Raw genomic sequence first — 57,671 nt, forward strand, 5'->3', positions numbered from 1 at the left:
TCCGAAACGTCACTGCCCCAACCGTCAAAAACAACCGAATTGGCCCAAGGACTTTGATTAAGCTTTTTAAAGATATTTAAATAATAGTTTCTCTCTTCAGTCCTATTCCAAAGCCAACCATATTCATTAGGAAGCTTACCTTTTACATAGAGCGTATACCTAGGATCCTTTAACCACAGTTGCTCAAAAATCTCTAGTGCCATTTCAAGTCGCTTTAATTTAGGGGAAACTCCCATAAACCCGAGGTTAAATTCATAACCAGGAAGCTTTGATTTATTGAGAATTTTTGCATCTACAACATTATAAATAAGTTCAATTTTACTATCTGGAAGATTAAGTGACGGCATGATTTCCGATTTAGGAATATTCGAGATAAACACCAATTTATTGACATTTTTCCAAACAATCTTTTGTGGGTATGGTGTGTTTTTTTCCTGATTGTGCATTCTAATCAGCATTTTTTGCCGTTTTAATTTCTTCTTGGAATACCAAACGGCATTACCAAGGCCCCACTCACATAAAATAACATCTGCCCACTTTAATAATTTATTACTTTCATATTGATCATGTTGGTTATGTCCAGTCCATTTGTCTAGTCTTACATCATAATCTGGATGGAGAGAAAAATAGTTAATAATAAGCTTTGCAAACTTCAAATCATGACCGGCTATTAATAACCTTATTTTATTTTTTTCATTTTCTTTAAGGTATTTCTTAATATGCTTGGTTTCTTCAATCAACGGCTTTAAATATCCGAAAATATTGGAAAAAGTGTGCTTTTCACTAATTCTTAATATCTTTTCTGCAGCCTTTCTGTAAGCTTCTGCATCCGTAAAAGCAAGATTTACTTTTTCCATAAACTCTTGTTTAGAATTTGCATATAAAGGATAGTCTTCACCAAATAGTTTTTCATGCAAATAATTTCTATTAAGAATAACTGGCTTGCCATGCAATCCGTATTCTAATACTTTCGTTGATAGTTCTTTACTGTCATCTAAAGCTTCATCTCTCCAAGATACACCGACGTCACATTCATTAATTAGGTCTTGTACTTGCCCTCTACTTAAGCCCTTTTTCCAGATGACGTTTTTTGTATTTTCTAAATACGCCGTCACCTTCTGGTCATAACCTTCTTCGAACGGGTAATTATGAAATTTATCTCCAGCTACAACAAAGCTGTAATTTTCATTTCCGATCTCTGAAAAAGCTTGAAACATTTCTGGAGCCTTCCAATAAGGACCGAATTTACCGACATACACCAATTTATTATGTTTATTTTCTAATAAATCCATCTCTATTTTCAAATTTGGGATCATTGGCGGTAAATACAGAAATTTCGAATCCTCTTTAACATCTAATAGCTCTTTGAAATAGTTAATCAAGTCAGGAGTTTGACAAGCTAATTTATTCGAATTTTTATAGATGGAAATCAGATCACTTAAGTGTGTTTCTGTTACCTCTTCCTGCTTTTGCGGGAAATCTGTAATGTAGAACCATGTTCTATTCGAATAAAGATGGTTATAGGCAATCTCCTTCGATAGTTCAAAGCCGCGAACAATGAAAAAATCATAATTGAGTTTTTTATCAAGGTTGGAGATGATTTCGCCAGCATATTTCACTTCGAGCCTTTGTGCAATCTTCCACCTTTGTTCCTTAATACTTAGCTTTAATTTTTTAAAGTCCTCTCCCCAAGGGTCGAGAATCGTGACGTTGTCATATGCTTGCAAATTTTTGATTAGTTTGTCATTGATGATTGGTCTTTTTAATAACAATGTTGGATGAACATTTTTTCCCTGAGCTAACGTTTCGACAATTGATGTTACCCATATTGCTGAACCGTCAATAATATTTAAATCGATATCAGCATAGATTAAAGGTCTATAAGTTTCCACTATTTATCCCTCTTTAAATGACGATTTTCTGTAGTACATTTTCTTTTTCAGTGTCAGGAAGTTGTTCAACATTGCTTACAAAATTATATGGATGGATCGAGAACATTTTTAATCCGTAATTAAATAAATTAGCTAACGTCTCTTCGTTATTGACAAGGTTACTAATGGTAAAGTCATGCTTTTTAAAGACGGCAGCATTGATTAAACACGCATCCACTCGAACACTATTCGTAAATGTGTAATCTTTTTCTACATCTTTAGATAAGATTTCATTTTTTGTTTCATCATAATAGAAGTAAGCTCTTTTTCCAATCACTTCACAGTCAGTATAAATAACTGCATGAACCAAATCCTTTAAAAAGTTAGGTCCATAATAGTTGTTAGGGGTAAACAAAGAAATATAATCAAATTCATTTACCTTTTCACCCATATGATCATCGATATCCTTAACATTCTTTACATAGATAATGTCAACATTCTCTTCTTCTTGCAACTCATGAATGTTCTGTTCATCATCTAAAACAAAGTAAAATATTGTTAGTGATAACTCTTTCATTTCTTGAAGTTTGACCATTTCTAATACTTTTTCAGCATCACTTTTTGTTTTTACAACACTAATGACATGCACCTTAAATTGATATGGTTTATCAACAGATATTCCACTCTTAGTCGCTATTTCATATAAGCGCTCGGCATAGGTATGTTTTTCAAACACTTCCCTCATTCCGATAATCTCATTTTTCGTTCTCCAGTTTGCATTAAAAAGGGCCTTCTGAATTTGCTCTTTTGCTTCGGCTTCACTTTTTACGATTGGGACAATCCCTTCGAACATCGTTTCTATACCTTTAGAGTAAGTACTAACTACTGTCGTCCCACATCCCAATAACTCAAAAACCCTGCGTGAAAACATCGTTTTCGATTCTTGCACCGAGTTTACATTTAAAAATACCTTGTATCTTTTGTATTCGCGGACCAATTCACTATAGGGCTTGGATCCAATGACATGTTTCTGAAACCTCTCTGGGTACATGAAATGCTCGTTTTGCTTACCATCCGGAAAATAATTTCGATCATAAATTTCCAAATCATATTCACGTGCTGCATCTAGCAGCTCTTCCTGATCCTTCTTTCGGTCTTCATGACGGTTTGCATAATATGAACCAGCAAAACAGACACTTTTTTCCTTATAGCCCGAGCTTTTTATCGGATTGTGTAGCTGCGGTTGAGCTGCAAATGGTAACGAATAAACTTTGTCATGCCCACACGCTTCTTTGTATTTTGGTATGCACATTTCATCAGTTGTAAAGATGACATCGAATTTTTTCGCAGTATCAATAAATTTATCATAATGGATTGGGTCTTCTTTATTCCAAAATACTGTCGCTATATTCTTTTGTTTGCAATAAGCTAAAATATCATTCAACTCGTTTGCTTGGGCAATATTATATTTACCAATTTTATACTGCCAAGACCCTCCGTTTCCTTTCCAAGCGGATTCGACTAATAATAGGTTAGGATGTTCGTATGAAAATACTTCTCTCCAATTATCCGGTCTAAAAGTAATCAACTTACAGTCATGTTTGAACGATTGGTATGAAAAATCATCTAATATAGCGGCTACTCTTAACTGTTTAATAGAGGATGGCGAAGCGTATAATCCTGTCAAATATAATGGATTTAAACTTAGCTCAGCAACCCCCGTTAAAAATTTGCTGCTAACATCACCGTATGGCGAACGTGGGATTGGTGATAATTTATATGGTAAGTTAATTAAACGATAAGTTCTTTTTTTTCGCTTAATTTTTCTTTTTACCCCACCCCCAATTGTTCGCATTACTCGATACGAATTGATTGGAATCAACCAAGGTTTTTTTAGTGCATCTGTAAAAAGAGACATAATTTTATATTTTGTCGATTGCTGTATCACCGTTAATCGATTAATAAGATATTTAAGATTTTTATCTCTGTCACTTAGCGCAACACTTGCACGGGAAGCGTACTCTTTAAAACTTTTCTCCAAGATTGAATGTTCTGTCTTTAAGTGCTCAATTTCAATTTCTAACCTTTTTCTTACTTCTTCGTTTTCAAACGCTTTAACATGCTCGTATAACTCTTTTCTTATATCTTTGCCAGTGATTTTTTCTTTATCTAATTGTGCTGTTAATTGCCTGATTGTTTCTTCTTTATGTTCTAATTCCGTTAAATAACTAAGCTTAGTTTGCTGGAATTCTTTTTCTGCTTCCGCCAAAACTTGTAAATCAACATTAGTTAAAGCCCCGTGAATCACTTTCTCCCGCTTATGAGCACTAAAACAAAAGGACTCCCCAACAATCTTTATTTCTGATAAGTTAAAATATGGATACATGTTTGACATTATGGTTGTTAATTGGATATTACTTTGTGCTTGGTCAGGTCTAGGTTCTAATAAAGGAGTTATGACAACAATTTTCCCTTCTCTATTGAGTAAGTCCCAAACTCTTTGAAACAACCTCTCCTGTTGCCCAATATTATTAATAACGTTAATTAATACGGCAGTATCAAAGGTTCTACTCTTTAAGTCTATTGTAAGAATACTCCCTTTTTCAGAGGAGATATTGGATGGCATGTCCTCTGAAATCGGCAAATCGATATGATCCTGAACAAGATTTAAAACTTGATACCCTTCTCTATCTAATATTAATGGTAATTTAGAGTGATCACCTTCCGTAATAACAGATTCTCCATAAATCTCTTGGGTAATCCAACGGAAAAGACCTTGAGAAAAGCTATTCTTTTCGAGTGTCACTTCTGTATTCTCATTAATTCGATTTATTATTTTCATAAACTACACCTCTTTAGTTATTAGAACCGTTTCGAATTAATGTAAAGCCTTTTTTAGTAAGTTCTGAACAATTTAATATATTTCTTGTATCATAAACATTAGCACTGCTCATCTTTTCTTTCACTAAGTTAAAGTCTATCTCCTTAAAAGCATTATGATCCGTAAGCACCACTAATAAGTCTGAGCCGTCAACCGCCTCTTCAAGAGTTTCAACCTTACCATCCATTTCTTGTTTTACTAGTGGATCATAAATTTTTATTTGAATATTGTTATTTTTCTTTAGCTCTTTTATTACTTCAAGAGAAGGACTCTCTCTCATATCATCAATATTTCCTTTAAATGCAAGTCCTAAAATTGTAACTACCGGATTTACAATTTCTTTAACAATACTTTGCGCCTTATAAGCAACGTGAACTGGCGTTGTTTCATTTATATCACGAGACATAGAAATCAACTTTGATTCCTCTGGTGCTTGTTCGATAATAAACCACGGATCAACAGCAATACAATGTCCCCCTACACCTGGTCCTGGCTTATGAATATTTACACGTGGGTGGCAATTAGCTAAATCGATTGCTTCCCATACGTTAAATCCAACTTTCTCGGCAATTCTCGCTAGTTCATTAGCAAAAGCAATATTAACATCTCGGTACGTATTTTCCATGAGTTTAACCATTTCAGCTGTTGTTGAATCAGTGACATGAATGGTCCCCTTAACGAATTTTTTATACAAATCAACCGTCAATTGGGATGATTTCTCATTGATTCCTCCTACAATACGATCATTTGAAACAAGTTCTTCAAATAGCTTTCCTGGTAACACGCGTTCAGGAGAGTGAGAAATAAATACCTCTTCTCCAATTACTAAACCGCTTCTCTCTAATATTGGGATTAAAACATTTTCAACAGTTTTCGGTGGAACAGTTGATTCTAATATGACTAAATTGCCACTCTTTACATACGGCAAAATCATTTCAGTTGCACTTGCCACATAGTCTAAATTAGCAGTTTTATCTCCTTTAATTGGCGTAGGAACGGCAATAATGTACGCATCTGCATGTTCCGGCTCAGTAGAAAATGTTAAATTCCCCGCATCTATAACTTCAACCATCATTTCGATTAAACCAGGCTCTTCAATGTGTAATTCCTTTTCCTGCAACATTTTAACTACTTTATCATTAACATCGACACCATGCACCTTCACACCATGTTTAGCAAACATAACAGCTGTTGGTAAACCTATATATCCAAGTCCCATTACACAAAGTTTCATTTTTCTTTCTCCTTTATTTTAAAAAGTTATAAATTTTATGAAGCTTTCCTTCTTCTATATCCCAATGGTGAAGTAAAGCAGCTTCTTTTGTATTTCCTTGTAATTCCTTATATAGTTCTTCATTATTGATTAATGTATTAATCGATTTTGCTACCATTTCAAGATCATCTGGATTAACTATTAACCCGATATGACTTGATGAAACGACCTTCCTAATTTCAGGTAGATCACTTGCCACTACTGGAAGTCCAGCCATTAAATATTCATGAATTTTATTCGAACAAGCTGAGTAATGATTAAAACAAGTATTTTGCAGTAGCTGCATTCCTATATCAGCAGATGCGGTATAGGTTAATAGTTCTTCGTTTGGAACAGCGTCGATAAATCTTGTTCGGTCTTCTACCTTTAATTCTTTTGCTAATGCTATGATTTTAGGTTTCAAAGAACCATTTCCTAAAAAAATAAAAATTCCTTTAGGAACAAGTGGAATACAACGTATGATATTTTCAAGGCCTCTATCTCGTTGAATGCCTCCTTGATAGAGAACTATCGGTTCATCTATGCTGATATTGCATTGTTTTCGAAGTTTATCTGTTTTTGAAACATATTGTAGTGGCGGTACGTTTCTTATAACCGTTGGAACCGGAATATTGTACTGCTCGCTAAAAAATTCAGCCCTCGTATCATTTGTAGTAATAACGTGATCCACTCTTCTAATTAAAAAGCTTTCTATCTTTGTCCAAAGCCTTTTATTTTTCCACCCTGCTCGGTCTGTTGAGACTTCATGAGCATCATATACAATTTTTGCACCTTTTATTTTAGCGACTAAATATGTCGGGACTAATGTATTTAAATCATGTGCATGATATATTGTAGCATCTTGTTTCATCGCATATAAAAAAAAACGAATATTAATCATTGTTTTTGGAATCAACCCGTAAACAGATTTAAGGATCGATCTTATCCTTTTTTTTATAGGATTTGATTTCTTTTCGGTATTTATGTGATGAACATGATTTGATTTGATACTATTGGAAGAAGGTACTTGACTCAGTTCTTTCTTTTTTAAAATCGTTCTATCGATGCGAATAATATTTATACTATCTTTTTCCTCATGTTTCTTTGTTCTTTTCGGTTCAAAGACAGCGATAACTGTCACCTTTTTCCCAAGCTTAATTAAGCTTTTCGCTTCCTTCGTAACTCTTGCATCTGTCTCGAATGTATTCCAGACTACCATACACACTTTATCAGCTGTGGAGTGTTTTTCTTCATTACTTTTGCGATGTTCTGAAATAAATCGTTTAAACATACTTTTATTAACACTCCTTTTTCAAGCACTCAATCATGATAAGCTTTTATAAGCGTTGACTAGCTTTTGCCCTTCTTCTTCCCAAGTAATCAAGGTTCTTTTTTTACGACAAGTTTCTTTATAAAAATCATAATTTTCCATTATATATTCGATTCCACGTTTTATTTCTGCTGGACTTTCCTCAACACATATTCCAATCTCCTCAGGCTCGATGATATAGCTTTTTCCAGGGTGGTTTGAGGCTACCATCGGAATGCCAGCTAATAAATATTCAAAGATCTTATTAGGTGTTGATAAATAGTTGTTTAGGCTATTATTCTGGTACATGACCAAGCCGATATCAGCCTGTTTCGTGTACCAGAGTATATCCGCAGAAGGAACTTGATCATGAAAAAACACCCTCGCAGATAAACCGAGTTGGAGAACAGCGTCAACCAAGTTCTGCTTTATTGTTCCCTCACCCAACAACACTAACTTATAATGGTCGGGCAACTCCTTTAGCGCTTGAATACAATCTTCTATTCCGCGATTAGGGTTCATCCCGCCTTGATAAATTAAGATAATATCATCATCAGTTAGATTGAACTTTTCCCTCCAGTAATTCTTCGACAGTTCTTCCACTAGTTTGGCTTTTTCTACTAATGGGATGTTTTGAATAACTGTTGTCGGCACTTGCCCATAGCGGGTTTCAAACTCCGCTTTGACATATGGATTAACGACAATTAAATGATCGATTTTCTTCATTAGAGATCTCTCTAATTTGTAGCCAATCTTTTGATCAAATGCTGTCCTACCTGCCATTTCATTATATAGTTCATGTGAATCATAAATTAGCTTTGCTTCCTTGTCTTTTGACAGCCAATGTCCTATTGGCAATGTATTTAAATCATGGCAATGGATGACATCAACATTTTGGTTGCTTAAGCTTTGTTTTATTTTATTATAAAAGGCTTTCGTCACCGCCACTTCTTTCACTAACTTGATCATCGGAGATCGAACGATTGCCTTGATCATGTTCACTTTTCTGCTGCTTGTTGCTGTGCCGCTTCCATTCATCTTCATCTTTGCTGACTTTGTGAATAAAGCCAGTCTGCGGATAACGATATTCCCATGTAAGGAAGGCAATGTTTTTTCATGCTCCTTAACGCAAAAAATCGTGACTTGATATCCCCCTTCAGCTAAGGCTATTGCTTCTCGCTGCACTCTAGCATCATAAAGAATGTCTTTGAAAAGTACCATCACGACGTTCATTTTTGCGGCTTCCTTTTCATGAACTCCTCATATTTCGCAACAATTTCATTCGTACCGCCCACATCATATTGTTCGCCAAGGTGAATCCAAACGACTCGATCACAGATACTTCTTACAAGACTGGCAGAGTGTGAAATTAGGATCACCGTTCGATTGTCTTTGATTTTCTTCAAAATTGCATCCTTGCACTTTCGTTGGAATGCACTGTCACCAACCCCCAATACTTCATCAATGAGAAGGATTTCAGGATCTAACGTAATAGCTGTTGAGAAAGCCAATCTTGATTTCATCCCTGAGGAATAGGTTCTGACAGGCTTATAAACGAAATCGCCTAACTCTGAGAACTCAACGATTTCATCTAGTAAAGCATCTATTTCATGTTTTTTTCTGCCTAATAGGAGCCCATTTAAATAGATGTTTTCAATTCCCGATAATTCAGGCTGAAAACCAGCTCCAAGTGAAAGAAGCACTGGGCGCGGGCCCTTCACTTTAAATTCGCCTTTATCTGGGAGCATAATCCCACTTAAAATTTTAAGAAGTGTACTTTTTCCAGAACCATTTCTGCCGACAATCCCTAACACTTCACCTGAACGCACGTCAAAATTTATCCCTTTTAATGCCCAAAATTCCTTTTTGTCTTTTTTTAACAATGACTTTAAAGGCTTTTCTTGGTTTTCGGGGTAAGAGACCCATATATCTTTCAATTCAATAACTGTATTTTCAACTATATTTTCAACTGTATTTTCCATTAGATCACCTTAGCATAATGATTTTCATACTTGGTTAATACTTTAAGACTATATAATAAAATGAAAACCGAAATTATAAATAGTACTAATAACGAATTCCATTGTGGTGGCTGCTGATATAAAAAGATATTTCGATACGATGTAATCAATGTCGTTAGTGGATTTAAATATAAAAAGGCAGCAAGCTTTTCTGGTACCCTTGAAATATCGTACATGACTGGCGATAAGTAAAACAACGTTCTACTGATATACTGCATCATATTTTTGATGTCCTTTATATAAACGCCAATATGAGCAAGAAGGATCATAGCTCCTAATAAAAAGATCATATGAATAAAGATAATAACAAAATAAAATATAATATTTACAGAAAAATCCACGCCGTATACCGCTAAAAAGATAAACATTACGATCGAGCCAATGAAAAACTTAACTGTATTTACTGCTAGTCTTACAGTTATAAAGATTATTTTTGGCACATAAACTTGCTGAATAATTCCTCTTTTCGATGTAATGGCATTCGCGCCATCAACCAGGCATGAAGTCGTCCACTTTAATGGTATTAAAGCTGTAAATAAAAAGACCGCATAATCTTCGCCGCCCCTTTGTAAAATAACTTGTACAAGTAGGTAAAACATTAACATGTATAATAGAGGGTCAATAATCCACCATAGAAACCCAAAATACGTACGTGCGTTATTAGCCTTAAAGTCAGCTATAATAAAATGTTTAATTAAGTCCCTATGATTAATTAAGTCAGAAATAACATTCCTAAGCATACTTACCATTCGTAAACTCCAATCATCTTAATGATAAAAATCCTTACTAATATTAACACAGTTATAAAAAAGATAGAATAGACAAAAATTAGATTAAGAAGTTTTACAAATTTCTACCCTGTAGAATAGAAATTTGTATACTTTTGTCTATTATTATTTACTTAATATTCTCCTTACTTCTGATTGTATGACCTGTTGTCCCCCTAAGAAATAAAGGTGTTTTGTACTTTCATCGTTCAATTCCATCCAACTTTTAATCGATGGTGGAACTTGATTTCCTGATGTTAATAAAACCGGAGCCGATTTCGCTGCTGCAACGGAAGACCCAGGAAGCGCATCAATAAAGCTATTTCCACTCGCAAAAAATACTTCTTCTAAAATGAAATCTTCTTTATATTTATTCACAATTTCGACACTAGTCGCATAACGATCTGACCCAGCTACTCTCTCAATATGACTTATTCCCAAGTTTTCCAATTCTAAAATGACACTATCGGAAATTGCAGTTTCCCCTCCAATAATCGTAACCTTACTTATATTATAGTCAATGATGAACTTTTTTAATGTCGAAGGGAGACTTTTTTGTTCTGTAAAAAGAATTGGTATTTGTTTTTTAGCCGCATAAGGGGCAATCGAAAGCGCATCAGGTGAGTTACTATCTCCTGTTGCTAGAAAGATCTCATTACCTTCAACTGTACTTTCAGCAATTTGAACGGCTGTATCGTAGCGATTAGCCCCTGATATTCTCGTTATGATGTACCCCATCTTTTCTAATTCTTGCTCTACTTGTGTGCTAACAGCCGTTTCTCCACCAACGATGATGATTTCCTTAGGATTTAATCGCGTTAATTCAGCTTTGATTTCCGCGGGGATTTTTGATGGGGTTACGAGTAATAATGGAGCATTGTGTTTTTTAGCTAATACACTACTTGTCAATGCATCAACGGCTACATCTCCGCGCCCGATGACAACGGTATTGGCATTTTCCCAAGCATAATTCGATATCACTGCACTTGTTGCATAGCGATTGGCACCATGAAGCTCTGATATTTGCTTTCTAGCAACAAACGGTTTGATCCAGCTTTCATATTCATTCCAAATTTCAGGGTTCTCTTGCCCAAGTGCCCAGCTTCCTGTCCCTTTTAAGTTGTATTTATGGACTAACTTTACCTTTTCTTGTAGGGATGTCGCATTTTCATACCAGATGGTGTAATTCCCTGGGCTTAATGTTCGGCTTCCAAGCTGATAGGGTGATGGAATCGTTACTTCAGCACGGGGTGATTGGGCTTGGGTGTCATATGAAACTTTTCCATTAAACGCTTGTATGAGATGCTCCACCTGACTTTTCGTTATTCCTTTCCCGCCTTCATTTAACGGCTCTCCTTCGACCCAATATCTCCCGAAAAATGGTAGGCCTAACACTACTTTTTCAGGTGGAGCGTGTTTAAGCACTTCAATAATTGACCGCTCTACCCAAGGCAGACTAGCAACTGGACCTGCCCCCTGCGGTGAGCCTTGATAACTTTCATCATACGCCATCACCATAAGGTAGTCAGAGTGTTCGGCTAACGCCTTATAGTCATACATCCCATGCCAGCCTATTGACCATGCATTAGGATTCGCTGCAACTGCGACAGAAACTTCTTTGTCTTCAGGTAATTGCGCTCTTAACATTTTTACTAAATCGGTGAAAGCTTCTTTATCGTCTTCATTTAAACCTTCAATATCAACATTTATTCCATCTAAATCATAGTAGTTAATGGTATCAACAATTTGTGAGACTAACAGTTCACGATTTTGTAGTGCCGCTCTTCCTTGATCTCGATTCCAATGGTTACTTAGGAAGGGAACGACTTTTACACCGCGTTGTTTCATTTCTTTTACAAATTGTTCTGGGAATGGCTGCGGAAGCTTTAAGGTTCCATCATTATTTAAGTTAAAATAACTCGGTGATACAACTTGAACCGTTCCCTTCGTTCGGTCGACAAATTGAACTTGCTGCGTTGTCGTTCCAAAATACAAATAAGACATTGTAAAATCAGCTGCCATTACTTCTGTTCTTTCCACCGGAAGTGTCATGAATAAACCCGTTCCAACGACCACGGAAATCGATGTAATTTTAACATTCTGGTACTTTTGCTTAATAATGAATTTAACATCATCGAGCAGGTCATTTTTTTCTTCTTTCAGCTTGGATAAAAACTCTAATGAGAATTCTGTCGTTTCAGGTGATAAGTAGACGACCAGTTGATAACCAAATTCCTGTTCGATTAATTTCGTTTTCACTATTCTTTCCATAGGAGCCTCCGAATGCAGTTGTACTTGTTAAATGTTAGTATGCTGCATTGAAAGTTTGTTCTATTCTTTATCCGTTTAATCTTTATTGAGCTTTGTGCTCAACAACAAATGCACCCTGATGTTTTCCTATCAGGATGCATTTGGTATGTTTTATGCAATTTTTAATGGATTTTTTTCGCCCCTAAATACCGCGGAGCCCAATAGCTATTGTTCATGCTCGCCACGATGACACCTGTTGATGAGCCACTATGAATAAACTGATTATTACCTATGTATATCCCGTTATGGGAAGGACCTTTTGCGATCGTTTCAAAGAATACGAGGTCACCCACACTAGGCTTGTCCACAGATGTTCCTGCACTCCACTGCTGTGCCACTGTACGTGGTACATTCATTTCTTGTTGTTTAAAGACATATTGCACGAAGCCACTGCAGTCAAATCCACTTGGTGTAGTACCGCCCCATAAGTAAGGTGTTCCGACTAACTCAGCTGCATCGGCAAGAAGGTTCATGACCTGGAACCCTTGCTGCGTTTGTTGTGCAGGTGTCTGCGTTGAAGCTGGTTGTTGTGCGGTCTGCTTTGGTTGCTCTACTGTTCGTGCAGGTACTGTCGTGTTAGATGTTGTTGTGCCGGTATTAGATTGTGTTGGTGCTGGCTGTGTTGCAGTCGTGTTATTGTTCGCTGGCGTATTATTGCTTGTTGATGTATTTGTACTCGTATTGGCTGTCGTCGGTTGTGACGTATTTACCGCTTGCTCGAGTGCTCTAAATGTTTGCGATCCTGCTATCCCATCTACGGTTAGACGTTGGCTTTGCTGAAACGAGAGCACCGCGACTTCCGTAATACTGCCAAAGTAGCCTGTAACTTCATGATTAAAGTGCCCTAACCTTTTTAATGACTCTTGTAACTCTTTTACTTGCGTCCCACTTGAGCCCACTCGCAGTACTCGTGCAGGGAGCTGTACATTCCCAATTGGTTGGTTATTGTTTACGTTTTGATTTGACGACGTGGCTGTTGGTGTTTGTGTTGATACAGTTGATGATCGGGACGGTTCATTCTGTGTAGATGCTGGTGCTTTTGGATCCGTTGGCTGTTGTCCTCCGCTTGTATCAAGTAAGTGAGCGATTGTTTGTCGTCCTGCAATGCCATCGACAGTTAAACGGTTCTTTTTCTGGTACTCTTGAACTGCGCTTTGTGTGATGCGGCCGTAATAGCCTGTAACTTCGTGTTTAAAATGTCCGGCTGCTTTTAATAATTGCTGTAGTTCTGTCACGGCTTGTCCTTGTGAACCTGCACGAACCAGCCCTGTTGTTTGCGCAAGTACAGAGCTGGTTGTCGTAGTCGTCGCTGATGCGACCTTCGTCTTCGGTGCACTGAACTGCGTAGTTGAATTGAGAAGTAGATTGAGTGTGTTTGTATTTGCTATTCCGGTCGTTTGAATGCCATGTGTTTTTTGAAATTGCTTGACGGCTTCTTCTGTTATCGTTCCGTAATAACCCGTAGCTGTATGGTAATTAAAGTAGCCTTTGTTTTTTAGCACCTCTTGTAATTCTTTAACATCCGGATGACTCATTCCTTTTTTTAACGGCTGGTCACCAAGTGCCGCATCGACAACTAACGGTGCCGTTAATACTATTCCTGTCGCAAATGTAGAAGAAATAACCGCTTTTTTCACAGCCGACGTTGTACCCATTTTTTAATCCTCCCTGAAAACCTTTTAATAGATTTATAGAGTATTAGCATTTAATTTTTACAATATTCTGCATTCTATTTACATATCGGCACAATTCGCCTTATCTTTTATTATAATGTGAAAATTTTGGTAGTAGGTTACAGGAATGTTACAAAAAAGGAGAAAGGGTGCAGACATCTTTGGCGCTTTAACGCGCTGGTTGCGCCTGACACCCCTTCGATTAAAAGAGTGACTCTATTTCTCGATCATTTTGAGCTACTTTTAATAAGATTAGGTACACTAAAGCTGAATTGAGACACTTTTTTAGAATGCCGACTACCTTCGCAAGCTAACATTTGCTATTTTAGCACTTTTCCCTACTTTTTGATGACAATAATCTAGCAAAAATTATAGTTCGGGAAGAGTTATTATCAACTTTTGCGGGTTTATTTTCAACTTCGGCTAAAATATTTTCAACTTTACCTGTTTTATTTTCAACTTTATAGTTTTTATTTTCAACTTCGGCTCATTTATCGATTTCTCGACAGCGCCAAATAAAATTCGACACGCTTTACTTACCAACTCGCTCTCTTGATCAAGTGCGATCACCTTTAGGAAGCTGCTTCTAACAAAGGATTGCAGCTGCCCGCTGATCAACTACATAATGCAAAAGCTTTCTACGACATTATTGCTGAGAATTTTCGTGTCGGCACAGTTAGCGGCATTGCCTCGTATTGACTACAATTCTACAGCATGTCTCTTTCTTTTTGAGAAGCCTACTACGCTCGTATAATGATTGTTTTTTAGAAGCTCTGTTGCTTGATCGAGGTTTGTGCCTAAGTCATCAGGGTAGTGGGAGTCTGATGACAGGGTGAGGGGCACTTGGTAGTTAGCTAGTACTTGAAGATACGATGGACTTGGGCAAGCTTCTTTGACTGGGTAGCGGTAGGATAATCCCGTGTTCACCTCAGAAGCGATATTGTTTTTCTTTAAGGTTTCAGCGACTTGTTGATAGTTTTCAAGTAGTAATGTTTCTTCCGGTCGATATGAAAATACTTTTAAATTATCTAAATGTGCGACCATATCAAATAGCTTGGACTCGATCGATTGACATACGTAAGACGTGTGTGTTTGATACAATTCGATGAGGTTCATTTGCTCGAAATAGTGGGCTGTTTCTTTATTATCAAAGCCCCAGCCATTAATAAAATGGACAGAGCCAATGACATAATCCCACGGCTTGTTTTCAAGTAGCCTTTTCAGTTTTTCTTCTCCATTCGGAAAATAATCAGCTTCGAGTCCCAGTGCAAGGTTCACCCCTTGCTTCTGCCATTTTTCCTGTTGCGAGTGAATAAACTCAATAAAATGGTCCATCGATGGAATGGTTGAGACTTGATGCAACCACTTATTCTGTAAGGTTCCGAGTGAATCTGCTTCTAAATGCATATGTTCTTTGAAATAGTCGAGACAATCTCGGAATCGATACAAATGCTCCACAATGCCAACTTCTTTTAACCCAAGCTGTTTTGCTCGCTCTAAGTAAAGGTCGAGCCACGCTTCCGAATAGCAACCTTCCTCAACTCTGCTATTTAATTGCTTAGTGATCTGCTTAACCCACTCGATGGAATGCGGACTGGCAGTCAAACCTTTTCCTTGAAAAAAGGCGAGTGATGTTGCTGTACGTGCCAACCAGTTCGTCGAATATGGCCCTTCTTCTAAATGAACATGATAGTCGATTTTCAATGTAACACTTCCTTTTAATCTGCTAAAATCCAATCTACATTTTTAAATAAATGGTTTCCTAGCCATGCATTTGGCATCTCCGTGTTGCACACAATGGCATCGATTTCTTCGATCGAGCAAATTTTACAAAAGGCATCGACACCTAATTTCGAATGATCGGCTAGGACAATCATTTCTTTAGACGATTTAATTATCGCCTTCGAAATCATGGATTCATTTAGATCATAATCACTCAAGCCATTTTGCAGAGAGACGCCGCCAACTGAAATAAATGCTTGGTCAATAATAAAGTTTTCTAAAAGCATTTCTGTTAATTTTCCGGTAACAGAATGCTGCTCTGGGTTTAATTCCCCACCGAGTAAAATGACTTTGCCTGAAAATACACTCCGATTTAATGCATCAATAAGGATCGTTGAAACCGGTAATGAATTGGTTAAAATCGTAATATTTTCTTTATTTTTTATTTCATTCGCGAGCTCGATGACGGTTGTGCCCACATCGATGACAATCGTTGACCCATTTTTAATAAGCTCGGCTGCTTTTTTACCAATTAATTTCTTTTCTTTCTCCATAATGCTTTTTCTGTTTAAAAGTGATGGTTCCCCCTGATGGAAGCTAGACAGAACTGCACCACCATACACCCTTTTAACCATGCCTTCTTTTTCAAGTTGATCCAAATCACGACGTATCGTTTCTGTAGTGACAGAAAAATATTCAGATAAACTAGTCACTTGTACTTTTTGTTTCGATCTCAATTGATCGAGAATATATCGTTTTCTTTCATCCGGGAACCACTCCATTTCATCTCTCACCTTTCATAACCGTTTTATAGCGGGATACACGCCTCCTTTGAAATCGACAACTTGACATGATCCCCTTCTTGATAGCTGAAATGATTTCGATTGACTTCATCTACGACAATATTTTTATTGTTTAAACTTACTTTATAGCTAATCATACTTCCGTTGATCGTTTTCCTTTGGATTTTTCCTTTTACTAAATAATGATCGGAATCCTTCTCAAATGATGAACCACCTGTATGCATAATGATACTCTCTGGACGGATGGCAATATCCTTAGAATCAGTCATTACTGGCACTCCTGTACATGTCTCCCATTCCGTTTTTGTAAAGATATTATAGGCACCGATAAATCCAGCGACAAATTTATTTTTTGGTTGAGTATAAATGGTTTCTGGTGTCCCTACTTGTTCAATGGCCCCTTTATTCATCACATAGATCGTATCACTTAAAATCATCGCTTCCTTTTGATCATGTGTGACAAAAATCGTTGTAATATCGAGCTCTCGTTGAATTTTCTTCACTTCTTCCTGCAGTGATTTACGGATTTTTGCATCAAGTGCACTAAAGGGTTCATCGAGCAATAGAACACTTGGTTGGATAATTAAGGAGCGAGCGAATGCGACCCGTTGTTGCTGGCCTCCAGATAGCTCATGTGGATAGCGTTTTTCAAGTCCTCCTAAGTCCATCATGTCGATCATTTTTTTCACTTCAGGTTCTATATTACGTTGCTTCTTCATTTTTAAGCCGTAAGCAATATTTTGAAAGACCGTCATATTTGGAAATAACGCATAGGATTGAAAAACCATCCCTACGCCTCTTTTTCGTGAAGGAAGGTGGGTAATGTCTTCGTTGTTCACCATGATTTGTCCTTCATCTATATTAGTAATCCCAGCAATTGCACGTAGTAGTGTACTTTTTCCGCAACCACTTTGACCTAATAAGGTGACAAATTCACCCTTATCGATAGAGAGTGAAATATGCTCGAGAACTGTTTTGTCATCATATTTTTTTACTAATGAATCCACATTTACATAACTCATTTTAAATCCCCTTCAACCATTGTTTTTTGCACAGATTGCTCCGGTCTTGCTCTAATGATCCCCCAGCTTTTCTTTGGTGCGTTCCCGCCTTTTTGTGATTGAAAGCTTAGGAGTACCCCCGTAATGATGATAATGATCGTGTAATAGGTTATTACAATTGCACTCGTTAAATGACCGTTCTTGCTGAGCTGTTGATATAAATAAATTTGCAATGTTTCATACCGTCCGCCCACGAGTAAATTGGCTAAAGCAAATTCGCCAAATAGCATCGAAATCGATAACAAAGTCGCTGCTAAAATCCCTTTAGAAATATTCGGAAGGACAACAGAGGTAATGGCTTTTAATTTAGATGCACCGAGGATTTCAGCTGCTTGAATGAGCTCGACTGCATTGATCGTATAAATACTATTACGAATACCTTGATATACAAATGGCATAATGATGATCGCATAGACGCCAAACAAGATCCACGGCGTACCGACAATTTTAATAGAGCTAGACGAATATAAATTCAGTAGTCCAATAGCAGAGGCAACAGCCGGCACTCCGTATGGGAGCATTGAGATTATTTTTAGCAGTTGCTCTTGCTTAGGAAAATACAGCAAAACAACAAACATCGTAATCAGCATAACAACTACACTGATGAATACAGCAACCGCTATAACAAAGATAGATCGAGACAATGCGGCGATAAATCGTTCATCTTGAAAGAGCTGTACATACCAAGAGAGTGTCCACGATTCTGGCAAAATGGTCGTGCTCCACTTTTCGGATAGTGAATAGATCAATGTGCCCGCTAATGGAAGTAAAAGGTATATGGCCAATGCTATTACAATATAGACATGTTTATTATTCTTGCTCATTTTAAATCCCGCCTAACTTTTCGCATGATTTGTTCATTTAACCAAAGGGCAGAAAGCATAATTGCCGCTAAAATGACCCCAAAGGCACTAGCTAGATTCGGATTTAAAAAGACATCACCAGCAATCAGTGAACCAATTTGCAGTGGGATTAAATTGTATGTTGACCCGACTAAAGCATAAGCAGTCGCATACGCCCCTAGCGAATTAGCCAGAAGGATCGTGTATGTCCCAAAAATACCTGGGATCAGCACAGGAAGCCCTATACGTAGCCAGTAATGAAGCGAGCTTCCTCCTAATAGGTTTGAAGCATAGCGCCATTCTGAATTCAAGCCTTGGTACGTTGGAAGCAACAGCATAATCGCAAACGGGACTTGAAAGTAAACGTAGACGATAATGAGTCCAATCCAAGAATACAAGTTAAATGTCCCCAGAACATCAAGACCTAATTGCGAAAAAAGTAACGTAAAAAGTCCATTATTTCCAAGCAAAATAATAAAAGAAAAGGATAACGGAATTCCTTCAAAATAAGAGGTCATGTTTGTAATCATCACCATATATTTATTTCCTCTTCCTGCTAATTTCGTAATCGAATAGCCACTAATCGCAGCGATGATAATCGCGACCGAGGCTGAAATGAATGAGATCTTCAAACTGTTATTAATCGATTGCAGGTAAAATAGGTCATTAAAGATCAACATAAATTGTTCGAAACCAAAGGCCCCATCCGTTGACCTAAAGCTTTCAACAATCATGTTAACGAGGGGCGCTACTAAGAACCCACTAATTAATAGAAAAAACGGCACAAGCCAGACATAGATAAGTAGCTTTGAGCGTATCAACTAAAGCGTCCTCCTTTTGGATTACAGTTTAACTGAGAAAAATGATAAGAAAATAAAACTTCATTCAGTGGGGGCCTTCATCCCCCCACTGTGTAGTAGCTAAGTCCGGACAGGATCCGGGTCACACAGACGTTGTCACAGAAAGTGACGTTCTTAGTCAGTGTTCTTTCGCAAGTTTAGTTACCCTTCTTGTTTCCTTAAAGCCTTGAAGTAGTAGTCTTAGTACCTGTTAAACAGGATAAACTTTGTGGTAGCTCCTGCATGGTTTCCGATGGAGGAACATTCAGCAATTGACACATCAGTGGTGCAAACGCCAATTGGGGAATCGTGACATCGTGTATCCCTTTTGCCACCTTATCACTCAGGATATAAAGAGGAACCATACGCTCTCCATCTGTCGTACCGCCGTGCAGTCCCCATGTTGACATCCCGTGATCAGACGTTATAACGACCTGATAGCCTTCCTTTGTCCATAGTGGCACCAGTTCAGATAGAAGATTATCAACACGCAAGATTTTTTCTCGATATTCCTTCGAATCACTACCAAATTTATGTCCGGCATCATCTACATTCATGGAATGAATATAGAGGAAATCAGGATCAACTTGCCGCCTTAATGATTCTCCATCTAAAAACAAATGACTATCTGGGTAATGATCTTCCCAATAAAATCGTCCGTTCTGGATCGGTCGATTGGTATTACGTTGGTCACGATCCTCTAAAAATTGAAACGGTGCACGGTTGTACAATTCACTTACCCAGTAATACGATGCCGTCGCATTAACTAACCCATACTTTGTTGTTAAATGAAATAGACTTTCTTGTTCCGATAACCTGACAGCACTATTGTTTGTAATCCCATTTAACGAGCTAGGTGTTCCTGTTAATAGCACCTCATATAGAGGTCGTGAAAGACTAGGAAGCTCTGAAACCACTCGGCAGCGAGTAGCTTGATTGCTCGCTGCCAAATGTTCCATAAATCCAAGGTTTTCGATCGCTAAGTCATAGCGCATTCCATCGACAACAACGACAATTAACTTATCTGACATGGACGAGAACCTCACTCTGCCATAATCGTGGAAGTTCCTTTGCTGTTTTTTCCCACGCATCATGGTCATTGACTGGAACGGCATTTTTATATTGTTCTGTAGGAACCATTTTTTCTGCTATTTCCTCAGGTAGCTTTACAGACTCTCGAATAGGACGGGCATACCCTTTCGCAAGATTAATTTGTCCTTCATCACTCAAAATGTACTCCCTTGCTAGCATTGCTGCATGAGGTTGCTTAGCATTTTTATTTATAATCGTTGCATACCCACTGACAACCGAACCCTCTTCTGGAATCGTCACTTCATAACGCTCACGATCGACTTGATCTGCATAGCCTAATGAATTGAAATCCCACATAATCCCAACCTGAAGTTCACCTGTTTCCATACCTGAAACACTAAGGTTGTTTGCCGTGCTTAATCGACCTTGTTTCGCCAGTTCTGCAAAGAAATCAATTCCAGGCTGAAGGTTCGTTTCATCGCCACCATGTGCGATTGCAGCAGCTAAAACCGCCATTTGACTTTGTGTTCCCGTTTGAACATCACCTACAGAAACCATATAATCTCCTTCAAGCAGGTCCTGCCATGAACGAGGCACTTGCTTTACTTGGTCCTTATCTGCAATAAATGAAATCGTTCCTTGATAACCAACAATCCAGTGGCCCTCGTCATCCTTCGCCCAATCCGGTATTTCATCCCAATAGGAAGTTTTATAAGGAAGGGTAATTTCTTTTTCCTTAGCAATTGGACCAAAAGAAATTCCTACATCTCCAATATCAGCGGTTGCATTCTCACCTTCTGATTCCATCTTGGCAATTTCTTCAGCACTCGACATATCTGTATCTGTATGATCAATGCCATATTTCTCATTGATATCTTCCCAAGTATCTTTCCAGTTCGCCCACGTATCAGGCATTCCAACACTATGTACGATACCTTCTTCTTTTGCTTTTTCCTCAATTTCCGCCAAAGTAAGTGAATTAGAGTCGATAACTGCTTGTTCACTACTTGCATCATTAGCTCCACAAGCTGTCAAACTGAGTAGTCCCAAACCTAAAATAAAATGACGAATAAAACCTCGATTTTTTAAAAAAGTCATTTGACTTCCTCCTTATTGTTTTGTTTGAGTTTGTATTGTATTCCTTTGTTTTTACTATACGGTTTTATTGTTAATCTCATATAAAGCCAATGTTAAACAATATTAATCTATTGTAAATTGGGAGGATGGATTGAGCTTAAGTTTGTAGATGAGACCACAGGAGAAATTAAGGAGTATTCAGAAAAACCATGCTAGATAGGGAAAATAATTAAACGGGATAAAAGAAAAGGAATGATAATTTTAATAATGGAAGTGAGATCCGCAACTAAACTTCCTGTGATAGGTGAGGAAACAAATTGATGTAATTACAAGATAATAGTGATTATCAAAAATAGAAAAAGTAACTCCCCCTCCCTTCCGACCAGAGAGTTTTATGGGGTGTTACTTTTTAAATACACAATTCATTATTTAATTTTCCTATATATATTCCCAATCATATTAAGTAGGATAGCGGGCATTTTCTTAGGCAAGAGCCCTCTTCGGTAATATTTATAATATGCTTTTTTAAGGTCCTTCCACTTCGGGCATTGCTCCTTTTGTTTGAAGCGTACGACATCGACAATCATGACTGTTTTTTCAGTCGTTATAAAAATGTTTTTCAAGTGCACATCGGCAGGGTTGAGTCCTCTCTGTTTCGCTAGCTTTATGGCGTGATCTACTTCGTTGATAACTTCCTCACTAACTTTTACCCCTTGATTTAAACAGCGATAGAGCGTCATCCCATCAATATAATCGATAACTATATAATTCGAGCCCTCTTCATGTAGAGTAGGGTAATATGGGATCCCGTGAAGCATTCGATAAATATTAGCTTCTTCCTTTGCGAGATGCGTATATTGCGGGAAAAACACTTTTAGCGCTAATTTCGTTGATTTCACTTTGAAAACGGCTGCACTCCTCCCCACCCCTACTAGCTCTAAATCATCATCTTTTTCATAGACGGATATCTCTTTTCTATTATTAAATTTTATACTGTTCGCTAATTCATCGAATGATTTCATTGCTTACCACTCCCTTCAAAGGGGCAAAAATAAATAAAGGCATTAGACCAATTATTCGGTCATAATGCCTTCTCATCAAAAAAGACCTCACCAAATTAATTGGTAAAGGTCTTGCAAACAACATGGTTGCCAACAAAGCCGGGGATCCCTCCCGTAATGACGACTTTATTGTAAATGCTACTCCCCTTTAGGAATATAATTTAATTTAATTCGTTTTCATGTAATGCTATTAATATAGCTATTATAACAGGAGATGGGCGATAAGAACAGCGGTTGCACTTAGTAATTAATGTATGAACATTGATCCTTATTTTTTCGGGGTATATGAATATGCTGATCGATCTCTCAAATAGTCTTTTTCCATCTTCAGGTTAGTTTAATTTCAACTTTGACGATTTTATTTTTAATTTTGGCTGTTTTATTTTCAACATCGGCGATTTTATTTTTAATTTTGGCTGTTTTATTTTCAACATCGGCGATTTTATTTTTAACTTCTGCTATTTTATTTTCAACTTTGGCCTATTTATCGATTTCTCGACAAATTACGAGCATTTTCGAGCATGGCTCGCCCCCCTTCTGACCTACAGCTTGCTTGTCCCATATGGAATCCTTCTTTCAGCCATCAACCGCTTAGTATCGTAAACCGACCGATGCATGTTCCTTGTATTAATTTGGCAGACTAAGCATTAAGATTTTATGGTTCGGAGGGGATTTTCGATGGAGCTTTTTCGTAAATATGAATTGAATGTAAATGAAAATAATAGCTATACACTCATTGTCCATTTAGATGAGCATTTAACTGAATTTGCAGACGAATTAGGGCAGTCACCTAAAAAAAGAGGTGAGTTACAAACGCACGTCCGCGAGTTAATCAGGGAGCAATTCCCTCATATTCGCGTATCAACCGTGAAGGTGATGGCAGGCTCTTTCCTTGTCGCTTCCTTTTACTTTGGAGGCACAACAGATGCTAGTGCACAATCGACATCACCAGAAATTCAGCAGGAGGCACAGTACGATGTGTACGTTGTGCAATCCGGCGATACATTATTTTTACTATCAAAAAAATTCAATGTGTCTATTACCGCGATCCAAGAAGTCAATGGGATGACCGACGACCGCCTTTTCGTAGGGCAAATCGTAAAGCTCCCTTACTTTACATATACGGTTTCGTCTGGCGATACGCTTTATTTGCTGGCAAAGCGCTATAACACCACCGTCGATGACATTCGCGCGTTAAACGGATTAACCGGTGATGCGCTTTCGGTTGGGCAAAAGGTAAAAATACCGCAAAAATCAGACCAAGTAAAAATTGAAGAACCTATCGAAGCACAAGCCCCCGTGGAAGAGGATACAACGCCTGCGCCAGAACCGGAGACCATCACTTACACCGTCGTCTCCGGAGACACCTTGTGGAAAATCGCCAATCGATTCGGGACGTCCGTTGATGCGATTAAAACAGCCAATAACCTGACTTCCGATGCAATCTATGTCGGGCAAACGTTAAAGATTCCAACTGTGGAGGAAACAGCTGCTCCGGCCGATGAAGTCGCCGAGACACCACCTCCGGCTTCTGAACCCGCACCAGAGCCGGAAGCTGAACCTACTCCGGAACCGGCACCCGAACCAGAAACTGTCTCCTATACCGTCGTTTCCGGCGACTCTTTGTCGGTCATTGCTAAACGGTTTGGAACAACTGTCGATGCCATCAAATCAGCGAATAACCTTACTTCCGATATGATCTATGTCGGGCAAACCTTACAAATACCGCAGAAAACGGAGGCGCCAGTGGAAGAGGCAGCCGAGACACCACCTCCGGCTTCTGAACCCGCACCAGAGCCGGAACCTACTCCGGAACCGGCACCCGAACCAGAAACTGTCTCCTATACTGTCGTTTCTGGGGACACTTTATCGGTCATTGCTAAACGGTTTGGAACAACTGTCGATGCCATCAAATCGGCGAATAACCTTACTTCCGATATGATCTATGTCGGGCAGACGCTTACTATTCCCACTGAGGTGGCTGCGGAAACTCCTCCTGCACCGGTGGCACCAAATGCCCCTGTCATTACCGAAGGAGAAGCGGCGACTAGTCAAAATGCTACCTCTTATTTAGTTTCGGGAACGGCAGAGAAAGAAGCTACGGTGACGGTAACGATCTCGGACGGTGAAAATGCCCCGATCACGAAGCAAGTGACGACAAACGAAGACGGTACTTATGAGCACGTTTTTGACTTATCGACCTTAAAGGATGGCACCTTAACCGTAACCGCCGTTGCAACGAGTCAAGCAGGAAAAAGTAGCGAGGAAACAAAGCAATCCATTACGAAAAAGACGACCGCTGCAGCTCCAAGCCTCGACCATGATCCGATTATCACTGGGGTGACAGCTGAAAACTATGAAGTCACTGGGACTGCAGAGCCGAATGCAACCGTCGAAGTTCGTGTCTCAGATGGCGTGAATCCAGCGGTAGTAACAGAGATAAAAGCCAACGATAGCGGCACATATGAAGCGACTATCGATCTCCGAAATTTAAAAGACGGAACGGTGACGCTTACTGCTTTTAGTAAAGATCGTTACGGCAATACGAGTGCTATAAACAAAGCAGAAATGACAAAAATTACGGTGTCCGAAGCACCTGTATTAGAACCGACTGAAACAGTTACTATTGACAATGCCAATGCCTTCCGCTTTAACGGGACTGCACAGCCTGGTGCGACCGTGGAAGTGACGGTATCTGATGGGGTTAACCCAGATATTCGATTTACTACTACCGCTAATGACGAAGGCGATTTTAGTGAGGTAATCGATTTACTTGGCTTGAACGATGGAACGTTAGCGATTACGGCCCATGCAGTCGATCAATATGGAAATAAAAGTAGTGTTCATGAAGCTATTCTGATCAAAGATACGGCCATAGACGCTCCTACCCTTGTCCAGCCTGAGGTGATCAATCAGGAAACAGCATCGAACTATACCATAAGTGGGCAGGCCCGGCCTGGCACCACAGTAGAAGTCATGATAACGGACGGTGTTCATCCTGAGGTGCGCGGAACGACGACCACGGATGAAAATGGTGAATTTGCGATTACGTTAGATGTGACAGCTTTAGAGGATACGGCGATAACGATTCGTGCGACACAAACGAGCAAAGCCGGCATTACAAGTGACCTTCAAGAAACAACGGTAGAAAAAGATACAGCCATCCCGGATGCCCCTCTTTTTAATAATCGTGGGTTTATTAATGAAAAAAATCAAACCGACTACGAGGTCACAGGATCAGCTGAATCGGGGGCATACGTCGTCATTACGGTCACCAACGAGTTGGAGCAATCTCTTTCTTTTACAACAAAAGCAGATGATACTGGGCGCTATCGTATTCCTATCGATGTCTCCACTCTTGATGACGGAGAAGTTTTATTCAAGGTCACGCAAACGGACCTGGCAGGCAACACAAGTGAAGCCGTAACAGAAACTTTAATGAAGGATACGGTGGCTCCAACTGATTTTAGCCTTGATAATGAAGGGATTATTTTCAGTGGAAACGAAACGGACTACCTCCTAGCTGGTGAAACAGAGCCAGATAGTACGGTAGAGATTACTCTAACGGATGGTACTATTTTTATTACGGAAAAAGTAACCACAGGTAGCGATGGCAGGTTTGAAACCCCAATCGATGTAAGTACGCTCGGTGATGGCGATATTTCTGTGTTATTCACCGTTAAAGACAGGGCCGGTAACGAAGCGAAGCAAGAGGTCACCACGCTCATTAAAGATACCATTCCTCCAGGGGAAGTCACGCTGGATTTACCTGATTTTATTAACCAAGACAATGTCGATCTTTTTTCGATGATCGCGACAGGGTCAGATGACGGGACGAAAGTAGTCCTTGTTTTTAGCGATGGTGTGAATGAAGTAACAGAAGAAGTGGAAGTCAGAGACGGGGCCTTTGGGGCAATTCTTGACTTAAGTACGTTAGAGGATGGGCCGATTAGTATACGGATTACGCAAACGGATATTGCTGGAAACACGAGTGAAGTACAAATGGCGACAATTGAAAAAGATACCGTTATTGAGGAGACGGTTGTTGCAAAAAGCGGATTTAGTTATGTCAATGGCGAGCCTGTATACACGGTCATTGGAACTGCGGAGCCTGGTGCGACCGTGACGGTTTTTATCGAGAACCTACTGCGTCAAGGGTTAGATGAGCTTCAAGAAAATCCTGATCCAGATGCACCGCTTCGGGAAGAACCGATTGCTGTAAGTGCCACTGCCAATGCGAAAGGATTTTTTACCATTCATGTCCCTGTGGAGCAATTGGTGTTTACCGATGATGTGAAAATTACCGTTCAACAGCTCGATCAAGCTGATAATCTTAGCGAATTGACGTCAGTTACGGTTTATTCGTATATCGTTACAGCCGGCGACACACTGGATACAATTGCAAAACGCTTTAATACGACCGTTTCGGCGTTACGTAACATGAACAATCTATCGGGTGATACGATCCAAGCTGGGCAAGCATTAAAGCTCCCTGCTTCCGCTAGCGAAGTGACCAATCTTGGGTACTTGTATTTTGGCAATACACAGCATTTTATTAATACGGTCAATCAAACGAGTCACTCGGTAAATGTCGTGTCACCAAGCTTTTTCGATGTAAATCCAGATGGAACCTTAAAGCTCACCTATCAGCTGAATACCGATTTTATTGAAACGATGCATGAACAAGGAATTCGCGTCGTCCCATTTTTAAGTAACCACTGGGATCGAGAAGTCGGACGCGCGATGCTGGCCAACAAGGAGCTCGCTTCACAGCAAATTGCCGATGCCATCGCAACATACGATCTTGACGGTGTGAATGTCGATCTTGAAAATATTACAGCTGCGGATCGTGGTAATTTTACCGAATTTGTCCGGTTGTTACGCGAAAAGGTCCCTGCCCATAAAGAAGTGTCGGTCGCAGTTGCCGCGAATCCAAACGGCTGGAACACAGGCTGGCACGGGGCCTATGATTATACGAACTTAGCGAAGCATGCCGACTACTTAATGATCATGGCTTATGATGAAAGCTACCAAGGCGGTGACCCTGGACCCGTGGCAAGCCTTCCTTGGGTGGAGCGCTCGATTCAATATGCGATTGATCAAAATGTTTCTCGAGATAAAATTGTCGTCGGCTTGGCTCAGTACGGCCGCTATTGGATGGAAGGAATGGAAGTTGGCGGACTTGGCATCTCCAATAATGCGGTTGATCAAATCATTGAAAGGTACAACGCTACGGTCGAATTCGACGAAGCCAGCAAATCACCTAAAGCTACGTTCACTATTCGGGAAGGCGATCCAGTGACCGTCGTCAGTGGCCGGACGTTAGCTCCTGGAACGTATACGATTTGGTTTGAAAATGAACAATCGGTGAGGGAAAAACTTGCGCTTGTAAGTAAATACAATATTCGCGGCGTCGGTACCTGGAGTTTAGGCCAAGGAAATCTAGAGGTATTCAATAGCTATGCAACAACCCTTCCGACTAGCGTATCAGTGGCTACTACTTCTGGGGCAGCACCAGAACAGGAGCCCGACCAAGCACAGGACACTGTGCGTTACACGTCCTATCAGGTTGTTGCTGGAGATAGTCTCTGGGCGATCGCCACTCGTTTTGACACAACAATTGCAGCTATTAAAGAAGCCAATGGTTTAACGAGCGATACCATCTATGCCGGACAAACGCTGCAGATCCCTGTTAGTGAGGATGCGGCTATGGGCGAAGACCCGGCAGCAGTTAATGATACCGCAGAGGCTGGAGATGCTGCTGGTGGTGAAAGTGTTGTGGATGAAGAAGGTACTGCTGGTGAAGATGCTACAGGCGCTGTCGATGGTGAGGGTGCTGTAGCGGGAGTGGATGCTGCTGTAGCGGCTGATGAGGAGCCTGCAGGTGTAGCTCTTGAAGAAACGGTAACAGAAGTTCAAACATACACAGTCGTGTCTGGAGACTCCCTGTGGCGAATTGCCACAAACTTTGGTACGACAGTCGATGCGATTAAGGAAGCAAATGATTTAACGAGCGATACCATCTATGCCGGACAGGAATTAATAATCCCATAAGGAGTGTTGGATGGTGGCGAGTATGGGGTTCGACTTTTCTTGGTCGAGTTCTAGTACTCCATCCAAAATTGATTACTCCACCCAATATTAAATTAGATTGTATGAATGTTCCCTTTCATTTGGCTGCAAATGAAGGGGACTTTCAACTTAAGACAGTATTTGTAGGCTGGGAGTTGGAATGTTCTTTTCGAGCATGGAGCTCTTTTTTTCTATATTTATGTTTTTTTCTGGGCTCGCTGCGCTTTTTTACTATTTTAGGCTTTTTTTCTGGGCTCGCTACTCTTTTTTCATTTTCAGGTCGTTTTTTTTCGGCTTCGCTACTTTTATTTTCAACTTCAGGTCGTTTTTTTTCGACTGCTCGCATTTTTATTTTCAACTTCAGTCCTGTTATTTTTAACTTCTCGCACTTTATTTTCAACTTCGGCCTATTTATTTTTAACTTCTCGCACTTTATTTTCAACTTCGGCCTATTTATTTTTAACTTTACCCCTTTTATTTTCAACTTTGGTCTATTTATCGATTTCTCGACACGAACTGCCAAAAACCGACACATTGCAAATCACGTACATCTTATCAAATTAACGTGCTTCTTCTAAAATCGAACTTTGTTCTGAAAATCACCCTTCTTCCGAAAACGACTCTTCTTCTGAGAACCAGCTTTCTGCTGGAAAACGTTCTTACTTTTCCTCGTTCCCAAAATGATAAACCCGATTTTTTCTTGTCCCTGCATAAGAAAGGTCCATTGATTGAAGAATTCTCGTCATAAGGGACGGAGAAGTAATTTGTAAGAACTCTCGCATGTCGCTGTTTGTAAACTTGAGGCCAATTAGGAGTTCGTAATCTTTTATAGACGCTAGGTGCGCATTTTTGATTTCGCATGAGCACTCGGGACAATTCCATGTACCATAAGTTCTCTGTACAGGCAGGTAATTGCATGTGGTACAAAAAACGCCTTTGAGTAAATCATCCTTTGATAGCTCAAACTGCTCTAGTATATCTGGATTACTAGAAGAATGTTGTTTTTCAATTCTGCGGATTACTTTTTTTAGTTCTTTCTCTGAAAGTTGGTCTTCTTGAAATTTTTCCTGAATCTGATTAATTTTCGTTGGAAGGTATTCACTGCGGATCACTTTTTGGTAGAGGTCTTTGTGTTCTGAAGAAGATTGAAGAAGGGTGTAGGGGTTACTAATCACAACTAAAGAAATAATCGGAACTTCCGGTAACCGGTTCATCGCCAGCCACTTTTTCAATTGCTGCTCCTGCCGTTGAATCTGTAACAGTGGATCTGGAAAGACTTCCTGCTTACCGTCCAAGGTTCGAATAAGCTGGTGGAATGTTTGGTCAAAATATAAAGTACCTGAATAGTTTTTCACCTCTAATATTAATATAAATTGTCGAGACAATAATAAACTATCCATTTGAAAGTGATGCGTTGAATCGTACAGCCGTACATCGTGTAAAATGAAGTAGTTTTTCTCTGGGAGGAAGCTTAGAGGGTAATCAATCGAGGATTCTCCCTTAAATCCAGCGAGCCTTTTTGCTAATTTTTCTCTTATTATTGGCTGCTTTGGATGATGTTTGGGGATTCTACGCTGTAATGCTTGTAGCTTCTGAATGGTTAGAGGCACTTCCCGCTTTTTTATGATCATTTTATCACTCCAATTCGAATTTTTCGTGAGTGGAATTCTAGATCTCGGTGTACATTTCCTCTATTTTTTCTATTTTATTTTTGTTATTTTTTCGTTGCGGTTGTTTGTTTTAAAGTTTGCTTATTTTATCGTTTAATTTAGAGTTCTTATTTTCAACTTTGGTCTATTTATTTTTAACTTCTCGCATTTTATTTTCAACTTCAGTCCTTTTATTTTTAACTCCACCGATTTTATTTTCAACTTTGGCCTATTTATCGATTTCTCGACACCAATCGACGCAGATCGCCACTCCACATCTACGCCGAACGGCTCACCAAATAAAAAAAAGGTTGCCACCGATCTGTTCGATCAAGTGGCAGCCCTAGTCACAATAGTGTGGTTATGATTAACCTTGGTTTTCTTCTTCGCCTTCAGCTGGCTCTTCTTCAAGCTCAGCACCTTCTTCAAGCTCTAGCTCTGCATCTTCTTCAAGTTCTAATTCTGCTTCTTCTTCAAGCTCTAATTCAGCGCCTTCTTCGCCTTCAGCTGGCTCTTCTACTGGTGTTTCCTCTACTGGTGCTTCTTCGTCTGCTGGAGTTTCTCCACAAGCAGCTAATACTCCTAAAGCTAATGCAGCTGTACCTAAACCTAATAAGAATTTCTTCATAATCATCAAACCCCCGTAATGGTTTTAATCTGACTAACAACATGTGTGTTTCTGTTAGCCTGACGTAATCTTAGCAAACAGCGAATTACGAGTCTACCTAATTCAGGGATTTTTGGCAATATCACGATACTCTTACAAACTGTCATAGAATTTACCACAATTGATTTTCATCTTTAAAAATAGAACACATCTTTAAGTTTGTTATACAATGTTCACATTTTCTTTCATCGTTCTCATGACCGATTCACAATTTTGAAAATCAAGCGGCTTGCTGAACAAGTACCCCTGGGCATGATTGCACCCTTCATTTCGAATGAGGAGCAATTGCTCTTTCGTTTCTACTCCTTCACATATGACAGAGAAATTTAAGCTTTTGGCCATCGAAATGATTAGTTTGACAATCGCATGGTTTTCTTGGTCCTCACTGGATTGCTGGAGAAACGATTTATCGATTTTTAACGTATTTATGGGAAAGTATTTCAATTGACTTAGCGACGAATAGCCAGTTCCGAAATCATCCAGTGAAAGCTGGACGCCGATCTTTTTTAATTCATTTAGCTTTTCTACCGCTTGTTCGATTTGAGTAATCGCCATATTTTCTGTAATTTCAAGACAGAGCAGGCCAGGGTCTAACTGCGTTTCATGTAAAATTTGCTTGACTCTGTCAACAAAGTCGTATCGATCAAATTGTTTTTGTGAAATATTGACCGAGATGACTAAATCCTTAAAGCCTTCATCATGCCACTTTTTCGTTTGCTGGCAAGCTGTGCGCAGTACCCAGTCGTCAATTTTCACGATAAGGCCTGTTTCTTCTGCAGCAGGAAGAAAGGCTGCTGGTGGTAAAATGCCCTTTTTCGGATGGGCCCAGCGGATGAGCGCCTCAATCCCATAAGGCTTCCCTTTTTCGACATCAACTTGAAGCTGATAATAGACTTGAAACTGCTTCTCTTGTACAGCGTTCCTTAGCTCCCTTTCTAGCTGTAACCGATCTCTTGATCCTTGATTCATCGAATAATTGTATTCTTGACATTGACTTCGTCCAGCTTGTTTTGCCTGATACATTGCACTATCTGCATTTTTTAATAAAGTGTGAAAATCTAATCCATGGTCTGGGTAAAAACTAATTCCGATGCTTGTATTTGAGTAAATTTTCTCACCAGCACAATCGACTGGAGTTTGAAAGGACTGAATAATCTGCTTTACCATCGCATAGGCTTCGGCTTTATTATGTAGTGGGTGAAGTAAGATCGTGAATTCATCTCCACCAAATCGACTGACCGTTCCAGTGGTCCCGATGATTTTTTGAAGTCTCTTTGCAATATGTTGAAGGAGCTGATCCCCGATGTGGTGGCCAAGAGAATCATTTACTTTTTTGAAGTGATCCAAGTCGAGGAACAACATAGCAAATTTTTCATCATGATGTTTAGCGTGACGTATCGCTTCTTTTATCTGTTTTTTGAATAATGTTCGATTGGGAAGTTGCGTTAATGTATCGTGATACGAAAGGTAGGTTATTCGCTCTTCCACTTTTTTTCTATCTGTTATATCTCTTATCATTCCTATAAAATAATTGTTTTCTTCGCGGTCTTTTTTTATATGAGCGATCGATACGTATGACCAAAACAGTTCTCCATTTTTACGCTCATTCATAAGCTCTCCCGACCAACTGCCAGCTAAATTGATTTTTTCCCACATATCATGAAATACGATACGAGACGTCTTTTCCGACTGTAAAAACCTTAAGTTTTTATGAGCGATTTCATCAAAGGTGTACCCTGTCATTTTTTCAAAGGAGGGGTTTACAGCGATGATGTTCTGTTGATTATCGGCGATCATTATTCCATCATTCATGTGTTTAAACAGCTGCCAAACATTTTCATAGTCACTAGAAAACTTTTCTAAAATGGTTTTCATCGTACGTGGCTCCCTGTTTTTAAGAATACGATCATGAATTTCCCCTACTTTCTTCTTTCTCTTTTTCATTAGTAGCTTTTTACCCGTGACTTTCATCTCATTTTAATATTCTATAAAATTCGTCAAATTCCTACTTGAATCTTTGTTTTCTAAAAATAAAATGGTGCCAGGTACCTTTAACATCGTGAAGCGTTAAAGGTGCCTGGCACCGGTTCAATTATTTTAATGCAAACATTAAGTCTGTTTCACAAACGACTTTTCCGTCGACGGAAGCTGTCGCTTTTCCTTTACCGATTGGACCACGGAGGCGGACAATTTCGACTTCTAGTCGTAATTGATCCCCTGGTTTGACTTGCTCTTTAAAACGGCAGTTATCAATGCCAGCAAAGAATGCGAGTTTACCGCGGTTTTCTTCTTTTTTTAGAATAGCTACTGCTCCTACTTGTGCTAATGCTTCAATAATGAGGACGCCTGGCATTACAGGATAATCAGGGAAATGGCCATTAAAAAATTCTTCATTTGCGGTTACATTTTTGAGACCGATGGCGCGTTGTCCTTCCTCTACTTCTAAAATTCGATCGATGAGGAGAAACGGATAACGATGCGGGATAATTTCTTTAATTTCTTCAATTGATAACAAGGTACTTTTCCTCCTAAAGGGTGCCTGGCACCATTCTTTTTTTCATTGTTATATTGTACCACAAGGAGGACCAAGTCTTGAAATTTTGATCGCTGATCGCTATTGGCCGCTCGCTCATCCTGGAATTGAGAAGATCGGGTTATCGATGAATTAGTCATGTCACTTCGATATATTTAACCTATAGTTTTACATTTGAGCCATGCTTTCTCCTAAAAAGGTAGTAGTATAGTCACACTGCTCCAGCTTCTAACAATATTTTTTCAATTTCCGTGTATCCTTTTCTTCTCGCAAGTTCTAGTGGTGTAATACCATATTGATCAACCATTTGCGGGTCAGCACCGTGCTCAAGTAATAATTTAATAATAGCCTGCTGTATTTCTCCACCGTCATTCAGGATGATTGCTTCGATCAAGGGAGTCCATCCGCAGTAATTTGTATGATTCACATTGATGTCTGTTGTCGATACTAATTCACGGACGACTTCGATGTGCCCCTTTTCACTTGCTGGCGTAATCCCGACACCGCCAAACCGAGTGACGAGCTCTACATCCGCACCCGCACGAATCATTAGTTTCACTAGCTCTACGTCTCCTTTAATGCAACCATATAAAAAAGGATTGAGACAAGTTTGGTCTTGGACATTAATATCAGCCCCTGCATCAACTAGGAACTTCACTGCAGTATGATGGTTATTTAAAGCAGCAATTAAGATCGCTGTCTGCTTTTGTTTATTTGTAGAATTGATGTCGACCCCTTGTTCTAGGTGTTTTTTCAATTCCTCAAGATCACCTTTAGCTGCTGCTTCCAAAAAAGTTTGCGTTAAATCCGTTTTCAACATTTTAAATACCTCCACGGTTTAAGAATATTGGCTTCTCTTTATATCAAATATTGTCGGCGCAGTTGATAGGGTGGTAGGACCCTGATCTTGTTATGTTAGTTAGAAGGAAGACCCAATTATTGAGCATCCGTACTAAACCTTATGCTAATTCTCCTACTACCATTTTCCCTTTAAAAATAACTGCTTCACGTTTTGGCGTTCTGGCTACTGCCTCCGCTGAGCAAGATGCATCGACAAGAACTAGATTTGCAGCATCACCCTCAAGCGGCCATGCTACTTCACCGTCTTTATTTAATGGCGTTGGTCCGCCTGTCGCCCATTTCAACGACTGGGCTAGTGAACGTTCGTCACTTTTTCTGTAAAGCTCACCATATCGTGTTACTTTTTCTAAAACATCTCCCGTGCCAAAGGGGCCCCACGAATCATAGAAACCATCGCAGCCTAAGTAGACATTTACTCCTTTTCGATCTAAAAGCTCAATTGGCGGCAAAGATTTTGTAATTGGAATCGTTGACATAATCGACATTCCGAGGCTGCTTAATTTGTCGGCGAGCGCTTCTGCCTGAGGGAGCGGCACTTCCCCTAAGCTAAAGGCATGGCTCACTGCAGCGCGATTGTACCAGTTCGCTTCTTCTACTAATTCTGCTAATTTATCAATCGTATAAAATCCCACATGTCCCCCGTCATGCAAATGGATATCGATATCCGCGTCAAACTCTGTGGCCAGATTCATTACTTCATCCAGTGATCCCTCAATATTATGATCAATTCCAGCTGGATCGAGCCCACCCACAATGTGTGCCCCAGATCGCATCGCTTCTTTCATGAGCGGAATCACACGTTCTCTTAATAATCCGTGCTGCGGGAAGGCCACAATTTCGTAAGTCAGCTTATCGGAGTAATCCTCGAGCGCCGCTTGCACACCTTCTAAATTTTTCAAGCCAATATATGGATCGATATTGACATGGGTGCGAATATGAGTGGCGCCCTGTGACAGAATGAGTTCGATCATTTTACTTGCCCGTTGCTTTGTTGTTGGCGCTAATTCTTCCAGCTCCCTCGCTTCATACTCTAGGCGTTCTTTTAAGTTTTTCGCTGGCTTACACGCTTTCCAGTCCAGGGATAGATAGGTTTTATCTAAATGATTGTGCATTTCCTTAAAAGTTGGCAAGGCTAACAATCCTTTGCCATCAACCGTTTTTTCATCACGCGGGATGACAAAGCCTTGATTCTTTTTTTCTATGATTTTTCCAGCTTCGATTTTCAAATGGAATACCTCGGTCTTTGTCGAATAAATCCCTTTTTCATCTTGAAGATATCCGGTTTCTAATCGAATATTTGTTAACCAATACGGAGTTGACATTATAATTCCTCCTCTGCTTATTTTTTAAAAACTAGACTCTTTCTGAATTCGATTCTGCTAATTTGCTTTCGACCTTTTTTCCTTTAGAAAATAAAGACTCAACTGTTGCTCGCCTTGCAATCGCTTCAGCTGAACATGTAGCGTTGACTAACATCATCGTTGCCTCATCGCCAACTTTTGGCCAAACTCGTTCACCCTTTTCATTTAATGGCGTGATGCCACCAGTGGCGTATTTTAAGGCAGAAGCTAAGGAATATTCATCTATCATCCGAAATCTCTCCGCAAGCATTCCAAGCTTTTGGATCGTGTTTCCTGTGCCGAATGGAGACCAGTGATCGGTAATACTGTCATGGCCGACGGAAACTTGAAGCCCTAATTTATCAAGGGTTGGGATCGGAATTGTTGCCCGATTAATGGGAACTGTTGTCGTGATATCCAGCTCTTGATCTTTTAAAATCGCAGCCATTTCAGTAAGTTCCTCCCCTTGAAGATCACCTAAAGCAATCGCATGACTGATCGTTGCTTTTCCTTTAAGGCCAGCCTGGTTCGTATAATAAGCCATTCTCTCAAATGTAAATGCACCTAAAGTGTCAGGGTCATGAAGGTGAATGTCGACACCACGATTGTTTTCAACGGCAATGTCAAAAATCGTAGCTAAAGATTTTTCAATGTTTCGATCAACCGTCGCTGGGTCGACACCGCCAACTCGTGTTGCTCCATTTTTCATCGCATCGCGGAGCAGCTGCACGGAGTCACTTCTTAGGAGACCATGCTGCGGAAACGCGACAATTTCATACGTAAGAACATCTTTGTACTTTTCTAAAGCATTTACCGTAGCCTCTAAGTTTTTCAGTCCAATCACTGGATCGATATTGCAGTGCGTGCGAATATGCGTATGACCATGTTTTAAATACAATTCAATCATTTTTTCAGCGCGTTCTTGGGCGGTTGGCAAAAGCTTGGGTAGAAGCTCTCTTTCCTCTTCTAATCTAGTAAAAATTCCTTTTGTAATCGGTGTGCAAGCCTTCCAAGGCCCACCATAGTAAGTTTTATCGATGTGAATATGCATATCTCTTAATGAAGGGAGTAGTAGCTGCTCCTTGGCATCAAACTGATTTTCAGCGGCTTCTGGAGCAGTGTGTGTAATTTCTATGATCCTGCCAGCCTCGATTTTCACGTGACAAAGCTCTGTTTCAGTACCAACAATTTGATCATTTTCATAGATAAAGCTTTTTTCTAAACGGGCATTCTTAATCCAAAAACTGGTCATTCCAATACCTCCTCTATTGATTAGAAAAGCGCAAGCGCCCGTTTAGCGGCGTATGGACTGGAGCCCTCCCGTATGAGATAAAGGAAACACGGAGAAGCGCTAGCGATCCGATGTTGACTTATCGTAAGGAGGGGGAGCGAAGTCCACTAGACGCTGGGCGCTGCAGCTAGACAAGAAAAGCGGAAGGTGTCTGCTTATCGGCGACAAGCGCTGGAGGACCAGCAATTAGTGTCTTGATTTTTAGACACGTTTGATGGACCGAAGCGACCTCGAGCCGATGACACCTGCAGCTAGACACCCTGAAATTTAAACTTTCTTATTCTTTTAGAAAAACACGATTTATCGCTGCCAATCATGGCAAAAATCAATGTCTTTTCTTCTACTTTTTTCCTTTAAAGAAGTTAACCTTTTTTAAAGGGAAATAAGGAAAAGCACTTTTTTAGCAAAAGTACTTTCCTTATTGAATATCGGTTGAAGCATTAAATGGTTAGCTGATTTACCCCAAACCACGCTATTATTTAATGATCACATCATCGATCATCAAATAGTTTGCCGCATTGATCCAAAAATCGCTTACGTTACTACTATGAACAGCCATATGCTCATAGTTACGGATTGGAATATAAACGGCATCTGCTAATTCCATTTGCATCACTTGCTCATAAAGCTCCTGCCGCTTTGCGTCGTCTGTGACGCGACGTGCCGCTTCGATGATTTCGTCTACCTCTGGGTTACTATAGTAGAAGTGGTTTCCTGGAGGTCCTTGTGATGCGGTATGGAATAAATTGTATTGGTTGTAGTCTCCATCACCTGTCGCATTTCCCCAGCCGCCAATAAACAAGTCATGATCCGATTTATCGATCGTATCAATATAAGCACCGTACTCCATCACTTGAATGTTCACGTCAACTCCAATCCCCTTTAATTGAGATTGAATGACTTCAGCCATATTAATTCGTTCTTTCCGGTCACTTGTCAGCAAATTGAGCGTTAGTCCGTTCTCAAAGCCGGCTTCTTTTAATAATTTTTTCGCTTCATTTAAATCATAGTCATACGGCTTTACATTTTCACTGTGACCGAACACCTTTGGACTCATTGCCGCATTCGCAAGAGTACCTACGTTATTATAGACACCGTTAATAATCGCTTCTCGTTCGATTGCATGACTAATTGCTTTACGCACCCTTACATCATCTAAAGGCTGCTTCTTCGTATTAAAACCAACGTATTCGACAGCAAGTCCTTCCGTACGGTAAAGTCCCATCGTATCTGAGGCCTCAATTCGCTCAATTTCCGTTACAGGGACTTGATCGTTAATATGGGCTTCACCTGTTTCAATCATCGCTAAACGTGTCGCATCCTCAGGAACGACTTTGAAAACAACACGATCAATATTTGGTTCTTTCCCCCAGTAGTTTTCATTCTTCTTTAGGGAAATTTCCTGGCCAGTTTTCCATTCCTCGAAAACGAATGGACCTGTCCCAACTGGATGCTCCATTAATTTTTCAGGATTCTCCGCTAATGCATTGGGACTCATGATACTTCCTTCATTACTTGCCAAAATCGAAAGTAGCGGAGCATAAGGATAATCTAGTATTAATTGGACTGTATAATCATCCATTACTTTTACTTCGTTAATCATTGCGAACTTCTCACGCTGCGGTGATCCAGTCTCAGGATCGAGCAACCGTTCAAATGTTGCTTTTACTGCATTAGCATCAAATGGCGTTCCATCATGAAACGTAACGCCCTCTTTTAACGAAAATTCCCACGTCGTATCATCAATAACCTTCCACTCGGTTGCTAAAAGAGGTTGAATGTTCATCTCTTTATCGGGTTCAACAAGAGTTTCATATACTTTTTGATAAACGATGTTCGCAGAAGGAATATCTGTAATAAAATGAGGGTCTAATTTTGTTGCATCTGACAAACGAACAACAGTTAGCTCCCCTCCTTCTTTGGCTTCTTCTATTTCGATTTCAGTTTCCTTTGACGTGTTCGATTCAGTAGTACATCCGAAAGTAAAAAATAACATCGATCCGATGAAAGCAAACAAAATTCCATTTCTAAGAATGGATCTTCTTTTTTTTCCCATTTTCTTCTCTCCCTTATTATATTTGTAAAGATTCCGACCTCTTCGGTTAAAACGATCCTTCACCTCCTACGCTAACGCTTATCTGCATTATAGAAAATGATGCGAGGGAATATTTACAGAATATTTACTTGTTTTTTAAAGATTTTGACAACTACTTTAAAAAACATTTACTTTACATAAAATTTTGATAATTTTAAACAAAACACGTTTCATTTCTATACCTACTCTTTTATTGAAAGGAGGAATTTTCAAAGCGATCTACCGTCTCATTTTCTGAAAAAACTTTTAGGGGGGAAATCATATGTCACTTGAAGTAAAAACGGAACAGCCAAATGTCGTCACGAAAACGTTATTTAGTCCAAAGGAATCGAAGCTGAAAGACTTTCTTTCTACATTACTCATCAATAAAGCGGCACTGGTTGGAGCCATCATCATCGTTTTCTATATTTTTATTGCTTTATTCGCACCACTGCTTGCTCCATATAGTCCTTATGAAATTAATTTAGAAAATAAATTGATGCCGCCATCGATCGATCATTGGATGGGAACTGACGATAAAGGGAGAGACATTTTAAGTCGAGTTCTTTATGGGTCAAGGCTTTCAATGGGAGTAGGATTTGCAGCCGTATTATTCGGGGCTTTTTTTGGAATTATTTTTGGTCTCGTTGCCGGTTACTACGGCAAATGGGTTGACTCATTCATTATGAGAATGATGGACGTAATGCTTGCCTTTCCAGGAATTTTATTAGCCCTTGCGATCATTGCCGCTCTTGGTCCAAGTCTTATCAATGTGACTATTGCTGTTGGCGCTTTCTCAGTTCCTTTATTTGCAAGAATTGTTCGCGGATCGACTTTAGAGGTAAAACGCCTTGAGTATATTGATGCGATTCGATCACTTGGTGCCAACGATTTAACGATCATTGTTAAGCATGTTTTTCCGAATATTCTTTCACCAATTATTGTCCAAGGTACGTTACGCCTTGCCACTGCGATACTTTCTGCAGCTGGTCTGTCCTTCCTAGGGCTTGGCGCACAACCACCCTCTCCAGAGTGGGGAACGATGTTAAGCAGTGGTAGAGATTTCTTGTTCTCAGCACCATACATTGCCTTGTTTCCTGGCTTGGCCATTTCGATTTTAGTTTTAGGTTTTAATATTTTTGGTGATGGTTTACGAGATGCATTTGATCCAAGAATGAAAAATTAAATAATAGGTGAAGAGGAGGTTACTAACCGATGCTGATGTTTATTTTACGCCGTGTCTTACAAACAATCCCAGTGATTATTGGAGTCACATTTGTTGTTTTCTTTATTATGCAGCTCGTTCCTGGTGATCCGGCCGTGCTGCTTGCAGGTGAAGGTGCTTCAAAAGAAACGATTGAAGCCATTCGTGAACAGCTTGGGTTAAATCAACCTTTATTTATTCAGTATTTTGATTACTTAATAAATGTGTTCCGAGGAGATTTAGGAGTTTCATTAAAGAATAGCCAGCCGGTGTTGGATGAAATTTTAGTTCGTTTGCCGATTACGATCGAACTTGCCTTTTTCAGCATCATTATCACGATTGTTCTCGGAATGGCAGCAGGGATCATTTCAGCTGTCAAACCGTATTCTTTTACAGATATTAGTGTTATGCTCATCGCTTTGCTTGGAATTTCACTGCCAAGCTTCTGGTTCGGTTTAATGCTCATGTATTTCTTTTCTGTCAAACTGCAAATCCTGCCTGTTGCGGGCTGGGATAGTATCATGCATGTGATCTTGCCTGCGATCACTTTAGGAGCAAGCGGTGCGGCCATTGTTGCTCGAATGACGAGATCGAGTATGCTAGAAGTCGTTCGCCAGGACTATATTCGAACCGCCCGTGCCAAAGGCCTTCGTGAACGGATTATCATTTATAAGCATGCGTTAAGAAATGCATTAATTCCTGTCATTACGGTTGTTGGCTTGCAGTTTGGTGCCTTACTTGGCGGAACGGTCATTATCGAATCGATCTTTGCCATTAATGGATTAGGTCGAATGATTGTCGATGCGATTCGCATGAGAGACCTGCCAATGGTCCAAGGCGGCGTCTTATTTGCCTCGCTAATATTTGTCATCGTTAATTTATTCGTTGATATTTTTTATCGATTCTTTAACAAACGGATTGATTTAAATTAAGGGGTGGTGATTATCATGAACGAAAAAAATAGACCCATTTTAGAAGTCAAAGGATTAAAAACACATTTCACTACAAAACGCGGTGTGAGTAAAGCCGTGGATGGAATCGATTTTACGTTGTATAAAGGTGAGACGCTCGGGGTTGTTGGAGAATCGGGCTGCGGAAAAAGCATGACCTCCCTCTCTATTCTGCGCTTAATCCCTTCTCCTCCAGGAAAAATTGCAGGAGGATCGGTTTTGTTTAAAGGAAAAGATTTAGTAACGCTGTCAGAGGATGAAATGAGGTCCATTCGCGGTAATGAAATATCGATGATTTTTCAGGAACCTATGACTTCATTAAATCCTGTCATACCCGTCGGAGAACAAATAGCTGAAGCATTAAGACTGCATCAAAGAATGGGTAAAAAGGCGGCGTGGGAAAAATCAGTGGAAATGCTGAAATTAGTAGGAATCCCTTCTCCGGAAAAAAGAGCCAAGCAGGAGCCCTTTCAGTTAAGCGGCGGGATGCGCCAGCGTGTAATGATCGCCATGGCTCTTGCCTGTACGCCTGAAGTATTAATTGCTGATGAGCCGACGACCGCCTTGGATGTTACCATTCAGGCACAAATTCTCGAGCTGATTAAAGACTTACAGACAAAGCTCGGAATGGGGGTCATCATGATCACCCATGATCTGGGGGTTGTCGCCGAAACTTGTGACAAGGTCGCCGTCATGTATGCCGGAAATATTGTCGAGCATGCTTCGACAGAACAAATTTTTGCTAGCCCAAAGCATCCATATACGCAAGGTTTGCTCGACTCCTTGCCTAAAATTCATGAGGACCAAGATGAATTAACAACGATTGAAGGCAGCATTCCAAGTCCATACAATATGCCATCCGGATGTCGCTTTGCCTCCAGATGCCCTTACCGAGAAGAGATTTGTCTAACACAACAGCCAGACCTCATCGAACAAAGTGACGGCTCTAAAGTAAGGTGCTGGATCTATACTGACCAATGGACAGGTAAAACGGAAAAAGAGGGGGTTTTTCCTGATGGAAGCTACAACTGAAAAAAAAGTTATCCTACAAGTAGACCATTTAAAGCAATATTTTCCGATTAAAACAAACTCTATCTTTAAGCCAAAAACGTATGTCAAAGCGGTAGATGACGTTTCCTTTCAACTTTATGAAGGGGAAACTTTAAGCATTGTTGGAGAATCGGGCTGCGGCAAGTCAACAACCGGACGAGCTATTTTACGGCTTGATGAACCGACTGGCGGAATCGTTCAGTATTCTGGGAAAAATATTTTAGAGCTCAATAAAAAAGAGCTTAGAAAGCTTAGAGGCGATTTACAGGTTATTTTTCAAGATCCATTTGCGTCGCTTAACCCTCGGCAAACCGTTAAGCAAATTTTAAATGAAGCGATGGCGATTCAAGACGTGGTTGATAAATCACATAGATTGGACAGAATGCTGGAATTGCTCGGCTATGTCGGCCTTCCTCCAGAATCACTCGATCGTTATCCACATGAATTTAGCGGTGGACAGCGCCAACGAATCGGGATTGCGAGAGCACTTGCGGTTAACCCAAAGCTCATTATTTGTGACGAAGCGGTTTCTGCTTTAGATGTTTCCATTCAAGCGCAAATTCTTAATCTATTAAAAAAGCTGCAAAAGCAGTTTCAGCTGACCTTTCTCTTTATTTCACATGATTTAAGTGTAGTCAGACATATTTCAGACCGTGTAATGGTAATGTACTTAGGAAAAGTGGTTGAAATCGCGGAAAAGAAATCACTATTCGATTCGCCGCTTCATCCCTATACGAAGGCGTTATTATCGTCTATTCCTGTCCCTAATCCGGCTTTAAAAAGAGATCGTGTCATCTTAAAAGGAGATGTGCCTTCACCAATCGACCCGCCGAGCGGATGCCGGTTTCATACGCGCTGCCCATTTGCAACCGATATTTGTAAGCAAAAGGAGCCTGCCTTAAGGGAAATTGAACGCAATCATTTTGTCAGCTGTCATCTTGCAGAGGAATTATCACATTAAAAGCCTAAAATTATTTTAAAAAAAGGCTCCTTTCTCAGAGATTGTTGCTTTTAGCTTTTGGACCGTAAGCCAAGCGGATGCTTGGCTCTTCACGCATAGCGTAAAAAACGGTCCAAAAGCAACAAAGTTTACGAAAACAGCCTAAAAAATTTTAAAATGTTTACTATGATATATTAATATGGGAGTAGTTATCTTCTACTCCCATTTTCTTGAACAAAAGGAGACTCGCAAAATGCTAACCCTTGATGCTTTCTCCATCTATATCATGTTTTGTGTCTTAGCTCCATTAGTCGGTGCATTTACGTTACTTTTTTTGTTTCTGTTTGAAAAACGAATCGATCTGCTTGAAAAACAAACACGTGAAATTGCGTTAGAGAGAGAATTGCAAACAGCTCTATATAATCAATTGAACAAGGAAATCCAGCCGCATTTCTTTTTTAATACGTTAAATTCAATATTAGGCTTAGCAAGACTCGACCGCAAAACTGAATTAATCCGTTCAATTGAAACACTATCCAAGCTGCTTAAATTTAAATACCAGACGAATGATAACTTTATAACGATTGCAGAGGAATTAACTTATATTAATTATTATTTAGAAATACAAAAAACAAGATTTAGAGATCGACTTCATTACGAAATGATAACGGATCCAAACGTCACGAAAGCGATTATTATTCCATTTTTAATACAAACGCTTGTCGAAAATGCTTTTAAACATTCATTTGAAAAACATATCGGTGAGGCTTTTTTAAAAATTGAGGTTGTAAAAAAGGAACAGGAAGTACACGTAACCGTTTGGAACAACTCGTTTGACAGCCTTGAAGAGAGTTCTCAAGAAGGCGGGCTCGGTTTAGAAAACATTGCAAAACGGCTAGAATTACTGTTCCCAGATCATAACACCTCTGTCCAATTAACTAACTTACATGACGGTACGACCGTTTTAGCTGTGTTCCCCTTTGTAATCAAGTCTGAAAAACGGGAAGGTGAAAGAACCAAATGAATATCTTGCTAGTAGATGATGAACCGATTGAGTTAGATCAGCTTGAATATCTCGTTCAAAAAAAGTTTCCAACTTGGACGTTTTTCAAAGCACAAGATGCTTCGAAAGCCCTGCAAATCGTTAAACAGCACGACATCTTTCTTGCTTTACTGGACATTCAGCTTCCAGGAAAGTCAGGTCTTGAGTTAGCAATGGAGCTTTCGAGTAACTATACAATGGACATTATCATGGTCACAGCGTTTCAAAATTTCGAATATGCTCAAACCTCCATTCGCCTTGGCGTTGTTGATTACATTACAAAACCTGTTATTGAGGATGAGTTAATGGGCGTATTGGCAAGGTATGAACGATTGGGCAGGTACTCCGAACAAATTGTTAAAGCCTTGCAAATTATCCAGCAGGAGTATAGTGAGAAGTTAACGTTAAATTATCTCGCGTCTAAAATCCATATTAATTCAGCGTATCTCAGCAGAAAATTCCATGAAGAAGTCGGAATGGGCTTTTCCGAATACTTAAATGACTTTCGCTTAAAGGAAGCCCAAAAAATGCTGATGGAATTCCCTGATTTAAGTATTAGTGCCATTTCAGAGCGGTGCGGGTTTAACAGCCAGCATTATTTTAGCCAAATGTTCCGCAAAATGACTGGACAATCTCCACGTGATTATCGCTTGAAGGAGCAATACCGTTGAAGAAAACTGACTATCAATTTTATGTAAGCGGAGCCATCAAACTAGGTGTCGGATTCGGTATTGTAAGCTTATTGTCAAGGTGGATAACAGGAAATACGATTCTTTCCTCTCCAGAAACGTTAATAAAATATGGACTAACTGGAGGAATCGGCTATTCGCTAATGGGTGCTCTTGCTCTAATTCTGTTTGGTTTTTTGGCGAAAAAAATCCGCGAGAAATATAACAACCAGCATACGATAGGCGACGTTTTAAGACAACGATTAACTCCATTCGGTTATTGGTATATGATCTTCATCCTCCTTTTAACGAGCACGCATTCTATGTTTGTGCAAGCCATGGGGGCAGGAATTCTGTTACACATCATTTTTCCGGTGCCAATTTTTGCAGGGATGTTCATCTTTTTATTATTTTGCTTTTTTATCGGAGGAGTTGGCGGCATGCAGCGGCTTCATCAGCTTGCCGGTGTAAATGTAGCATTGATCTTTGGTGCTGTCATCTTTATCCCCGTCTATTTTTATATTCAAGAAGGCGTCTATCCTGTTTATGAAGGGATTAAGCTTTACCATCCCTATGTATTGTACATTAAAAATACAGATGCCATTTGGTTTATTTTTACTGCGATCATCATCGGCTTTGGACAAGTAATCATCGATCGGGCCACTTGGCAAAGGGTATTTATTTTAAAGAAAGAAAAAGTCCAAATGATCTTTACTCTAGCTGGATTAATTTGGGCTACCATCCCACTGGCATTATCCTCCCTATTGATGATCATTATTTTTGGGAGAAGCTATGAAAACATTTATTCGTTGCTTTTTGAGCTAGTCGGTAAAATTCAATCGACGTTGCTCATTGTCTTATTTGTTCTGTTTTGTTTTAGTGCAATTTCATCTACAATTAGTGCGGAAATTCATGCAACAACAACGTTAATTGTAAAAAATATACTCGAGCTATTTCGCCCTTTAACGAATAGGGAAAAGTGGAAATACACTTACATTCTTTCTGGAATGATCTGTGTATTTTTACTTGCTATGGTAAGTATTCTTACCCCGAATCCGCTCGAGTTACTATTTTTCTTCGGGAATATTTACGCAGCCATGATCGTTCCAATGCTATATATCATTCTTGGAAACAAAAAGCTGCCTTTCATCATTCCCTTAGCATCATTCATCGGTGCTGCAGGAGGATACGTTGCTTTACCTATACTAAAAAATCTTACGGCCATTTGGATGAGTTTTGCTATTTCCAGCTTGATTTGTCTCATTTTTTTCATCTATCAATCTCTTTTTGCTAAAGAGAATACCTTTAATAGATCCTAGGGGGAATTTTCTTTGGAACACAACGAAGCATTACTTGATGATATATCGATTCATAGCTTAGACTTAAGGCCGACAAAGCCAGAAGCTCGAACATTGAAATTCGGGCATTTTTTCTCATTATGGATGGGGTCGGTCCATAACATCCCCTCTTATGTAACCATCGGGGGATTTTTTGCGATCGGATTATCGATTTCACAAGTATTTTTCATTATTTTAATTTCAGCAATCATCCTTGCGGCAATGATGGTCTTAAATGGTCATGCTGGCTATAAGTATGGTATTCCGTTCACGATGCTGCTCCGGACAAGCTTTGGTGCAAAAGGTGCTATACTTCCGGGGGTGCTAAGAGGGATCATTGCCGCTATTATGTGGTTCGGGCTTCAAACGTTTGCAGGCAGTCTCGCAATTTCGATTCTTATCGGTTATTTTTGGCCAGACTTCTTATCATTAGGCGGAAATTGGAATATCTTTGGATTAAGCCTGCCTAATCTTCTTTCGTTTCTAATCTTCTGGACAATCAATGTTTCCTTTATTTATGGAGGAATTACGACATTAGGAAGGTTAACGAAGGTGATCTCACCGTTAGTTTTTATTGTTTTCGGCGGCATGAGTATTTGGGCGATTAATTTAGCTGGAGGCATTTCACCTATACTTAGCTATAGCGCTAAAGGGGTCGACGGAAATAGTGTTTTTGTCATATTCACTTGCATTTCGGCGATTTTGGCCACTTGGGTCGCTCCGATTTTAAGTGTATCTGATTTCACAAGGTTTTCTCGCTCCAATAAAGACCAGTTCTTCGGTCAAATAGCTGGGATTGTGACGACTTATTTGCTTTTTGCAATCGCAAGTATTTCGATTATTGTCGGCTCAGAAATTGCTTTTGGGGTCCCGATTTGGAATGTCCTAGAGGTCGTTGACAAGTTTGATAGTCACTTTGCGATCGTCCTCTCCTTATTAACCGTTTGTTTATCAACTCTATCAGTAAATATTGTTGGTAATATCATCCCTGCTGGTAATCAATTGGTCGCTCTTTTCCCAAAAAGATTTACGTTTAAATCAGGTGCTTTAGTTGCAGCGGTAATCGGAATTCTGATTATGCCATGGAAACTAATGGAGAGTTCTACTAGTATTTTTGCATTTTTAAATGTCGTCGGGGGATTGTTAAGTCCTGTTATCGGTGTTATGTTAGCCCATTATTTTTTCATCAGTAAAAAAGAAATCAATGTCCAGTCGTTATATACTTCAAAGGGTGAGCATTCCTTAACAACAGCGATCAATCTTCCGGCGGTCCTTGCGATGCTCCTAGCAGGCACACTTAGTTTAATAGGAAACTTTATCCCAGCCTTCGCCCCGCTATATAGCATTTCTTGGTTTACAGGAATCACCCTATCGATCGTCCTTTATCTTGTATTTTGGTATTTTAGCAAACGATTATCTAGTAAAATGATTAAATAATATATCAAATCATTGTTAATGTAGTTACCAGAATGTGTTGATCCATTCTGGTTCCTTTTTCTTTGCTGGAAAATTGATTGCACTCTCCTTCAAAGAAGGGGAAATTTTAAACTTTGCATGTCTTATTTTTATGTTAAGATGTTTTATTTTAGCTGTTTTCGTAAACTTTGTTGCTATTGGACCATTTTTTGAACATAAATCAGCCAGATGGACAAATTCATTTGTCCATCTGGCTGATTTATGTTCAAAGGCTTCACGCCAAAGCGTGAAGAACCAAGCTTTCGCTTGGATAACGGTTCAATAGCTAAAAGCAACAATCTTTTAGAAAAGAGCCTTTATTTTCAAGTTTAGTCATTTTATTTTCAAGTAGGGCTGCTTTATTTTCAAGTTCTGGGATTTTATTTTCAACTTCTGGAGTTTTATTTTCAACTTTGGGCCATTTATCGATTTCTCGACAATAATAGACAAAATTCAGCACTCTTCTTTTCACACTCACTACTTTTTATCATGCAAAATTTTTGATTGGCCGAGAAGAATGAAGTCGCGGCCCCCAGGCTATGGGAATTCATTCTTCGATTTTCCTTTTGTTTTACTTACTAACTTTCTTTTATTAATTGGAAAAATATATTGTTGGATATCCTCTTGATTGATATCATAAATGGGTCTATCTAGTTCCTGCATAAAGGAAAGAAATGCCTGTATTCTTCGGTAATAGGATTCTCTTGAGGATTCGGGTGTACCTTTAAGTTCAAAGTATAGTTCTATTTTTTGATCATATTGCTTCATAAAATTGCCTCCTGATTATTGATTAATAGATTAGTTGAATAATCAATATCAGAAGGCGGAGCACGGCCAAAAGTAGTAAAATTATGGGGATATATTTTCGTTCTTCTCTTGCTTCTTTTTCATGGAAGAAGGAAGCGTAAGAACCGTCCCCTTGCTTCTTTCTTGCTTCTTAGTTTTTCAACAGAAAACGGTTGCCTGCGATTCCAGGAGTGGTCATCTCGAAAGGATTTAAAATTTCCTCTAGTTCTTCCTTTGATAGCAAGCCTCGTTCAAGACAAATCTCGACAATAGTTTTCTTAGTGGCAATAGCTTCTTTTACTAGTTGAGCGGCTGTTTCATACCCAATATACGGGTTTAAGGCTGTGATAATCCCTAAGCTATTATCAACATAGCTTTGACACTTTTTCTTATTTGCTTTCAAATCACAAAGGAGGTAACGGTAAAAAACATCAATGGCATTTTTATATATTTTAATAGATTGAAGCAGGTTAAAAGATAAAACAGGAACCATGACATTTAGTTCAAATTGACCACTTTCAGAAGCCATACAAATAGTTTGGTCATTACCAATGATTTGAAAGGCAGTTTGGTTTACTACTTCCGCCATAACAGGATTCACCTTACCGGGCATGATTGAGGAACCAGGTTGGCGGGGTTGTAATGAAAGTTCATTAAGTCCTGTGAATGGACCAGAAGCCATCAAACGTATGTCATTACAAATCTTTGAAAGGTTAACAGCACTCACTTTTAGTGTAGCAGACAATGTCGTATATGCATCTGTATTTTGAGTACTATCTATAAGATTCTCAGCAGAATATAGCGGGATATTTAATTGTTTCCCTAAGTGCTCTGTTACCTTTTTAATATAGTCTTCTTGAGCGTTTAAACCTGTACCTACTGCTGTGGCTCCCATGTTAATGCTAAGGAGCTCCTTAGCGGCCTGAGAAATGCGCTTGAGATCACGCTCGATCACACTCCGGTAAGCTCCAAATTCTTGTCCTAATCGAATCGGGACGGCATCTTGCAAATGGGTTCTCCCCATCTTAATCACATCATCGAACTCTTTTTCTTTTTGCTTGAATCCTTCGACCAATTGTTCCAGCGTATCAATAAGCTGTTGTGTAAGTTGAAAAGCGGCAATTTTTACTGCTGTTGGTACAGTGTCATTAGTGGACTGAGACATGTTGACATGGGTATTTGGTGAACAATAGAAGTATTCACCTTTTGACCTTCCCATCAGCTCCAAAGCTCGGTTTGCAATGACTTCATTCATATTCATATTAATGGAAGTCCCAGCTCCCCCTTGAATGCTATCTACAATAAACTCTTCAGACAGTTGACCATTACTTATTTCCTCTGCTGCTTTAACGATATTAGCACCAATGGAAAACTTCAGCATTCCTGTTTCGATATTCGCTAATGCTGATGCCTTCTTGACTTCCGCCAACGCAAAAGTGATTTCTTTATGAATCGGTATACCGGTTATCGGGAAATTTTCAACTGCTCGTAATGTTTGTATTCCATAATAGGATTGAGCAGGGATTTTTTTTTCGCCTAATGAATCTTTCTCCACTCGAAAAGACATATAGTCACCTTCTTAGATTAATTTTCAATTTTATGCTGTAATGGATGTTTGATCGTTTTTCTGCGTGTGATCTTCATCGTTTTTTTCATTACCACTCACTACAACAGCGGCTGCCGCATCTCCCATCACGTTTACTGTTGTACGTATCATATCAAGAATGCGGTCAACGCCCGCCAGTAAAGCAATACCTTCAAGCGGAAGCCCAACTGAGGTCATAACCATTGTTAGCATAATTAAGCCTGCACTTGGCACACCCGCTGTTCCGATCGAAGCTAATGTTGCCGTTAATACAACGGTCACTTGCTGAGTAAACGTCAAATCAATTCCAAAAAACTGGGCAACAAACAATGCACAAACACCTAGGTACAATGCAGTCCCATTCATATTAATCGTCGCCCCGAGAGGAAGAACGAAGCTGCTAATTTCCCGCGGTATTTTTAAATTTTCTTCGGTGCATTTAATCGTTACCGGGAGCGTTCCAGCACTGCTTGACGTACTGAAAGCAACAAAGATTGCAGGGGCAATGCCCTTAAAGAATGTGATTGGACTCATTTTTCCGAATGCTTTTACACTAATGGAATAAACAATGATCGCATGAATAAAACAGCCGATAGCTAATGCAAGAATGACTTTCAGCAGCGGAAGTAACACTGATAAACCATATTCTCCGACTGTAGGAGCGACTAAGCCAAATACACCAACTGGTGCAAAACGCATCACAATACCCGTAATTTTGTACATCACCTCAGCCATTTGTTCAAAAAAGCTATAAACAACTTTTCCGTTCCCACCTAGCATCGTTATCCCTAAGCCGAGAAAAATCGCAAAGAAGATAATTTGCAGCATATTCCCCTCAACAAGGCTGGCGATTGGGTTTGTCGGTACGATGTTTAAGAGTGTATCAATAATTCCTGGTGCTTCTTTTGATTCCACTTGTTGTTCTGCTGAAACAGGAATGTCTAATCCTTCTCCAGGCGAGAAAACGCTTCCAATAAAGAGTCCAATTGAGATAGCGATCGCTGTAGTCAACAAATAATACCCAACTGTCTTAACACTCAATTGTCCTAATTTTTTCAAGTCACCAGTACTTGCAACGCCGACAACTAAAGATGAGAGTACTAATGGAACAATGATAAACATAATTAATCGTAAAAATAGATCTCCAAGGGGCTGTACAATTTTAATCCCCGGTCCTACAATAGCTCCTAGCACAATCGCAACAATAAACGCAAGAAAAATTTGAATCACTAGATTATTTTTCATCGTTGTCCTCCTTTTTGAATTAAGTTAATATGATTGTAAGCGCACTCCTACGAAAACCTACAGAAACTTACAATAAAAAACTTCATAGGTATCTCTTTTTTTTTATGTTTTACGTTAAGATTCAAACCGAGATTAGATACAGGACGTGTATATAATGATTAGAGAGAAGACTTTCATTTTTATGATCATGCTCGTAGCCGTTCCTTTAGCAGGTGAATTAAAATTTTATCCTTTTGCCGGAGATTTTCGAGTTAGCTTTGGGACGCCTGTTTTTTTCTTCTTTTTACTATGGTTAAGAAACTTCTATCCGTTGTTATCCGGTTTGTTAGTCGGAACGGCCATTGTCATATTTCGCATGTTCTTAGTAGGGGTTAAAGGAGATGAAATCAGCATACTAGAAGCATTTATGATGCATATTCCTGCTCTGTTTTATTACGTGGCTTACGGTTTAATGTTTGCTGTAATAAAAGTGCATCGTTTCTATGATCGACCGTTTTTAGTTGGACTCTTTGGTATCGTTCTTGAAATCGGAGCAAGTATGGCAGAAATCTCCTTAAGGTACACGCTGTCTGGTAACGTGATGACACTCTCAACATTCATTCTTATAATCGAGATTGCCTTCATTCGCAGCTTCTTTGTTCTTGGCTTTTTTAACATCCTCATTTTACGTCAAGCAAAGCTAGCCAAAGAACATCAGCAAAAAAGAATTGAACATATGTCTATGCTAATCTCTAACTTATACGCAGAAACGATCCAATTGAACAAGTCGATGAAGCATGCAGAAGAAATTACAAGGACTTGTTATGAGTTATACCAAAAGTTAATAATGAGTTCAGAACAAGGGTTAGCAACAGACGCATTAAAGATTACCGGACAAGTTCATGAAATTAAAAAAGATAACCAAAGAATATATGCCGGCCTTTCGAATTTAATTTCGAATGAAAGCATCACCGATTTTATGAGAATAGAAGAACTAGGGAAAATTATTATAAAATCGAACGAGAAATACGCTCGTTTACTCGGAAAAGAAATAAAGTTTTTTCTTGATGTAAAAGGTGATCACCCTCCATATCATACATATCTTTTGTTATCGTTAATCAATAATCTCGTCTCAAATGCTGTTGAAGCGATCAAAGATACCGGGATTGTTACACTTTCAGCCTCTCCCTGTGGCCAGAAAGTTGAATTTCGCGTTACAGACAATGGCCCTGGTATTCCTGAAAAAAAGCAAGAACTCATTTTCAAACATGGCTATACAACGAAATACGACTTGTCTGGAAAACCTTCAACAGGCATAGGACTCTCTTATGTCAAAGAAGTTGTTGAAAGCTTTGGGGGAACAATTACAGTCAAGGATTCTACCAAAAGTGAGACAACGATTTTTGTAATGAAGATACCTATTGAACATTTGGTACAGAAAGGATAATGCGTATGCGCTATTTTATTGTTGATGATGATGAGGCCATCCGCGGCATGCTATCGGAAATTATAGAAGATGAAGATTTAGGGGAAATAGTAGGCGAAAGTGCTGATGGATCATGTATCAATACGGATTTACTTGAGCGGAAAAAAGTTGATATTTTACTCATTGACCTGTTAATGCCCGTTCGAGACGGCATTGAAACCATCCGCGCATTTGACCCTAATTTTCACGTAAAAGTTATTATGATCTCTCAAGTAGAAGCAAAAGAATTAATTGGTAAAGCTTACTCTCTCGGAATTGAATATTACATTACAAAACCGATTAACCGCTTGGAAGTTCTAAGTGTTTTGCAAAAAGTTACTGAGCGCGTACGCCTGGAAAAATCGATTTATGATTTCCAAAAATCATTAAACATATTAAACAACCCGAAGAAGCATAAAAATCCATATAAAGACCACAGTATTAGTAATTCTGGTAAAAGTCTACTATCTGAATTAGGGATTATTGGTGAAAGCGGGAGCAAGGATTTATTGGAAATGCTTGAGTATTTGTATCAGTATGAGAAAAAAACTGAATCAGAGGATACATTTCCTCCGTTAAAGAGGATTTTTGAGAACATCATTAAAAGACGATTAGGACCAAGAGCAAAAACAGAAGATATTCACCGAGAAATCAAAGCTTCTGAACAAAGAGTCAGGCGAGCCATCCATCAGGCACTTGTTCACATCGCTTCTCTTGGTGTTTCCGATTATTTGAATCCCACGTTTGAGCATTACGCTTCCAAGTTTTTCGATTTTGTACAAGTTCAAAAAAAAATGATGGATTTACAAGACGACCGGGAAGCGAGTACCTCACCAATCCGAATTCATACGAAAAAGTTTATTCAAATGCTGTATTGGGAAGCAAAGCAGTCGATAGAAAAAAACTGACTTCGTACACTAGAAAGTATAAAGTAAACTAGCAAACCAGTTAGAAAGTTGGTCGGAATATCATGTACAGAATTGGTGTAGTTGGTCCACACTTATCAGTAAACCGAATACTAGGGGTAGCTTGTAAAATAGAGAAAGAAATCATGTTCTCTCCATTTCCTCCAGATTAGAGAAGCGATGGCTTCTGGAACTTATGTTGCTGCTACTGTAGAAGTTGAGTTAAATAAGTTTGTTGCTGAAAAATCAAAAAAAACCACTTGGATACCAGAAAAATATCAAACAAATGTTATTTTACTTTTCCAGCTTTTTATTGGTGGAGCGATTGCTATTGTTTTAGATAAACTTACTGGAATACCATATAGTATATGGGCTTTAACTATTGGAATCATTGGAAAAGTTATTGGTTTTTATCCAGATAGAGTAATGGAACGTGCCAATGCCTTTACTATTGGAATGATTGGATTGGTATTCCTAGTTATTTCCTTTATGAATGAAATTACATTTGAGATGATTATGAGTTCTCTTCCCGAAGTTCTAACAATTATTATTTTAGGAGTTATCGGGATTATCTTAGGCGGATATATTGGCTCAAAATTGTTCAAGTGGCATCCTTATAAAGGTATTCCTGTTGCTTTAACTGCTACTTTCGGGTTTCCTGCCGATTATATTGTTTGTGAGGAAGTTAGTCGAAGCGTTGGAAGAAATTAGAAAGAGGAAGAAGCGATATTTAATGAAATCGTATCACCTATGCTCATAGGAGGGTTTACTACAGTAACGGTTGCTTCCGTTATTATTGCAAGTATATTAATCAAAACACAATAAAATAGATATATAAAATGTTGTTCGAATACTATGGAACTAATCAGTCAATTTTAAAATACTATAAAGAAATTAACTAATAGTAGAGCATGTTTTAATCCATTGATTTCAAAACATGCTCTTTAAATTGAACTTATATTAAGGGTTGGTTGGTTGCCTTCACGATCTAATGGTGTGACCGCTCTTTATTTTTAACTTTTGAGATTTTATTTTCAAGTTTGTGCCCTTTATTTTTAACTATTCGGGTTTTATTTTTAAGTTTGGGAGTTTTATTTTCAACTTTGGACCATCGATTTCTCGACACAAGTAGACAAAATTCAACACTCGTTCAGATCACCGTAAACCAAGTTTCCATTGTAAAACACGACTTGCCGTTTTGAGCGTCTGGCAACGGCTTCTGCAGAGCAACTCGCATCGACGAGTACCATATTGGCTAAATCTCCTACTCTAGGCCATACTTGGTTGCCTTCACGATCTAATGGAGTAACTCCACCCGTAATTAAGTTTAGTGACTGTGAGAGTGCGACCTCGTCCGTCCAGCGATAACGTTCAATTAAACGGCCGAGTCTTTCTAGTACATCCCCGTTACCTGTTGGCCACCATGAATCAAAGATATTATCGTTTCCGACCGCTACTTCAACTCCGCATTCCTGCAAGAGCTTAACAGGGGGGATGGCTCGGCCAATTGGAAGACTCGTTACAATTGAAATGCCTGATTCTCTTAATATTTCAGCCATTTCAGTCGCTTCTTCAGTCGAAACCTCTCCAAGTCCAAAGGCATGACTAATCGCTACTCGTCCTTCCCAGCCAGCCTGCTTTGTTAAAAAGGCGAGCCGTTTCATCGTAAAAGTCCCGAGATGCCCCGGGTCATGTAAATGCAAATCGATATCTGCATTTCCTTCAACGGCAATATCCATTAACTGTACGAGTGATGCTTCGATATTTTGGTCGATTGTAGCTGGATCGACTGCCCCAACGATCCCTGCCCCGTTTCTAACCGCTTCTCTTACTAGTTGAACAGAATTCGACCGCAGCAAACCATGCTGGGCAAACGCAACGATTTCTGAGCTGAGTTTATGAGAATACGTGTCTAGCGCCTGTTGAACTTCTTCTAAATTTTTCAATTTCACTTCCGGATAAATGTCCACATGTGTTCTAACATGTGTCGAACCACGAGATAATAACTGATCGAGCAAAGCTTCTGCCCGCTCACGTGTACTTGTCGGCATGTCTTTTAGAATATTCTTTTCAATCTCGCATCTTTCAATAACATTTGCAGCGGGAATGCAAGCTCTCCAGCTTTCCCCCATGTACGTCTTATCGAGATGAACATGCTTTTCGACAAAAGAAGGCAGCATAAGTAGTCCTTGTGCATTTTTTTCCGGTAAATCGTTAGGAACCCCTTCGTTAGCTTTCACCATTTTTGTTATTTTTCCATCTGCTATCAATAGATGAAAGAGGTCGGTTTCTGTACCGATGACTCTTCCATTCTCTCTTTTGTATCCACATTCTAAACGTACATTTTTTAACCAATAACTCGTATTCATGTCCAATCACCTTTCTTATACTAAAGATTGTAACGAAAAATTGAACTACCCCCACTTCGTCTTTCTTGCTTCCTCAAAGCCTTGCAATAGGAGTGTTAACACCAGTTAAACAGGATAAAAGGGGTATCCAAATCGGATATCCCTCTTATGAAAGGATTTATTTTATTGAAACGTCATTAATTTCTAAATAGCCAGAAGGACTAATTGAAAACCCTTTGACACTTTTTGAAACAGCGGCCATATTTTCAATCACTCGGACTGGAATATATACTGCATCTTCCATTTCCAATTCTTGTGCCTCTGCATATAGTTCAATACGCTTGTCCTGATCTTTTTCAGCACGAGCAGCCTCGATTAAACGGTCTACTTCTTCATTGCTGTAAAAGAATGTATTTCCAGAAGGCCCCTGAGAATTCGTATGGAAAAGGTTATATTGATTATAGTCAGCATCACCAGTTGCATTTCTCCAGCTGAGGATAAACATTTCTGAGTCCCCACGATTTGCTTGTTCTACAAACGTGCTATACTCCAATACCTGTATATTTACTTTAATCCCTATTCCCTTTAACTGTGATTGAAGTACTTCTGCAAGATTGATTCTCTCTTTACTATCCATTGTTTTTAAAGTCGTTTCAAATCCATTTGGATAACCTGCTTCAGCAAGTAACCGCTTTGCTTCATTAAGGTTATATTCATAGGCTTTCATATCTGGATGGTACCCGAAAACCTTTGATCCCAATACTGAATTTGCTTTTTTTCCGATATTATTAAAAACACCCTCGATAATCGAATCCATTTCAACGGCATGAGCAATTGCTTTTCGGACCCGAACATCTTCAAATAGTGGATCCTGTACATTAAAGCCAATATACTCTGTTCCAAATCCTTCACTACGGTAAACCTCTGAATTATTCGAAGCTTCTACCGTATCCATCATCGTTACAGAAAGAGGTTCAGCGATATGTGCCTCACCTGTTTCAAGCATCGAAATTCTCGTCGTTTCTTCTGGAACAACCTTAAATACGACTTTATCTACCTTAGGTTCAGCTCCCCAATACGTTTCATTTTTATGAAACACAATTTCTTGACCTGGAGTCCATGAATCAAAAACGAATGGGCCCGTTCCAATTGGCTCTTGAATAATATTTTTTCCGTATTTTTCAATTGCTGTTGGACTGATAATTCCGCCTTCATGACTGGCTAAAATAGACAGCAAAGGTGAAAACGGTTCAGATAAAATAAATTGGACCGTGAATTCATCGACAACCTTCACTTCTTTTACCATTTTAAAAACAACTGCCCGAGGAGAACCAACATCCGGATCTAACAGGCGATCAAATGTTGCTTTAACAGCATCGGCATTAAAAGCGGTCCCGTCATGGAATGTAACGTCATTTCTAAGTTTGAATTCCCATGTTGTATCATCTAGCTGCATCCACTCTTCAGCCAACAACGGCTTGATGTCAGCATTTTTATCTCGCCCTACTAGCCCCTCATAGATTTTACTATGAGTGATACTTGCCGAATTAATTGTAGACATAAAGTGATGATCTAAATTCTCAGCGTCTGATAAACGAACGATAACTAATGTACCGCCATCCTTTGTTACTTTATCCTGATCACTTTCCTTTGTGTTCACGTCCTGATTTGTAGAACAACCGGTGATAAGGATTGCTAACACCA

Annotated in this window: 44 protein-coding genes (2 of these 44 only partly in view); 12 read left to right on the forward strand and 32 right to left on the reverse strand. The window is 39.4% G+C overall.

Going from position 1 to position 57,671, the window contains the following annotated elements; genetic code table 11:
- The 17 genes from J0N78_RS04155 to J0N78_RS04235 form a co-directional block, all read right to left on the reverse strand.
- Positions 1 to 1,892 carry the 5' portion of a glycosyltransferase gene (locus tag J0N78_RS04155; protein WP_209121756.1) on the reverse strand. Its footprint begins 310 nt before the window's first position, so 1,892 of the gene's 2,202 nt are visible here — the first part of the coding sequence; it begins with the start codon at positions 1,890 to 1,892; its stop codon lies beyond the left edge, outside the window.
- Positions 1,893 to 1,905: 13 nt separating this feature from the next.
- The gene (locus J0N78_RS04160; protein ID WP_209121757.1) at positions 1,906 to 4,713 is read right to left on the reverse strand and encodes a glycosyltransferase family protein; all 2,808 of its coding nucleotides are present in this window, start codon (positions 4,711 to 4,713) and stop codon (positions 1,906 to 1,908) included.
- Positions 4,714 to 4,726: 13 nt separating this feature from the next.
- Entirely contained in the window at positions 4,727 to 5,986 is a 1,260-nt protein-coding gene (locus J0N78_RS04165; protein WP_209121758.1) for a nucleotide sugar dehydrogenase, read from the reverse strand.
- A gap of 13 nt (positions 5,987 to 5,999) precedes the next feature.
- Complete coding sequence (locus tag J0N78_RS04170) at positions 6,000 to 7,295, reverse strand: glycosyltransferase (protein ID WP_209121759.1); 1,296 nt, start codon at positions 7,293 to 7,295, stop codon at positions 6,000 to 6,002.
- A 33-nt stretch (positions 7,296 to 7,328) separates the two neighbouring features.
- Entirely contained in the window at positions 7,329 to 8,546 is a 1,218-nt protein-coding gene (locus tag J0N78_RS04175; RefSeq protein WP_209121760.1) for a glycosyltransferase, read from the reverse strand.
- Positions 8,543 to 9,295: an ABC transporter ATP-binding protein gene (locus J0N78_RS04180; protein WP_209121761.1), complete on the reverse strand. Its 753-nt coding sequence runs from the start codon at positions 9,293 to 9,295 to the stop codon at positions 8,543 to 8,545. The genes J0N78_RS04175 and J0N78_RS04180 overlap by 4 nt, the downstream gene beginning before the upstream one ends.
- Positions 9,295 to 10,083, reverse strand: a complete 789-nt coding sequence (locus tag J0N78_RS04185; RefSeq protein WP_209121762.1) for an ABC transporter permease — start codon at positions 10,081 to 10,083, stop codon at positions 9,295 to 9,297. The genes J0N78_RS04180 and J0N78_RS04185 overlap by 1 nt, the downstream gene beginning before the upstream one ends.
- Positions 10,084 to 10,227: 144 nt before the next feature.
- Complete coding sequence (locus tag J0N78_RS04190; protein WP_209121763.1) at positions 10,228 to 12,372, reverse strand: cell wall-binding repeat-containing protein; 2,145 nt, start codon at positions 12,370 to 12,372, stop codon at positions 10,228 to 10,230.
- A gap of 161 nt (positions 12,373 to 12,533) precedes the next feature.
- Positions 12,534 to 14,066 carry a C40 family peptidase gene (locus J0N78_RS26105; RefSeq protein WP_209121764.1) on the reverse strand — a complete coding sequence of 511 codons (1,533 nt, stop codon included), beginning with the start codon at positions 14,064 to 14,066 and terminating at the stop codon, positions 12,534 to 12,536.
- A gap of 717 nt (positions 14,067 to 14,783) precedes the next feature.
- Complete coding sequence (locus J0N78_RS04200; protein ID WP_209121765.1) at positions 14,784 to 15,788, reverse strand: histidinol phosphate phosphatase domain-containing protein; 1,005 nt, start codon at positions 15,786 to 15,788, stop codon at positions 14,784 to 14,786.
- A 14-nt stretch (positions 15,789 to 15,802) separates the two neighbouring features.
- On the reverse strand, positions 15,803 to 16,588 hold the full coding sequence (locus tag J0N78_RS04205; protein WP_209121766.1) for a DeoR/GlpR family DNA-binding transcription regulator: 786 nt from the start codon (positions 16,586 to 16,588) through the stop codon (positions 15,803 to 15,805).
- A 26-nt stretch (positions 16,589 to 16,614) separates the two neighbouring features.
- Positions 16,615 to 17,631: an ABC transporter ATP-binding protein gene (locus tag J0N78_RS04210; RefSeq protein WP_209121767.1), complete on the reverse strand. Its 1,017-nt coding sequence runs from the start codon at positions 17,629 to 17,631 to the stop codon at positions 16,615 to 16,617.
- The gene (locus tag J0N78_RS04215) at positions 17,628 to 18,494 is read right to left on the reverse strand and encodes an ABC transporter permease (protein WP_209121768.1); all 867 of its coding nucleotides are present in this window, start codon (positions 18,492 to 18,494) and stop codon (positions 17,628 to 17,630) included. Before J0N78_RS04215 ends, J0N78_RS04210 begins: the two co-directional genes overlap by 4 nt.
- Positions 18,491 to 19,333 (reverse strand): ABC transporter permease, encoded by an 843-nt coding sequence (locus J0N78_RS04220; protein WP_247747105.1) that lies wholly within the window; start codon positions 19,331 to 19,333, stop codon positions 18,491 to 18,493. Before J0N78_RS04220 ends, J0N78_RS04215 begins: the two co-directional genes overlap by 4 nt.
- 197 nt (positions 19,334 to 19,530) lie before the next feature.
- The gene (locus J0N78_RS04225; RefSeq protein WP_209121769.1) at positions 19,531 to 20,382 is read right to left on the reverse strand and encodes an alkaline phosphatase family protein; all 852 of its coding nucleotides are present in this window, start codon (positions 20,380 to 20,382) and stop codon (positions 19,531 to 19,533) included.
- Positions 20,372 to 21,481: an ABC transporter substrate-binding protein gene (locus tag J0N78_RS04230; protein WP_209121770.1), complete on the reverse strand. Its 1,110-nt coding sequence runs from the start codon at positions 21,479 to 21,481 to the stop codon at positions 20,372 to 20,374. The genes J0N78_RS04225 and J0N78_RS04230 overlap by 11 nt, the downstream gene beginning before the upstream one ends.
- Before the next feature lie 404 nt (positions 21,482 to 21,885).
- Entirely contained in the window at positions 21,886 to 22,482 is a 597-nt protein-coding gene (locus J0N78_RS04235) for a protein kinase family protein (RefSeq protein WP_209121771.1), read from the reverse strand.
- A 717-nt stretch (positions 22,483 to 23,199) separates the two neighbouring features.
- Between J0N78_RS04235 and J0N78_RS25695 the strand changes: the two genes are divergently transcribed.
- A complete protein-coding gene (locus tag J0N78_RS25695) occupies positions 23,200 to 28,575 on the forward strand; it encodes a LysM peptidoglycan-binding domain-containing protein (protein WP_247747106.1) in 5,376 nt (1,791 codons plus the stop codon).
- A 142-nt stretch (positions 28,576 to 28,717) separates the two neighbouring features.
- On the opposite strand, the gene J0N78_RS04275 is transcribed toward J0N78_RS25695, so the two are convergent.
- The 9 genes from J0N78_RS04275 to J0N78_RS04315 form a co-directional block, all read right to left on the reverse strand.
- Positions 28,718 to 28,951, reverse strand: coding sequence for a hypothetical protein (locus J0N78_RS04275; protein WP_209121772.1), 234 nt, complete (start codon positions 28,949 to 28,951; stop codon positions 28,718 to 28,720).
- Between the two features lie 301 nt (positions 28,952 to 29,252).
- On the reverse strand, positions 29,253 to 30,224 hold the full coding sequence (locus tag J0N78_RS04280) for a nuclease-related domain-containing protein (RefSeq protein ID WP_209121773.1): 972 nt from the start codon (positions 30,222 to 30,224) through the stop codon (positions 29,253 to 29,255).
- 385 nt (positions 30,225 to 30,609) lie between these two features.
- Positions 30,610 to 30,870, reverse strand: coding sequence for a DNA primase (locus J0N78_RS04285; protein WP_209121774.1), 261 nt, complete (start codon positions 30,868 to 30,870; stop codon positions 30,610 to 30,612).
- Positions 30,871 to 31,071: 201 nt separating this feature from the next.
- Positions 31,072 to 32,784, reverse strand: coding sequence for a putative bifunctional diguanylate cyclase/phosphodiesterase (locus J0N78_RS04290; RefSeq protein WP_209121775.1), 1,713 nt, complete (start codon positions 32,782 to 32,784; stop codon positions 31,072 to 31,074).
- A 217-nt stretch (positions 32,785 to 33,001) separates the two neighbouring features.
- The gene (gene fabZ, locus J0N78_RS04295) at positions 33,002 to 33,424 is read right to left on the reverse strand and encodes a 3-hydroxyacyl-ACP dehydratase FabZ (RefSeq protein WP_209121776.1); all 423 of its coding nucleotides are present in this window, start codon (positions 33,422 to 33,424) and stop codon (positions 33,002 to 33,004) included.
- Positions 33,425 to 33,653: 229 nt separating this feature from the next.
- The gene (locus tag J0N78_RS04300; protein ID WP_209121777.1) at positions 33,654 to 34,262 is read right to left on the reverse strand and encodes an ankyrin repeat domain-containing protein; all 609 of its coding nucleotides are present in this window, start codon (positions 34,260 to 34,262) and stop codon (positions 33,654 to 33,656) included.
- A 139-nt stretch (positions 34,263 to 34,401) separates the two neighbouring features.
- Positions 34,402 to 35,625 (reverse strand): amidohydrolase family protein, encoded by a 1,224-nt coding sequence (locus J0N78_RS04305; RefSeq protein WP_209121778.1) that lies wholly within the window; start codon positions 35,623 to 35,625, stop codon positions 34,402 to 34,404.
- 31 nt (positions 35,626 to 35,656) lie between these two features.
- Complete coding sequence (locus J0N78_RS04310) at positions 35,657 to 36,895, reverse strand: amidohydrolase family protein (protein ID WP_209121779.1); 1,239 nt, start codon at positions 36,893 to 36,895, stop codon at positions 35,657 to 35,659.
- A 514-nt stretch (positions 36,896 to 37,409) separates the two neighbouring features.
- A complete protein-coding gene (locus J0N78_RS04315; protein ID WP_209121780.1) occupies positions 37,410 to 38,990 on the reverse strand; it encodes a glutathione ABC transporter substrate-binding protein in 1,581 nt (526 codons plus the stop codon).
- A gap of 301 nt (positions 38,991 to 39,291) precedes the next feature.
- Here J0N78_RS04315 and J0N78_RS04320 point away from each other — a divergent pair, with 301 nt between their 5' ends.
- The 8 genes from J0N78_RS04320 (at position 39,292) to ncs1 (ending at position 47,636) form a co-directional block, all read left to right on the forward strand.
- A complete protein-coding gene (locus J0N78_RS04320) occupies positions 39,292 to 40,194 on the forward strand; it encodes an ABC transporter permease (protein WP_209121781.1) in 903 nt (300 codons plus the stop codon).
- Between the two features lie 29 nt (positions 40,195 to 40,223).
- Complete coding sequence (gene nikB, locus J0N78_RS04325) at positions 40,224 to 41,144, forward strand: nickel ABC transporter permease (protein WP_209121782.1); 921 nt, start codon at positions 40,224 to 40,226, stop codon at positions 41,142 to 41,144.
- Positions 41,145 to 41,159: 15 nt separating this feature from the next.
- Positions 41,160 to 42,194 (forward strand): ABC transporter ATP-binding protein, encoded by a 1,035-nt coding sequence (locus J0N78_RS04330; protein WP_209121783.1) that lies wholly within the window; start codon positions 41,160 to 41,162, stop codon positions 42,192 to 42,194.
- Complete coding sequence (locus J0N78_RS04335; protein ID WP_209121784.1) at positions 42,178 to 43,173, forward strand: ABC transporter ATP-binding protein; 996 nt, start codon at positions 42,178 to 42,180, stop codon at positions 43,171 to 43,173. Before J0N78_RS04330 ends, J0N78_RS04335 begins: the two co-directional genes overlap by 17 nt.
- 232 nt (positions 43,174 to 43,405) lie before the next feature.
- Positions 43,406 to 44,176, forward strand: coding sequence for a sensor histidine kinase (locus J0N78_RS04340; protein WP_209121785.1), 771 nt, complete (start codon positions 43,406 to 43,408; stop codon positions 44,174 to 44,176).
- The gene (locus tag J0N78_RS04345; RefSeq protein WP_209121786.1) at positions 44,173 to 44,865 is read left to right on the forward strand and encodes a response regulator transcription factor; all 693 of its coding nucleotides are present in this window, start codon (positions 44,173 to 44,175) and stop codon (positions 44,863 to 44,865) included. Before J0N78_RS04340 ends, J0N78_RS04345 begins: the two co-directional genes overlap by 4 nt.
- Entirely contained in the window at positions 44,862 to 46,181 is a 1,320-nt protein-coding gene (locus J0N78_RS04350; RefSeq protein WP_209121787.1) for an SLC5/6 family protein, read from the forward strand. The genes J0N78_RS04345 and J0N78_RS04350 overlap by 4 nt, the downstream gene beginning before the upstream one ends.
- Positions 46,182 to 46,193: 12 nt before the next feature.
- Positions 46,194 to 47,636: an NCS1 family nucleobase:cation symporter gene (ncs1, locus tag J0N78_RS04355; RefSeq protein WP_209121788.1), complete on the forward strand. Its 1,443-nt coding sequence runs from the start codon at positions 46,194 to 46,196 to the stop codon at positions 47,634 to 47,636.
- 304 nt (positions 47,637 to 47,940) lie between these two features.
- On the opposite strand, the gene J0N78_RS04360 is transcribed toward ncs1, so the two are convergent.
- The 4 genes from J0N78_RS04360 to J0N78_RS04375 form a co-directional block, all read right to left on the reverse strand.
- On the reverse strand, positions 47,941 to 48,126 hold the full coding sequence (locus J0N78_RS04360) for a hypothetical protein (RefSeq protein WP_209121789.1): 186 nt from the start codon (positions 48,124 to 48,126) through the stop codon (positions 47,941 to 47,943).
- 65 nt (positions 48,127 to 48,191) lie between these two features.
- Positions 48,192 to 48,422 (reverse strand): phage integrase N-terminal SAM-like domain-containing protein, encoded by a 231-nt coding sequence (locus J0N78_RS04365; RefSeq protein ID WP_209121790.1) that lies wholly within the window; start codon positions 48,420 to 48,422, stop codon positions 48,192 to 48,194.
- Positions 48,423 to 48,591: 169 nt separating this feature from the next.
- Positions 48,592 to 50,007: an aspartate ammonia-lyase gene (locus J0N78_RS04370; RefSeq protein ID WP_209121791.1), complete on the reverse strand. Its 1,416-nt coding sequence runs from the start codon at positions 50,005 to 50,007 to the stop codon at positions 48,592 to 48,594.
- Positions 50,008 to 50,037: 30 nt separating this feature from the next.
- A complete protein-coding gene (locus tag J0N78_RS04375) occupies positions 50,038 to 51,270 on the reverse strand; it encodes a dicarboxylate/amino acid:cation symporter (protein ID WP_209121792.1) in 1,233 nt (410 codons plus the stop codon).
- Between the two features lie 154 nt (positions 51,271 to 51,424).
- Here J0N78_RS04375 and J0N78_RS04380 point away from each other — a divergent pair, with 154 nt between their 5' ends.
- From J0N78_RS04380 to J0N78_RS04390, 3 genes are all read left to right on the forward strand, one after another.
- Complete coding sequence (locus tag J0N78_RS04380; protein WP_247747107.1) at positions 51,425 to 52,696, forward strand: sensor histidine kinase; 1,272 nt, start codon at positions 51,425 to 51,427, stop codon at positions 52,694 to 52,696.
- Positions 52,697 to 52,701: 5 nt separating this feature from the next.
- Positions 52,702 to 53,622: a response regulator gene (locus tag J0N78_RS04385; protein ID WP_209121793.1), complete on the forward strand. Its 921-nt coding sequence runs from the start codon at positions 52,702 to 52,704 to the stop codon at positions 53,620 to 53,622.
- Positions 53,623 to 53,799: 177 nt separating this feature from the next.
- Positions 53,800 to 54,330 (forward strand): hypothetical protein, encoded by a 531-nt coding sequence (locus J0N78_RS04390; RefSeq protein ID WP_209121794.1) that lies wholly within the window; start codon positions 53,800 to 53,802, stop codon positions 54,328 to 54,330.
- Positions 54,331 to 54,758: 428 nt separating this feature from the next.
- Here J0N78_RS04390 and J0N78_RS04395 read toward each other — a convergent pair whose 3' ends face one another.
- Positions 54,759 to 55,988 (reverse strand): amidohydrolase, encoded by a 1,230-nt coding sequence (locus tag J0N78_RS04395; protein ID WP_209121795.1) that lies wholly within the window; start codon positions 55,986 to 55,988, stop codon positions 54,759 to 54,761.
- A 157-nt stretch (positions 55,989 to 56,145) separates the two neighbouring features.
- On the reverse strand, positions 56,146 to 57,671 hold the 3' portion of the coding sequence (locus tag J0N78_RS04400; protein WP_209121796.1) for a glutathione ABC transporter substrate-binding protein. The gene runs 40 nt beyond the window's last position; the window shows 1,526 of its 1,566 coding nt (coding positions 41-1,566); its start codon lies beyond the right edge, outside the window; the stop codon is at positions 56,146 to 56,148.

It is taken from the genome of Alkalihalobacillus sp. BA299 (genome assembly GCF_017745675.1).
Classification (GTDB): Bacteria; Bacillota; Bacilli; order Bacillales; family Bacillaceae_F; genus Alkalihalobacterium.

Coding starts and splice junctions, on each gene's coding strand:
- J0N78_RS04345 (WP_209121786.1), top strand. CDS start 44,173: ATGAATATCTTGCTAGTAGATGATGAACCGATTGAGTTAGATCAGCTT.
- J0N78_RS04210 (WP_209121767.1), bottom strand. CDS start 17,631: ATGAGTTATGTAAATGTGGATTCATTAGTAAAAAAATATGATGACAAA.
- J0N78_RS04320 (WP_209121781.1), top strand. CDS start 39,292: ATGTCACTTGAAGTAAAAACGGAACAGCCAAATGTCGTCACGAAAACG.
- J0N78_RS04235 (WP_209121771.1), bottom strand. CDS start 22,482: ATGAAATCATTCGATGAATTAGCGAACAGTATAAAATTTAATAATAGA.
- J0N78_RS04330 (WP_209121783.1), top strand. CDS start 41,160: ATGAACGAAAAAAATAGACCCATTTTAGAAGTCAAAGGATTAAAAACA.
- J0N78_RS04300 (WP_209121777.1), bottom strand. CDS start 34,262: ATGTTGAAAACGGATTTAACGCAAACTTTTTTGGAAGCAGCAGCTAAA.
- J0N78_RS04165 (WP_209121758.1), bottom strand. CDS start 5,986: ATGAAACTTTGTGTAATGGGACTTGGATATATAGGTTTACCAACAGCT.
- J0N78_RS04335 (WP_209121784.1), top strand. CDS start 42,178: ATGGAAGCTACAACTGAAAAAAAAGTTATCCTACAAGTAGACCATTTA.
- J0N78_RS04230 (WP_209121770.1), bottom strand. CDS start 21,481: ATGACTTTTTTAAAAAATCGAGGTTTTATTCGTCATTTTATTTTAGGT.
- J0N78_RS04225 (WP_209121769.1), bottom strand. CDS start 20,382: ATGTCAGATAAGTTAATTGTCGTTGTTGTCGATGGAATGCGCTATGAC.
- J0N78_RS04305 (WP_209121778.1), bottom strand. CDS start 35,625: ATGTCAACTCCGTATTGGTTAACAAATATTCGATTAGAAACCGGATAT.
- nikB (WP_209121782.1), top strand. CDS start 40,224: ATGCTGATGTTTATTTTACGCCGTGTCTTACAAACAATCCCAGTGATT.
- J0N78_RS04185 (WP_209121762.1), bottom strand. CDS start 10,083: ATGGTAAGTATGCTTAGGAATGTTATTTCTGACTTAATTAATCATAGG.
- J0N78_RS04310 (WP_209121779.1), bottom strand. CDS start 36,895: ATGACCAGTTTTTGGATTAAGAATGCCCGTTTAGAAAAAAGCTTTATC.
- J0N78_RS04370 (WP_209121791.1), bottom strand. CDS start 50,007: ATGTCTTTTCGAGTGGAGAAAGATTCATTAGGCGAAAAAAAAATCCCT.
- J0N78_RS04280 (WP_209121773.1), bottom strand. CDS start 30,224: ATGATCATAAAAAAGCGGGAAGTGCCTCTAACCATTCAGAAGCTACAA.
- J0N78_RS04390 (WP_209121794.1), top strand. CDS start 53,800: ATGGCTTCTGGAACTTATGTTGCTGCTACTGTAGAAGTTGAGTTAAAT.
- J0N78_RS04175 (WP_209121760.1), bottom strand. CDS start 8,546: ATGAACGTCGTGATGGTACTTTTCAAAGACATTCTTTATGATGCTAGA.
- J0N78_RS26105 (WP_209121764.1), bottom strand. CDS start 14,066: ATGGGTACAACGTCGGCTGTGAAAAAAGCGGTTATTTCTTCTACATTT.
- J0N78_RS04190 (WP_209121763.1), bottom strand. CDS start 12,372: ATGGAAAGAATAGTGAAAACGAAATTAATCGAACAGGAATTTGGTTAT.
- J0N78_RS04290 (WP_209121775.1), bottom strand. CDS start 32,784: ATGAAAACCATTTTAGAAAAGTTTTCTAGTGACTATGAAAATGTTTGG.
- J0N78_RS04385 (WP_209121793.1), top strand. CDS start 52,702: ATGCGCTATTTTATTGTTGATGATGATGAGGCCATCCGCGGCATGCTA.
- J0N78_RS04315 (WP_209121780.1), bottom strand. CDS start 38,990: ATGGGAAAAAAAAGAAGATCCATTCTTAGAAATGGAATTTTGTTTGCT.
- J0N78_RS04365 (WP_209121790.1), bottom strand. CDS start 48,422: ATGAAGCAATATGATCAAAAAATAGAACTATACTTTGAACTTAAAGGT.
- J0N78_RS04205 (WP_209121766.1), bottom strand. CDS start 16,588: ATGGAGTGGTTCCCGGATGAAAGAAAACGATATATTCTCGATCAATTG.
- J0N78_RS25695 (WP_247747106.1), top strand. CDS start 23,200: ATGGAGCTTTTTCGTAAATATGAATTGAATGTAAATGAAAATAATAGC.
- J0N78_RS04180 (WP_209121761.1), bottom strand. CDS start 9,295: ATGGAAAATACAGTTGAAAATATAGTTGAAAATACAGTTATTGAATTG.
- J0N78_RS04340 (WP_209121785.1), top strand. CDS start 43,406: ATGCTAACCCTTGATGCTTTCTCCATCTATATCATGTTTTGTGTCTTA.
- J0N78_RS04285 (WP_209121774.1), bottom strand. CDS start 30,870: ATGAAGAAATTCTTATTAGGTTTAGGTACAGCTGCATTAGCTTTAGGA.
- J0N78_RS04380 (WP_247747107.1), top strand. CDS start 51,425: ATGATTAGAGAGAAGACTTTCATTTTTATGATCATGCTCGTAGCCGTT.
- J0N78_RS04160 (WP_209121757.1), bottom strand. CDS start 4,713: ATGAAAATAATAAATCGAATTAATGAGAATACAGAAGTGACACTCGAA.
- J0N78_RS04395 (WP_209121795.1), bottom strand. CDS start 55,988: ATGAATACGAGTTATTGGTTAAAAAATGTACGTTTAGAATGTGGATAC.
- J0N78_RS04170 (WP_209121759.1), bottom strand. CDS start 7,295: ATGTTTAAACGATTTATTTCAGAACATCGCAAAAGTAATGAAGAAAAA.
- J0N78_RS04375 (WP_209121792.1), bottom strand. CDS start 51,270: ATGAAAAATAATCTAGTGATTCAAATTTTTCTTGCGTTTATTGTTGCG.
- J0N78_RS04215 (WP_209121768.1), bottom strand. CDS start 18,494: ATGAGCAAGAATAATAAACATGTCTATATTGTAATAGCATTGGCCATA.